Origin of the sequence: Actinoplanes sp. HUAS TT8 (genome assembly GCF_051380535.1) — a bacterium.
In the GTDB taxonomy this organism is placed as follows: Bacteria; Actinomycetota; Actinomycetes; order Mycobacteriales; family Micromonosporaceae; genus Actinoplanes.
Genome location: NZ_CP195646.1, coordinates 10,862,835 through 10,920,505 on the forward strand (window position 1 = coordinate 10,862,835; position 57,671 = coordinate 10,920,505).

General features: G+C 70.8%; 45 protein-coding genes and 3 tRNA genes (2 of these 48 cut by a window edge). 22 read left to right on the forward strand and 26 right to left on the reverse strand.

What is annotated here, in order from left to right; translation table 11 throughout:
• From ACSHV8_RS48580 to ACSHV8_RS48600, 5 genes are all read left to right on the forward strand, one after another.
• On the forward strand, positions 1–330 hold the end of the coding sequence (locus tag ACSHV8_RS48580) for a cytochrome P450 (RefSeq protein WP_436527263.1). It extends 822 nt beyond the left edge of the window; only the last 330 of its 1,152 coding nucleotides appear in the window; its start codon lies off the left edge, out of view; the stop codon is at positions 328–330.
• 79 nt (positions 331–409) lie between these two features.
• Positions 410–619, forward strand: a complete 210-nt coding sequence (locus tag ACSHV8_RS48585; protein WP_436527264.1) for a hypothetical protein — start codon at positions 410–412, stop codon at positions 617–619.
• Positions 620–791: 172 nt separating this feature from the next.
• A tRNA-Gly gene (locus ACSHV8_RS48590) sits at positions 792–863 on the forward strand.
• A gap of 40 nt (positions 864–903) precedes the next feature.
• Positions 904–974, forward strand: a tRNA-Cys gene (locus tag ACSHV8_RS48595).
• Positions 975–1,000: 26 nt separating this feature from the next.
• Positions 1,001–1,075: transfer RNA gene (locus ACSHV8_RS48600), tRNA-Val, on the forward strand.
• 181 nt (positions 1,076–1,256) lie between these two features.
• Here ACSHV8_RS48600 and ACSHV8_RS48605 read toward each other — a convergent pair.
• Positions 1,257–1,841, reverse strand: coding sequence for a TetR family transcriptional regulator (locus ACSHV8_RS48605; protein ID WP_436537324.1), 585 nt, complete (start codon positions 1,839–1,841; stop codon positions 1,257–1,259).
• A 70-nt stretch (positions 1,842–1,911) separates the two neighbouring features.
• On the opposite strand from ACSHV8_RS48605, the gene ACSHV8_RS48610 reads away from it, so the two are divergent.
• The 3 genes from ACSHV8_RS48610 (at position 1,912) to ACSHV8_RS48620 (ending at position 4,984) form a co-directional block, all read left to right on the forward strand.
• Positions 1,912–2,790, forward strand: a complete 879-nt coding sequence (locus ACSHV8_RS48610; protein ID WP_436527265.1) for an oxidoreductase — start codon at positions 1,912–1,914, stop codon at positions 2,788–2,790.
• A 108-nt stretch (positions 2,791–2,898) separates the two neighbouring features.
• Positions 2,899–3,270: a hypothetical protein gene (locus tag ACSHV8_RS48615; RefSeq protein ID WP_436527266.1), complete on the forward strand. Its 372-nt coding sequence runs from the start codon at positions 2,899–2,901 to the stop codon at positions 3,268–3,270.
• Between the two features lie 598 nt (positions 3,271–3,868).
• Positions 3,869–4,984 (forward strand): acyltransferase family protein, encoded by a 1,116-nt coding sequence (locus ACSHV8_RS48620; RefSeq protein WP_436527267.1) that lies wholly within the window; start codon positions 3,869–3,871, stop codon positions 4,982–4,984.
• Here the strand turns inward: ACSHV8_RS48620 and ACSHV8_RS48625 are convergent.
• Genes ACSHV8_RS48625 through ACSHV8_RS48640 form a run of 4 tightly spaced genes read right to left on the reverse strand, consistent with a single transcriptional unit; the run spans position 4,954 to position 12,155 of the window.
• On the reverse strand, positions 4,954–5,937 hold the full coding sequence (locus tag ACSHV8_RS48625; protein WP_436527268.1) for an alpha/beta hydrolase: 984 nt from the start codon (positions 5,935–5,937) through the stop codon (positions 4,954–4,956). The genes ACSHV8_RS48620 and ACSHV8_RS48625 overlap by 31 nt on opposite strands.
• Before the next feature lie 4 nt (positions 5,938–5,941).
• Positions 5,942–8,485, reverse strand: coding sequence for a LuxR C-terminal-related transcriptional regulator (locus ACSHV8_RS48630; RefSeq protein ID WP_436527269.1), 2,544 nt, complete (start codon positions 8,483–8,485; stop codon positions 5,942–5,944).
• Positions 8,482–9,396 carry an alpha/beta hydrolase gene (locus ACSHV8_RS48635; protein WP_436527270.1) on the reverse strand — a complete coding sequence of 305 codons (915 nt, stop codon included), beginning with the start codon at positions 9,394–9,396 and terminating at the stop codon, positions 8,482–8,484. The genes ACSHV8_RS48630 and ACSHV8_RS48635 overlap by 4 nt, the downstream gene beginning before the upstream one ends.
• Complete coding sequence (locus ACSHV8_RS48640) at positions 9,393–12,155, reverse strand: helix-turn-helix transcriptional regulator (RefSeq protein ID WP_436527271.1); 2,763 nt, start codon at positions 12,153–12,155, stop codon at positions 9,393–9,395. The genes ACSHV8_RS48635 and ACSHV8_RS48640 overlap by 4 nt, the downstream gene beginning before the upstream one ends.
• Positions 12,156–12,508: 353 nt before the next feature.
• Between ACSHV8_RS48640 and ACSHV8_RS48645 the strand changes: the two genes are divergently transcribed.
• Together ACSHV8_RS48645 and ACSHV8_RS48650 are read left to right on the forward strand one after the other, a co-directional pair.
• Positions 12,509–12,829, forward strand: a complete 321-nt coding sequence (locus ACSHV8_RS48645) for a YciI family protein (protein ID WP_436527272.1) — start codon at positions 12,509–12,511, stop codon at positions 12,827–12,829.
• Between the two features lie 4 nt (positions 12,830–12,833).
• Positions 12,834–14,783, forward strand: coding sequence for an RNA polymerase sigma factor (locus ACSHV8_RS48650; RefSeq protein ID WP_436527273.1), 1,950 nt, complete (start codon positions 12,834–12,836; stop codon positions 14,781–14,783).
• A gap of 831 nt (positions 14,784–15,614) precedes the next feature.
• Here ACSHV8_RS48650 and ACSHV8_RS48655 read toward each other — a convergent pair.
• On the reverse strand, positions 15,615–16,781 hold the full coding sequence (locus ACSHV8_RS48655) for an acyl-CoA dehydrogenase family protein (RefSeq protein ID WP_436527274.1): 1,167 nt from the start codon (positions 16,779–16,781) through the stop codon (positions 15,615–15,617).
• Positions 16,782–16,893: 112 nt separating this feature from the next.
• On the opposite strand from ACSHV8_RS48655, the gene ACSHV8_RS48660 reads away from it, so the two are divergent.
• A complete protein-coding gene (locus ACSHV8_RS48660; RefSeq protein WP_436527275.1) occupies positions 16,894–17,745 on the forward strand; it encodes an MEDS domain-containing protein in 852 nt (283 codons plus the stop codon).
• Between the two features lie 21 nt (positions 17,746–17,766).
• Here ACSHV8_RS48660 and ACSHV8_RS48665 read toward each other — a convergent pair whose 3' ends face one another.
• From ACSHV8_RS48665 to ACSHV8_RS48690, 6 genes are all read right to left on the reverse strand, one after another.
• Positions 17,767–19,308 (reverse strand): ricin-type beta-trefoil lectin domain protein, encoded by a 1,542-nt coding sequence (locus tag ACSHV8_RS48665; RefSeq protein WP_436527276.1) that lies wholly within the window; start codon positions 19,306–19,308, stop codon positions 17,767–17,769.
• Positions 19,305–19,949: a PulJ/GspJ family protein gene (locus ACSHV8_RS48670; protein ID WP_436527277.1), complete on the reverse strand. Its 645-nt coding sequence runs from the start codon at positions 19,947–19,949 to the stop codon at positions 19,305–19,307. The genes ACSHV8_RS48665 and ACSHV8_RS48670 overlap by 4 nt, the downstream gene beginning before the upstream one ends.
• The gene (locus tag ACSHV8_RS48675) at positions 19,946–21,652 is read right to left on the reverse strand and encodes a putative Ig domain-containing protein (protein ID WP_436527278.1); all 1,707 of its coding nucleotides are present in this window, start codon (positions 21,650–21,652) and stop codon (positions 19,946–19,948) included. Before ACSHV8_RS48675 ends, ACSHV8_RS48670 begins: the two co-directional genes overlap by 4 nt.
• 148 nt (positions 21,653–21,800) lie before the next feature.
• Complete coding sequence (locus ACSHV8_RS48680) at positions 21,801–24,872, reverse strand: efflux RND transporter permease subunit (protein ID WP_436527279.1); 3,072 nt, start codon at positions 24,870–24,872, stop codon at positions 21,801–21,803.
• 90 nt (positions 24,873–24,962) lie between these two features.
• On the reverse strand, positions 24,963–25,634 hold the full coding sequence (locus tag ACSHV8_RS48685) for a response regulator transcription factor (RefSeq protein ID WP_436527280.1): 672 nt from the start codon (positions 25,632–25,634) through the stop codon (positions 24,963–24,965).
• Positions 25,631–26,797, reverse strand: a complete 1,167-nt coding sequence (locus ACSHV8_RS48690; RefSeq protein WP_436527281.1) for a sensor histidine kinase — start codon at positions 26,795–26,797, stop codon at positions 25,631–25,633. Before ACSHV8_RS48690 ends, ACSHV8_RS48685 begins: the two co-directional genes overlap by 4 nt.
• Before the next feature lie 106 nt (positions 26,798–26,903).
• Here ACSHV8_RS48690 and ACSHV8_RS48695 point away from each other — a divergent pair, with 106 nt between their 5' ends.
• The 4 genes from ACSHV8_RS48695 (at position 26,904) to ACSHV8_RS48710 (ending at position 34,329) form a co-directional block, all read left to right on the forward strand.
• Positions 26,904–29,264, forward strand: coding sequence for an ATP-binding cassette domain-containing protein (locus tag ACSHV8_RS48695; RefSeq protein WP_436527282.1), 2,361 nt, complete (start codon positions 26,904–26,906; stop codon positions 29,262–29,264).
• A 33-nt stretch (positions 29,265–29,297) separates the two neighbouring features.
• Positions 29,298–29,726: an SRPBCC family protein gene (locus tag ACSHV8_RS48700; protein WP_436527283.1), complete on the forward strand. Its 429-nt coding sequence runs from the start codon at positions 29,298–29,300 to the stop codon at positions 29,724–29,726.
• Between the two features lie 243 nt (positions 29,727–29,969).
• Entirely contained in the window at positions 29,970–31,661 is a 1,692-nt protein-coding gene (locus ACSHV8_RS48705; protein ID WP_436527284.1) for a hypothetical protein, read from the forward strand.
• Between the two features lie 229 nt (positions 31,662–31,890).
• Positions 31,891–34,329 (forward strand): glycogen/starch/alpha-glucan phosphorylase, encoded by a 2,439-nt coding sequence (locus ACSHV8_RS48710; protein ID WP_436527285.1) that lies wholly within the window; start codon positions 31,891–31,893, stop codon positions 34,327–34,329.
• Here the strand turns inward: ACSHV8_RS48710 and ACSHV8_RS48715 are convergent.
• Entirely contained in the window at positions 34,326–35,321 is a 996-nt protein-coding gene (locus ACSHV8_RS48715; protein ID WP_436537326.1) for a phosphatidylinositol-specific phospholipase C, read from the reverse strand. The two genes, ACSHV8_RS48710 and ACSHV8_RS48715, sit on opposite strands and share 4 nt — an antisense overlap.
• A gap of 223 nt (positions 35,322–35,544) precedes the next feature.
• On the opposite strand from ACSHV8_RS48715, the gene ACSHV8_RS48720 reads away from it, so the two are divergent.
• On the forward strand, positions 35,545–36,051 hold the full coding sequence (locus tag ACSHV8_RS48720) for a SigE family RNA polymerase sigma factor (RefSeq protein WP_436527286.1): 507 nt from the start codon (positions 35,545–35,547) through the stop codon (positions 36,049–36,051).
• Entirely contained in the window at positions 36,048–36,887 is an 840-nt protein-coding gene (locus ACSHV8_RS48725) for a hypothetical protein (RefSeq protein WP_436527287.1), read from the forward strand. The genes ACSHV8_RS48720 and ACSHV8_RS48725 overlap by 4 nt, the downstream gene beginning before the upstream one ends.
• A gap of 72 nt (positions 36,888–36,959) precedes the next feature.
• Here the strand turns inward: ACSHV8_RS48725 and ACSHV8_RS48730 are convergent, their stop codons facing one another.
• From ACSHV8_RS48730 to ACSHV8_RS48755, 6 genes are all read right to left on the reverse strand, one after another.
• Positions 36,960–37,535 carry a hypothetical protein gene (locus ACSHV8_RS48730; protein WP_436527288.1) on the reverse strand — a complete coding sequence of 192 codons (576 nt, stop codon included), beginning with the start codon at positions 37,533–37,535 and terminating at the stop codon, positions 36,960–36,962.
• A gap of 126 nt (positions 37,536–37,661) precedes the next feature.
• Positions 37,662–39,335 (reverse strand): CBM35 domain-containing protein, encoded by a 1,674-nt coding sequence (locus ACSHV8_RS48735; protein WP_436527289.1) that lies wholly within the window; start codon positions 39,333–39,335, stop codon positions 37,662–37,664.
• A 3-nt stretch (positions 39,336–39,338) separates the two neighbouring features.
• On the reverse strand, positions 39,339–41,189 hold the full coding sequence (locus ACSHV8_RS48740; protein ID WP_436527290.1) for a glycoside hydrolase family 127 protein: 1,851 nt from the start codon (positions 41,187–41,189) through the stop codon (positions 39,339–39,341).
• A gap of 37 nt (positions 41,190–41,226) precedes the next feature.
• Positions 41,227–42,036 carry a carbohydrate ABC transporter permease gene (locus tag ACSHV8_RS48745; RefSeq protein ID WP_436527291.1) on the reverse strand — a complete coding sequence of 270 codons (810 nt, stop codon included), beginning with the start codon at positions 42,034–42,036 and terminating at the stop codon, positions 41,227–41,229.
• Positions 42,029–42,955 (reverse strand): carbohydrate ABC transporter permease, encoded by a 927-nt coding sequence (locus tag ACSHV8_RS48750; RefSeq protein ID WP_436527292.1) that lies wholly within the window; start codon positions 42,953–42,955, stop codon positions 42,029–42,031. Before ACSHV8_RS48750 ends, ACSHV8_RS48745 begins: the two co-directional genes overlap by 8 nt.
• Positions 42,952–44,181, reverse strand: a complete 1,230-nt coding sequence (locus tag ACSHV8_RS48755) for a sugar ABC transporter substrate-binding protein (RefSeq protein WP_436527293.1) — start codon at positions 44,179–44,181, stop codon at positions 42,952–42,954. The genes ACSHV8_RS48750 and ACSHV8_RS48755 overlap by 4 nt, the downstream gene beginning before the upstream one ends.
• 142 nt (positions 44,182–44,323) lie before the next feature.
• Between ACSHV8_RS48755 and ACSHV8_RS48760 the strand changes: the two genes are divergently transcribed.
• Positions 44,324–45,313, forward strand: a complete 990-nt coding sequence (locus tag ACSHV8_RS48760) for a LacI family DNA-binding transcriptional regulator (protein WP_436537328.1) — start codon at positions 44,324–44,326, stop codon at positions 45,311–45,313.
• A 13-nt stretch (positions 45,314–45,326) separates the two neighbouring features.
• On the opposite strand, the gene ACSHV8_RS48765 is transcribed toward ACSHV8_RS48760, so the two are convergent.
• The 3 genes from ACSHV8_RS48765 to ACSHV8_RS48775 form a co-directional block, all read right to left on the reverse strand.
• A complete protein-coding gene (locus tag ACSHV8_RS48765) occupies positions 45,327–45,545 on the reverse strand; it encodes a type II toxin-antitoxin system HicA family toxin (protein ID WP_436527294.1) in 219 nt (72 codons plus the stop codon).
• The gene (locus tag ACSHV8_RS48770; RefSeq protein WP_436527295.1) at positions 45,545–45,757 is read right to left on the reverse strand and encodes a type II toxin-antitoxin system HicB family antitoxin; all 213 of its coding nucleotides are present in this window, start codon (positions 45,755–45,757) and stop codon (positions 45,545–45,547) included. Before ACSHV8_RS48770 ends, ACSHV8_RS48765 begins: the two co-directional genes overlap by 1 nt.
• 164 nt (positions 45,758–45,921) lie before the next feature.
• Complete coding sequence (locus ACSHV8_RS48775) at positions 45,922–46,575, reverse strand: HAD family hydrolase (protein ID WP_436527296.1); 654 nt, start codon at positions 46,573–46,575, stop codon at positions 45,922–45,924.
• A 62-nt stretch (positions 46,576–46,637) separates the two neighbouring features.
• Between ACSHV8_RS48775 and ACSHV8_RS48780 the strand changes: the two genes are divergently transcribed.
• Together ACSHV8_RS48780 and ACSHV8_RS48785 are read left to right on the forward strand one after the other, a co-directional pair.
• Positions 46,638–47,615, forward strand: coding sequence for a LacI family DNA-binding transcriptional regulator (locus ACSHV8_RS48780; RefSeq protein WP_436527297.1), 978 nt, complete (start codon positions 46,638–46,640; stop codon positions 47,613–47,615).
• Between the two features lie 4 nt (positions 47,616–47,619).
• A complete protein-coding gene (locus tag ACSHV8_RS48785) occupies positions 47,620–48,258 on the forward strand; it encodes a 4'-phosphopantetheinyl transferase family protein (RefSeq protein WP_436527298.1) in 639 nt (212 codons plus the stop codon).
• 336 nt (positions 48,259–48,594) lie between these two features.
• On the opposite strand, the gene ACSHV8_RS48790 is transcribed toward ACSHV8_RS48785, so the two are convergent.
• The 3 genes from ACSHV8_RS48790 to ACSHV8_RS48800 form a co-directional block, all read right to left on the reverse strand.
• Complete coding sequence (locus tag ACSHV8_RS48790) at positions 48,595–49,230, reverse strand: isochorismatase family protein (protein WP_436527299.1); 636 nt, start codon at positions 49,228–49,230, stop codon at positions 48,595–48,597.
• Between the two features lie 86 nt (positions 49,231–49,316).
• Positions 49,317–50,171, reverse strand: a complete 855-nt coding sequence (locus ACSHV8_RS48795; protein WP_436527300.1) for a 2,3-dihydro-2,3-dihydroxybenzoate dehydrogenase — start codon at positions 50,169–50,171, stop codon at positions 49,317–49,319.
• A 112-nt stretch (positions 50,172–50,283) separates the two neighbouring features.
• Complete coding sequence (locus ACSHV8_RS48800) at positions 50,284–54,492, reverse strand: nSTAND1 domain-containing NTPase (protein ID WP_436527301.1); 4,209 nt, start codon at positions 54,490–54,492, stop codon at positions 50,284–50,286.
• A gap of 164 nt (positions 54,493–54,656) precedes the next feature.
• Between ACSHV8_RS48800 and ACSHV8_RS48805 the strand changes: the two genes are divergently transcribed.
• Both ACSHV8_RS48805 and ACSHV8_RS48810 read left to right on the forward strand, forming a co-directional pair.
• A complete protein-coding gene (locus ACSHV8_RS48805; RefSeq protein ID WP_436527302.1) occupies positions 54,657–56,156 on the forward strand; it encodes a glycosyltransferase family 39 protein in 1,500 nt (499 codons plus the stop codon).
• Between the two features lie 150 nt (positions 56,157–56,306).
• On the forward strand, positions 56,307–57,149 hold the full coding sequence (locus ACSHV8_RS48810) for an LLM class flavin-dependent oxidoreductase (RefSeq protein WP_436527303.1): 843 nt from the start codon (positions 56,307–56,309) through the stop codon (positions 57,147–57,149).
• Between the two features lie 88 nt (positions 57,150–57,237).
• Here ACSHV8_RS48810 and ACSHV8_RS48815 read toward each other — a convergent pair whose 3' ends face one another.
• On the reverse strand, positions 57,238–57,671 hold the 3' end of the coding sequence (locus ACSHV8_RS48815; protein WP_436527304.1) for a class I SAM-dependent methyltransferase. It continues 505 nt past the right edge of the window; the window shows 434 of its 939 coding nt (coding positions 506–939); its start codon lies off the right edge, out of view — the gene reads right to left on this strand; its stop codon occupies positions 57,238–57,240.

Below are 57,671 nucleotides of genomic sequence, written 5' to 3' on the forward strand. Positions count from 1 at the left end.
TTCGTCCGGACCGCGTCCGCCGACGTGGTCGTCGGCGGCGTGACCGTACCGGCCGGGGCCGAGGTGGCCGCCCTGCTCGGAGCGGCCAACCGGGACCCGCTGGTCTTCGCCGAACCGGACGTGTTCGACATCGCCCGGGACCCGAACCCGCACCTCGGATTCGGCGCCGGCCTGCACTTCTGCCTGGGCGCCCCACTGGCCCGGCTGGAGATGCGGGCCGCCCTGACCGCGCTCGTCGCCCGCCACCCGGACCTGTCCCTGGCCGCCGAACCGGTGCAACGGCCCACCTTCGTCCTGCGCGCGTTCCACGAGGTCCGGCTGAAGGGCTGAACGGCTCCGGCCTGGAATGATCGGCTTCCGGTCGAACGGATGGCCCGCCGAGATCCGTAGTCATGCGAGATTGGCGCGCGTGTTCGAGGAGGCCCCGATGATGGAAGAAGCCCTGGTGGCGTACAACACCGGTCACGCCGACGGCGCGGCCGGGCTGCGTGACGCGCAGTTGGCCGAGGACCCGGCGACCGGATCCGACTACCGGATCGGCGTGGTCGACGGCAGTGTCGCGGCGTTCCAGGCCGAACTGGTCGCCGAGGTCCGCCGTCTGCTCGGCGAGATCCTCTGAGCGCTCACCCGGGTGAGCGCTCAGAGGCCGGCTCTGGCTCACAAGGCCGCTCTGACCAGCGGATCCGCGAGTGTCCGGGAATTTCCGGCCACTCGCGGTGACCCCGCTTTGGCATGGGGCCGGGGGCTCGGCTAAGGTTTCATTCGTCGCCGGGGAGACCGGGCGGCAGAACGCGGAAGTGGCGCAGTGGTAGCGCATCACCTTGCCAAGGTGAGGGTCGCGGGTTCGAATCCCGTCTTCCGCTCGGAGAGGCTGTTGCGGTTCCACGTGGCACCGGCCGGCTCGGTGGAGTGGCCGAGAGGCGAGGCAACGGCCTGCAAAGCCGTGTACACGGGTTCAAATCCCGTCTCCACCTCGCTTTGCTGTCGAATTACACAGTGCGGGCGATTGGCGCAGCGGGAGCGCGCTTCCTTGACACGGAAGAGGTCACTGGTTCGATCCCAGTATCGCCCACCAGCAGTCGTTATCGAACCGAATGCCCGTCCCGGGTATTCGGTTCGCTCTTTTTCCACGGCTTTGACCTGCGGTTATGTCTCGCCCGGTCGGCCCCACGGCCCGATCGTCCGCTGGTTCGGGGTGGGGCTGAGCAAGCGCAAGCCGGCCTGCACCGGGGCCCGACCCCGATGCGTCGCAGCGCCTATCCAGCCTGATCGAGCGCGGGGCCGATCACGGCGAACGCACGGTCGGTCAGGTCGTGCGGGTCGCTGACGCCGTCGCTGATGCTCCAGCGCCGCATCGCCGCCTCGAACGCGGCGAGCGCCATCCCGGCGGCCATCTCCGGGAACAGGTCGGTGGCCGGATCCCGTCCGAGCCGGACGGCCAGCTCGGCGGTCAGCCCCTCACGCCACTGGGCCTGGCGCTCCAGCATGCGGGCATGCAGCACCGGCGTACGCAGAATCAGCTGCACCACCCGCAACGACTTGAGCGGCTCGTCGACGCAGTGGTCGATGGCCATGCCCACGGCGTGGCGCAGCGCGGTGGCCGGTGGCTCGCCGGCCGGCCGGGCGCGCAGCTCGTCGAGCATGTCGGCGCCGAGCGTGGCCAGCAGCTGGATGGCCACGTCCTCCTTCGAGGAGAAATACCGGAAGAAGGTGCGCCGGGAGACGCCGGCGGCGATCACGATCTCGTCGACCGTCGTGGTGTCGAACCCCTTCACCGCGCACAGCTGCAGCGCGGCCTCGGTGATCTCGGCGGCCACCAGCTGCCGCTTGCGCTCCGCCATGCTCGCCACCACGTCACGATACTACGCGCCCACGTTGACACTCAGTGCCATGGAAGGCAGCATGTGTCGTATGACGGTATCGTTGATCACCGGCGCCACCAGCGGGCTGGGCCTGGCCACCGCGCGTGCTCTCCTCGACCAGGGACACCAGGTCATCGCGGCGGTCCGCGACCCGGCCCGGGCCACCCGTCTGCTTCCCGGAGCCGAGGCCCGCCGCCTCGACCTGGCCGACCTCGACTCGGTCCGCGCCTTCGCGGCCGACCTGCGGGCCGATCACCACCGACTGGATCTCCTGATCAACAACGCCGGCGTGATGGGGATGCCCCGCACCCTGACCGCCCAGGGCCACGAGCTGCAATTCGGGGTGAACCATCTGGGCCACTTCGCGCTCACCGGCCCGCTGCTCGACCTGCTCGCCGCCGGTCACGAACCCCGTGTCGTGACCGTCTCGTCGCACCTGCACCGCAAGGGCAAGCTCCGATTCGACGACCTCAGCGGCGCGGCCGGATACCAGCCGATGACCGCCTACAACCGGTCCAAACTCGCCAACGCGGTGTTCGGCCTGGAACTGCACCGCCGGCTGGCCGCGGCCGGGTCGCCGATCCGCAGTGTGCTCGCCCACCCGGGCTTCGCCAGAACCGGCCTGCAACAGGCCGGCACCGTCGGGGTCAACCGGCTGATGCTGCGCCTGACCACTCCGCTGATGGCGCAGAGTCCGGAGCGCGGCGCGCTACCGATCCTGCACGCCGCGACCGCCGAACCGGTCCACGGCGGAGAGTTCTATGGCCCGTCCGGGGCGGGTGAGCTGCGCGGCGACCCGGTGCTGGTCGAGCCGTCGGCCGACGCCCACGACACGGCGCTGGGCACCCGTCTCTGGACGGTCTCCGAAGAGCTCACCGGCGTGCGCTACACCCTGGAGAGCCTCGGTCGGCGCCCGGAACGCGGCTAGACGACCATGCCGGCGCGGCGCGGTGTGCCGTGCATCTGAATCGCGTCGACCAGCGGAGTGCACGCCATGGCCCGGCACGGCCGGGACATCACTGCGTAGGCTTGCGGCATGGTCGATGGGGCTGAACCCGGCCGGGCCGGGGCGAAGGCGGAACTCCCGCTGATGTCCGACGCTTTTCCTGAACTCGTTGCCGAGATCGACCGCCTGTTGGGGCTCGACGATCCACTTGACCAGCTGATCGGCACGGTAGGTGTCCGGCGATTCCATGGCCGCTGCACCTGCACGGCCGGCTGCGGCAACATCTTGACCGCGCTGCCCGGTTCGCCCGGACCGTATGTGCTCGGACTGGAGCGAGACGGCCTGGATGTCATCTGGTTGAACCTCGACCCGGCCGGAACCGACGTCGTCAGCATCGAAGTTCTCGACCCGAGCGACCTCGATCTGGATCATGTGGAGCCTCCGGGCGTGCGTCGGTGCTGATGCCAGTCGACCGGGTTCGCCCGGATGTTCACTCCCTGTGTCATCGAACCGGGGTCGTGAACCGGATCTGCGAATGTCGGGGTATCGATAGAGGTCCAGGAATCCGGCCAGGGCGCGACGGACGGTGGCGGCGGCGGCAGCGGCCGTTGCCGGTCTGGCGACGCCATCAGAGGCCGCACCGTCGCCCATCGCTTCGTCCGGGGCGGAGATCACGGTGGTGGCCGGCAGTGGTGATCGCGGGGCGGCGAGGGAGGATGTCCCGGCTTCTCGGACTCCGATGAACAGTCCGACCGGAGTCGCGGTCGGGCCGGACGGCACCGTGTGGGCGACCATAGCCGCGGTCGCGACCGGCACGACTCTCGGTGCCTTTTGATGCCGGCGGCCAGGCTGGGATGTCCGCCGTCGGTCGTCCGGTGACGGTTCAACCGAGAAGAGGTGAAAACCGTCTCGGTCGATCGGTCACCGTGGATCTCCGATGCCTGATGTGGGTGGTCCTTTCCGGAGGAGATGACAGGGCGGCCACAGGTGGGGCAAAAGGTGGCGTCCTAGCGTGAGCCAGCGGCTGAGCAGCCGCTTTGTGCGAGCGTTGGAGGAGCTGGTGGCTGAGGCAGAAGTCGTGGGGCGGGATCGTTATTTCGATCTGCTGAGAGTGCTGGCGATAGTGCGGGTCTCGGTTTTCCACATGTTCCCGTTCGCCGTCCTGGAGCTGGCTTTTCCTTCCATGGGCGTGATGTTCGCGCTCGGTGGATCGCTGATGGCCAACTCGCTCATGCGGCAGGGCGCCGGGCGGGTGATCTACGGCCGGGTCCGGCGGCTGCTGCCGGCGCTGTGGGTGCTCGGTGCGGTCGTGGTGCCGGCGATGTTCCTGGTCGGCTGGGAGCAGCGGCCGGCGTGGTGGCATCTGGTGGCCTGGGTGGTGCCGTTCGCGGACCCGCCGGCGAGCACGTTCGGCGAGCAGCCGGCCGAGGTGTTGTGGTACCTGGTGACCTATCTGTGGCTGGTCGCGCTGTCACCGGTGATGCTGTGGTTGTATCGCCGGGCACGACTGGTGACGATCGTGGCGCCGATTGTCGCGCTGCTGGCGATGCCGTTGATCCCGGTCGACGCCGTACAGGAGGTCGGCACTGATCTTTTGACTTTTGCCGCTTGCTGGATTCTCGGATTCGCGCATCGGGACGGCTCGTTGCGGCGGATTCCCGGGTTCCTCGTCGCGATTCTGGGAACGGTCTGCGTGGCCGGCGGATTGGCCTGGAGCCATCTGCATCCGGACGCCGGGGGAATCAAATACCTTCCGATCGCGTACGCGATCTACAACGCCGGATTCGTCATCGTGCTGCTGCGGTGGCGGCCCCGGATGGAGTGGCTGATCAAGCGGACCGGGCTGGACAGCTGGGTGTCGCTGATCAACTCCCGGGCGGTCACGATCTACCTGTGGAACAACGTCGCGATCGCGCTCTGCTACCCGGTCGGTGACGCGCTGGAGGTGTGGCGGCTCGGTAAGTATTTCGAGGTCGGCTACGTCACGATCGCCCTTGCCCTGCTGGCCGATGCGGTTCTGATCTTCGGCTGGGTCGAGGATCTGGCCGCCCGGCGCCGCCTGCGATTCCTGCCCTGGCCGAGCCGGCCGGTGCGGGAGGCGGCCGCCCCACCGGTCACCGGTGCGGGGACGGGACCGGGAACGATCTACCGCGCGTCGGCGATGGCCGGCCGCTGAAGCAACAACCGGTCCCGGAGGAAGGCCGCCGCCTGCGAGGTGGCGGCCTTCGCCGCGGCCGTCTCCCGCAGCACGTCGAGCATCACGAAGTCGTGGATCGTGCCCTGGTAGCGCACCGCGGTCACCGGGACGCCGGCCGCCCGGAGCTTGGCCGCGTACGCCTCGCCCTCGTCCCGCAGCACGTCCGCCTCGGCGACGATGACCAGCGCCGGCGGCAGCCCGGCGAGCTGCCCGGTGGTGGCCCGCAGCGGCGACGCGGTGATCTCGGCGCGAGCCGGGACGTCCGGCGCGTACTGCTCCCAGAACCACGGCATCATGTCCCGCCGCAGCCAGTAGCCCTCGGCGAACTGGTGGTACGAGTCGGTGTCGAAGCTCGCGTCGGTCACCGGGTAGAACAGCACCTGACCGGCGAGGATCGGCCCGGACCGCTGCTTCGCCATGATCGTCACCGCGGCGGCCAGGTTCCCGCCCGACGAGTCGCCGGCGATCGCGATCCGGCACGGGTCCAGCCCGTGACCGGCGCCGTGCACGGCCACCCACTCCAGGGTGGCGTAGACCTCCTCGACCGCGATCGGGTAGCGCGCCTCGGGCGAGCGGCTGTAGTCGACGACGACCACGGCGGCGCCCGACTGCACGGCGAGATCGCGGGTCAGGCGCTCGTGGGTGGTGGCGTCACCGACGACCCAGCCGCCGCCGTGGGCGTACAGAATCGCCGGAATTTGATCTTGATTTTGGCTGGTGAGCGGACGGACGAGACGGATCCGGACCCGGCCGGACGGACCGCCGGCGATCGTGAGCTCCTCGATCGCCGCCTCCGGCAGCGGCACGCCGTCGCGGGTCTGCGCGGCTTCGAGAACCTTGCGCATCCGGGCCGGATCACCGTCGAACGGGTGCTCGGAGTCGCGCGCGAACTGCTCGGCGGCCGGTTCGAGGACGGGCTTCGGATAGCTCATGACCTCAGATTTCCGGATCCCGGCCCGGGCGTCGTCCGTCGAATGACTGCACCGCGGCCAGCTGCGTGCGCCGCGTCACCCCCAGGATCGGATAGGCGCGGCTCAGATGCGTGCCCACGGTCCGCGCCGAGATGCCCAGCCGGGCCGCGATCCGCGCGTTGGTCAAACCCTGGGCGGCCAGCGTCACCACCTGCCGCTGCTGCGGGGTCAACACGTCGTCGTTCGCGCTGCTCGGCGCCGCGGCCGCCGCCAACTCGGCCTCGGCGCGCTCCCGCCAGGCGTCCAGACCCGCTGCCGCGAACACGTCCCGGGCCGCGCTCAACAACGGCCGCGACTCGGCCGGCCGCTGCCGCCGGCGCAGCCAGATCGCATAGTCCATCCTGGTCAGAGCCCGTTCGAAGACCCACTGGTCGGTACTCGGGTCGGCCAGCGCCAGCCGGAAGAACGTCTCGGCGGCCGGATCCGCGCCGGCCAGGAGCGCTCGCGCCCGGTGCCAGACCGCGGACAGGCGGGCTGAGCGCAAGGTCCGCACCCGGCTCTCGGCCGCCGCGACAAGAGCTTCAATTGCTTCCGTACGGGCGAGAGCCGCCCCGGCCGACGCCAGATCACCCAGACACAGGTCGGAGATCCGGTGATGGATCGGCCGGCCGCTCTCGTCGTAGTGGCGCCGCAGCCGGTGAACGGCCAGCGCATGCTCCCCGCGGATCCCGGCGATCAGGCCCTGCGCGCGGTCCAGCCGCAGGTCGTGCAGGGCGTGGTGGCCGGGCCGGAGCGCGTCACGGGCGTCACCGAGCCGGTCGGCGGCGTCCGGGTCCTCACGCAGCACGGCCACCGCGGCCAGCGTGGCCAGGGCCCCGGCCCGGGTGTCGGCGGTGGCCACGCCGTGCCGGTCGGCGTCACCGGCCCGGATCGTGTTCACCGCCTCCGCCCGAGCCGCGTCGAGGTCGCCGCTGTCGAAGTACGACCAGGCCAGCGCCCCGAGCGCGATCGGCCGGATCAGCCCGCCGGGCGGCGCCAGATCGGCGGCGCGGGTCAGGTGACGGACGGCCAGCGTCGTCTCGTGGCGGGCCACCGCGATCGTGCCCAGAACGATCGACCGCTCGTCCGGGGCCAGCCGGTTGTCCTCGTTGATCAGACGCTGGACGGTGCCGCCGGGGTCGGTGTCGTGCAGCACGGCCTGGGCCCAGGTGGCCATCAACTCGTTCGGCGGCTTCTCCGGGCGGATCGTGTTGTCGCCGCTCAGCCAGGCCGCCCTCAGCTGCTGCCCAAGGTTCTCCAGGGCGGTGCCGAGCTGGTTCTCCCAGGCCGGCTCGCCGGAGAGGCGGGCGTGGTGGGCGGCCTGGTGCCGGCGGGTGCGGGCCTTGGCCGGGTCCGGGGTGCGGGCGGCGGAGAGGGCCAGGGCGTAGGCGGCGGCCTTGGTCCGTCCCGTTCGGGTGAGCTCGGTCCCGGCCCGTTCGAGCTGGTGGGCAAGGGTTTCGTCCGGAGTGGGATCGGCGCGGGCCAGGTGCCAGGCACGGCGGGGTTCGAGCTTCTCGTCCGGAGGCGACCCGGCAAGCATCCGGGCCAGTTCGCGGCGGGCCTCGCGGCGGTGGGCCGAGTCGGCGCGGTCCAGGACCGCCGCCCGCACGACCGGGTGGCGGAAACGGCGAGCGCGGCCCGGCCGGAGCAGCCCCAGATCAACGAGATCCGTCCACGTCGCCCGGTCGGCGGCGACGTCGAGAGCCGCGGCGACGGACCGGCCGGGGGTCTCGGCGGCCAGGGCGGCCAGCAGGGCGGCGTGAAGATGCGACTCGTCCAGGGCGTCGACGGCCGGGGCCAGGGCGCGACGGAGCCGGGACGGAACCGGGAGCTCGGTGGTGGTCGGCGTGAGCTCGGCCGGCGGCGGCAGGTGGCGGGCCAGCTCGGTGAGCGCGAGCGGATTCCCGGCTGCCTGCGCAAGCACCAATCGGGCGCCCGGATGAGCCCGCACGCCCGGTGTGGCGGCCAGCACGCGCTCGGCCTCGGCCCGCCTCAACTGTCCGATCCGGACCACCCTCGCGAGGCAGGCGGTGGGTTGCCGGAGGCTCGCGGCGAGGACCGGGATGTGGGCCTGGGCGGCGATCACGGTACGGGTGAGCGGGTCCAGCCGATCCACGTCGTCCGCACACCACAGCCATCGGCCCCGGGCGGCCAGGTGCTCGGCGAGCACGGCCACCGCCCGGGGCAGCGGGATCGGGGTGACGTCGGGCGCATCCGTCCCGAAGAGCCGGGCGAACGCCGCCGCGGCCGTCGGCGGGAGCGCGGCGGTCTCTCGCTGGACCGGGGTGAGCAGCCGCTGCAGACCGGCCCCGGGCAGGGCTTCGTCACCGGGCAGGGCGCGGACCGCGAGAACGGTGACCCCGGTCGCGGCCTGACGGGCGGCGGCCTCGGCCAGAACGGCCGAACGGCCGGTACCCCGCTCGCCGGCGACCCGGACCGAGCAGCCGTCCCGCAGAGCGGCGGCGATCTCGTCCAGCTGACCGTCGCGTCCGACGAGCTGCGGCCGGCCCGAGCGCGCGGCCCACGTCACCGGCAGCCCGTCCCGGTGGCCCCGAAGGCGGCCCGGAGAAAGTCGGTGACCTGCGTGATCGCCGACCGGGCGGCCGAGGTCCAGCGCAGCGCGTCGAGGACGACGAAGTCGTGGACCGTGCCGAGGTAGCGCGTCGCCGTCACCGGGACGCCGGCCGTCCGGAGCCGCCGCCCGAAGTGCTCGGCGCGGTCCCGGGTGACGTCGGCCTCGGCGGTGATCAGCAGGGTCGGCGGGAGACCGGCCAGGCCCGTCTCGGCCTGAAGGGGATCGGCGCCGGGTTCACCGAGAGGCGCGTACTCGTGGCAGAGACGGCGGACATCGGCCAGCCGCAGGGCGGCCCCGGTGGCGAACTCGATCGCCGACGGATCGTCCGGAAGCGGCCGGCCCATCGGATAGAGCAGCGCCTGCGCGACCAGCTCCCGGTCGCGCAGGGCCAGGGTCAACGCCAGCGTCGCCCCCGCACAGTCACCGGCCAGGGCTATCCGGCGCGGATCGGCCGGAATCGGGAGAACGCCCGCCCGGATCGCCGCGAGAACAGCCGTGAGCTGGGTGACCGCGACCGGATAGCGGGCTTCGGGGACACGCGAGTACTCCGGCATCACCACCACCGCGCCGACCTCCCGGGCCAGAGCGGTGGCCAGACGATGATGCGTCGACCAGCCGCCGAGAACCCAGCCGCCGCCGTGCACGTACAGGACGACCGGCGCGTCGACCACCCCGGCCGGAATCACCAGGTGCACCGGGACGTCGTCGACCAGCGCGGTCCGATGCTCCAGACCGTCCGGGACGTCCGGCGGCGCCTGCATCAACCCGAGCGCCAGACGGGCGTCATCAGGACCCATCGCATAGAGGTACGGCGGGTGCGCCGCCCCCTCGGCCAGCCGCCGCGCGGCATCGTCCAATGCGGTCACAGCGAATCCTTCGAGGCGGAACGGCGATCCAGGGTCGTCACCAGATCGCCGAGCTGGGCCCGGTTCGTGACCCCGAGCTGCGGGAAAAGCCGGTACAGGTGGGAGCCGACGGTCCGCGGCGACAGGAACAGCCGCTCGCCGATCTCCCGGTTCGTCAAGCCCCGCGCGGCCAGCCGGACGATCTGCTCCTGCTGGGCGGTCAGCGCGCTCGGGGCGGGTGGCGCGGCGATCCGGAGCTCGGCGTGCACCCGGGCCGTCCAGGCCGCGGCCCGCAGCCGATCGAACGTGTCCAGCGCGCTGACCAGCACCTCCCGGGCCTTCGCCGGTTGCTGGGCGCGGCGCAGCCGGTCGGCCAGCTCGACCGCGAGAACCGCCCGTTCGAACGGCCGGCGCTGCGCGCCGGGCGCGTCGACCACCGCGGCCAGCCGCGCCGGATCCGGGTCGAGCAGGGCGGCCGACGCGGCCAGGCGGGAGCGTTTGCGGTCGCTCAGCCAGGAATCCCCGTACGCGGAAAGGATCTTCTCGTATGTCGCCCGGGCCTGGGCCGTGCGGCCGGTGTGGCCGGCCGCCGTGATCAGATCCGGTAACACCAGCGGCTGCCAGGGATGCCGGATCTCGGCCGCGGCGCTCAGCCAACCGTAGGCCTCGTCGTGCTCCCCGACGGCCGCCGCGGCCACACCCCGGGCCCAGCCGACCCGCAGCGCCAACGCCGGCTCGGCCGGCAGCGGGCCGTTCCCGGCGAGCCGGCCGCCGGCGCCCGGCTCGCGTCCGCGACCGAGATCGATCACGGCGAGCTGGGCCTGGGCGCCGCCGCGGATCATGCCGGCCTCGGCCATCACCGGCGAGGACAGCAGCGGGACCAGCCACTGCTCGGCCTCGACCCAGCGGCCCGTGTCGATGAGCGACCAGCAGGCGGCGCTGGGCGCGGCCAGGAACGCGGCCGCCGCCGTCCCGTCGATGGCCGCCTTCACCGCCGGGCCGAGCAGGCGCAACGCGTGCTCCGGCTCGTCGATCAGCATCGCGCCGGCGCCCGCGGCGGCGGCCCGCGCCATCTCCGCGGGCGTGGTCGGCTCCGGCACCGCGAGAATCTCCCGGCGGAGATCTTCGTCCGGCCGGACCAGCGCCCGCGGGAAGAGCACGGCCTGTCTCCTCCCGGCGACGGCGCCGCGCAGGGCCTCGGTCAGCGGCCCCTCACCGAGCAGGAACCCCGGCAGCGTCCCGGTCTCGATCAGCCCGACCGGCGTCTCCGCCGTTCCGCTGCCGTGGGCTGGGGCTTCGGGGGGAGTGCGGGCTGCGGCGTTGTATCCGGTGAGGGCGGCGGTGAGCAGGGCCGCGGCGTCGTTCACCCGGCCGCGCATGCTCAGGACCCACGAGGTGACGATGGTCAGGTCGGCGTCCAGACCCGAGCCCGGGGGCAGGACCGCGCGGGCGCGGGCGGCGATGTCGGCGGCCCAGCGGATCCGGCCGACCGCGGCCGCGCGGGCCGTCGCCTCCAGCAGGATCGGCGCCCGATCGGCCGGCGGGAGCAGGTCGCAAGCCTGTTCGAGCAGGCCGACCGCGGTCACCGCGGCGGCACCGTTCAGCGGGCGGGCGGCGGCGATCAGCGCGGCGGCCAGCTCCGGATCGACGCCGTCGGCGGCCTCGGCGCGATGCCACAACGCCCGGCGCGGATCGGCGGTCGCCTCGGCCAGCGCCCGGTGCGCCCGCCGGCGCGCCCCGGCCCCGGCCGCGTCCAGCACCGCGAACTCCACCAGCGGATGCCGGAACCGCACCATCGCGTCCGAGATCGTGACCAGCCCGGCCTCCTCGGCCGGCTGCCACGCGGCCAGGGTCAGCGCCGGCTCGGCCCGGGACAGCACGGCCACGTTGCGCTCCCCGGCCGCGGCCAGGGTCAGTGCCCGGCGGGAAACTTCCGGCAATTCCCGTACGCGGCGAGCGAACACCTCAGCCACCCCGCCGTCCACGTCGGCGGTCCCGCCGTCGGCCTCGACCCTGCCGTCCGCCCTGGTCGGGCCGTCGTCGGGTTCGAGCCAGGTGCCGTATTCGTGCAGGGCCAGGGGATTGCCGGCCGCTCGCCGCAGGATCTCCAAACGGGCCGAACCGGTCGGGGCGCCGACCCGATCGAGCAGCTCCTCGGCCTCGCGGACGTCGAGCGGCGTCACCGTGACCTGCGGAAGCAGATCGGCCAGCTCGACCGGCACCCGCTCGGTCCGGGCGGCGAACAGCGCCACTACCGGCGCCTGCCGCCAGGTCAGCACCGAGGTGACGGTCAGCAGCAGGTCCAGGGTCGGCGGATCCACCCGATCCACGTCGTCGACCACCAGCACCAGCGGGAACTCGCCGGCCAGCAGGGCGAACACCGCGCACACGGCGGCCCGCAGAGCCAGCAGATCGACCGGGGCGGCCGCATCGGTGAGGGCGGTCCGCAGGGCCTGCCGCTGACCGGTCGGCAGCTCGTCCAGGTCGGCGCCGGCGGTCAGAACCCGCAGGACCGAGTACGGTTCCGCACCGGCCACCCCGGTGGCCTGCGCGACCGGAAAACCGAGCCGCCGAGCCGTCGCGGCGAACCGCTCGACCAGCGTGGTCTTTCCGATCCCGGCCGGCCCGACCAGCAGCGCCCCGGCCGGCCCGGGGTCCCGGTCCAGCCGCGCGGCGGCGGGCGCGGGCGGCTCCGGGAGATTTCGGTCGAGCAGGGTCGTCAACTCGGCCCACACCGCGGCCCGGCCGAGCAGGGTGGTGGCGTCCGAGCCGAGTTCCATCCGCGCATTCCCCCAGGTCCGGCGTCTTCCGGGAACCAGTCTGCCCGCGCGCGGGTCGCCATCCCAAGCCGCAGTGATCCGCATCGCCCGCGGCCGTCACGGATCTCCGGCCGGCTGGGCGCGGCTCGCGGGACCGACTCGCGTGCGGCCGGGCGGTCAGCGCGGCCGGGCCGCCCGGAGCCGTCGGCGGGACCGGTGGGCGGGCCGCGGGGGCGGGGCTCACGCCGTACGGCGGAAATGTGAAGTGAGAGTTGGTGAAGCGGACCCGGCGGCGGCCGGCGAAGCGTGATTACCTGTCACATGGGCCCGGGCGACGTAGGGGCGTAAGCGAAATGACGAGAACGGAGAATCCGATGCGTTACCTGATGCTCTCGAAGACGAAGGACAACGAGCCCGACGAGCGGCTTTTCACCGAGATGGCGGCGTTCATCGAGGAGATGTCGGCGTCCGGCGTGCTGCTGGCCACCGGCGGCCTGGACACGGCCGGCTTCAAGATCGAGTCGGCCGGTGACGAGGTCACGGTCACCGACGGGCCGTTCACCGAGGCCAAGGAGGCGTTCGGCGGGTTCGCGCTGGTCGAGGTGCGGTCGAAGGAGGAGGCGATCGAGCTCGGCCGCCGATTCCTCAAGATCGTCGGGGACGGCGAGAGCCACGTCCACCAGGTCTTCAGCTGACGTCATGATCGATGTCCGGGCCACGGTCGGCGTCGTCTGGAAGCAGGAGTCCGCACGGATCGTCGCGGCGCTCCTGCGGATGGTCCACGACGTCGGCCTGGCCGAGGAGATCGCACAGGACACCCTGGTCACAGCCATGGAGCAGTGGCCGGAGGCCGGTGTCCCCGACAACCCGGGCGCGTGGCTGACAACCGTCGCGCGGCGCCGGGCGGTCGACCATTTACGACGTTCAACCCGATTTGACAGTACGGACGTGGAACCCGCGGATACCGCGGAACGCAACGATGACGTACTGCGTCTGATGTTCATCTCGTGCCATCCGGTACTCGGCCGGGAATCGCGCGCCGCGCTGACCCTGCGCGTGGTGGCCGGACTCAGTTCCGCGGAGATCGCCCGCGCCTTTCTCACCGGTGAACCGGTGATCGCCCAACGGATCGCCGCCGCCAAACGGACCCTGGCCGAATCGGGCGTCGCGTACGGACTTCCGGCCGGGGCGGAATTGCGCGGGCGGCTCACGTCCGTACTCGAAGTCGTGTATCTCCTCTTCAACGAGGGCTACGCGGCGACCTCGGGTGACGACCTGATGCGTCCCGGACTGTGCCTGGAAGCACTCCGATTGGGGCGGCTGCTCGCGGAATCGGCGCCCGACGATCCCGAAGTACACGGACTCGTGGCGCTGATGGAGATTCAACAATCACGATCGGCGGCCCGGATCGGTGCGCGCGGCGAACCGGTTCAACTGCACGAACAGAACCGGGGAAAATGGGACCGCCTGCTCATCAACCGCGGGTTCGCGGCGATGCTGCGGGCCCGCGCGGCCGGTGCCGGGAAAGCGCCCGGGCCGTACGTGTTGCAGGCGGCCGTCGCGGTCTGTCACGCACAGGCGCGAACCGCCGAACAGACCGACTGGGAACTGATCGCGACGCTTTACGAGGCGCTGGAACGGCATCTGCCCACGCCCGTGGTCCGATTGAACCGGGCGGTGGCGGTGGGGTTCGCCCAGGGGTCGGAAGCCGGGTTGGCGCTGGTCGAAGGGCTGCGAGCCGACCCGGTGCTGCGGGATTACCACCTGCTGCCCGGGGTTCGCGCCGAACTGCTGCTGCGGATGGGGCGTGGGGCGGAGGCGCGGCGGGAATGGGAGCGGGCCGCCTCGCTGACGCGTAACGCCGCGGAACGGGACTTTCTCCGGGCTCGGGCCGCATCGGCCGGAGCGGTCGAGAATGGACCCAATCTCGGGGAAGCGGTGGACGAATTCCTGGCCGGACTCGGGGCGGGGACCGCCGGGGCCTATCGGAAATCGCTCGGGCGAATGAGGCGGGCGCTGGGAGAGCGGACGCCGCTGGCGGATCTCGACGCGGCCGGGGTGGCCGCGGCGGTCAATTCGCTCTGGGTCGATGCGGCACCGCGGGGGTGGAATCGGCATCTGGCGGCGTTCCGGTCGTTCGCGGGGTGGGCCGGGGTTACTGCGCTGGCCGCTGAGCTGCGGAATCGGCCGTTGCCGCCGAAGGGTGCTCTTGTCGCCCTGGAATCCGTTCGGAGCTCGGGTGTGCCCGGAGTGTCGGGTGGCCTGGCCGGGCCGGGATCGGGGGCGCCGGCGGCCGGGGAATTCGGTGGGTTTCCGGTGCGGGAACGGGTTCTGTGGCTGATGGTTCGGGAATCGGGGGCGCCGATCGGGGCGGTGCTCGCGCTCGACGTCCAGGATCTGGATCTCGCCGGGCGGACCGGGCCCGGGGTGACCTGGCGGGACGAGACCGCGGCGCTCCTGCCGGAACTGATCGCCGGACGAGCCCGCGGGCCGCTCTTCCTCTCCGACCGGCGGCCGGGGCCGGCTCGGCGACCACGGGCCGGCGATCTCTGCCCGGAAACCGGGCGGCGGCGGCTCTCCTACGAGCGGGCCGAGTACCTCTTCAAGCGGGCTACCGGTCGTACGCTGCGAACTCTTCGGAAGCCTTGACTCTGCCCCAAGGGCAGACCCTACGTTTGTCCTGTCGGATCACGCCGCAGCCCCGCGTGATCCGGCGGCTCGAACCCGGGAGTGAGGATCCCGGGATGCACGGCTTCGGGCCGCAGCGCGGTTGCCGGCCGCGGCTGGCACTCAGGGCTGCTCCCGCGGGTGCGGGACAGCCCAGGGGACCAGCCGGGGCCCGGCGGGCGCGCTGCGGCCCGGCCACACCACGCTCGCGCCCGCCGCGCCCGCCGTGCCCGCGCCCACGCTCGCCGCGCCCGCGCCGCGCCCGCGACGCCCGCGCCCGCGACGCTCGCGCCCGCGACGCTCGCGCCCGCGACGCTCGCGCCCGCGACGCTCGCGCCCGCGACGCTCGCGCCCGCGACGCTCGCGCCCGCGACGCCCGCGCCCGCGACGCCCGCGCCCGCGACGCCCACGCCCGCGACGCTCGCGCCCGCGACGCGCCCGTGCCCGCCGCGGCCGCGCCATGGCTTGCGCCGCCGGATCTGCCACGGCTTTGCCCCGGTGGGCCTGCCGCGCCTGCCACGGCTGTGCCACCGCTCTGCCCGTGGAGATGGCCGCGGAGGCGGCGAGCCCTCACCTCCTCCGGGCTGCTTGCCGCCGGTCGTAGCGGGGCTGGTTTGGCGGCGATCTGCGGTCGGCCGCCCCCGGTGAGGGCTGGGCGGTCGATCGGGTTGGGCTGGCGGCGATCGGTTGGGGTTGGGCTGGCGGTGGCGGTCGATCGGGCTGGGCTGGGCTGGCGGCGATCAGTTGGGGCTGAGCTGGCGGTGGCGGTCGGTCGGCGGTGGAGTGGTGGGCGGTGGAGTGGTGGGGGCGGGGTCAGCGGTAGGCGGAGTGGCCGGTGAGGGCCTGGCCGATGACCAGGGTGTGGATCTCGGACGTGCCCTCGTAGGTGAGGACGGACTCCAGGTTGTTGGCGTGGCGGAGGGGAGAGTACTCAAGGGTGATGCCGCTGCCGCCGAGGATGGTGCGGCATTCGCGGGCGATGGCCAGCGCCTTGCGGACGTTGTTGAGTTTGCCGACGCTCACCTGGTGCGGCTTGAGCGTGCCGGCGTCCTTCAACCGGCCGAGGTGGACGGCGAGCAGCGCGGCCGTGTTCAGGTCGACCGCCATGTTGGCCAGTTTCTCCTGGGTGAGCTGGAACGCGGCGATCGGCCGGTCGAACTGCACCCGGCTGCCGGCGTAGTCGAGCGCGGTCCGCAGGCAGTCGCGGGCGGCACCGGTGGCGCCGAAGATGATGCCGAAGCGGGCCTCGTTCAGGCAGCTCAGCGGGGCGCCGAGGCCGCGCGCGCCGGGGAGCCGGGCGGTGTCGGGCAGGCGTACTTCGTCGAGGATCAGTTCGCCGGTGATGGACGCGCGCAGGGACAGTTTCTGTTTGATGGTGCGGGTGGTGAATCCGGGTGTGCCGCGGGGGACGAGGAAGCCGCGGATGCCGTCCTCGGTCTGCGCCCAGACGGTGGCGATGTCGGCGATGCTGCCGTTGGTGATCCACATTTTGGCGCCGGTGAGGATCCAGTCGTCGCCGTCGCGGACGGCGCGGGTGCGCATGTTGGCCGGGTCGCTGCCGAAGTCGGGTTCGGTCAGGCCGAAGCATCCGATCGCCTCGCCGGCCGCCATCCGGGGCAGCCATTCGAGTTTCTGCTCCTCCGATCCGTACTTCCAGATGGAGAACATCGCCAGGGAGCCTTGTACGGACACGAAACTGCGCAGCCCGGAGTCGCCGGCCTCCAGTTCCAGGCAGGCCAGGCCGTAGGCGGTGGCGCTCGTCCCGGCGCACCCGTAACCCTCCAGGTGCATGCCCAGCACACCGAGTTTGCCCAGTTCCAGGGCGATTTCGCGGGGGAATGTGCCTTCCTCGAACCAGTCGGCGACGTGGGGCCGGACGTGGTCGGTGACGAACCGGCCCACGGTCTCCTGGATCTGCCGTTCCTCGTCGCTGAGCAGTCCGGCGATGTCGAGCAGTTCGAGCGGATCGGTGACGGTCATGCGTACTCCAAAGGTTTCGGCGCACCCGATTCAGCGATGGTACGGGCGTGTGACCGTGGTTACGGTGAGCACCGACAAACCGTCGCGGGGGTGGGAGCACTGAGGGGGCACGATGGCCGAGGCCAGCCTGCTCGACCACTTGGGCCCGGGTGATCATGCCTGTCTGGTCTACGACGACGAGCCGTTGTGGGCGGGGAGTGTGGCGTCGCTGGTCCGGTCCGGGCTGCGCCGGCACCACCGGATCGTGTACTGCGGGCCGGACGCCGAGCGCCTGCCGTCGGTGCTGGCCGGCCAGGGTGTGGACATCACGATGGCCTTGAGCAGTGGACAGTTGACGGTGGCGGGCGTCGAGGCGGCGTACCTCCCGGATGGTGTTTTTGATCCGGAGGCGAGCCTGGCCGCCTGGGCGGGCGAGGTGGCGACGGCCCGCGCGCAGGGGTATCACGGGATGCGCGGGATCGGGGACATGACCTGGGCCCGGCGGGATGTGCGGATCGACCAGCTCTCCTGGTACGAGGCGCGGGTCAACCGGATCTGTGTGGACGGCTACACGACCGGGGTGTGTCTCTACGATCGGCGCGAGTTCAGTGAGCCGGAGTTGCGGCGGGTCACGCGGACGCACCCGTCGACGATCACCCGGTACACCGATCCGTCGCGGATTCCGCTGCTGCGTGTGGTCCGGACCGGTGGGTCGGGGCTGCGGTTGTCCGGGGAGGCGGATCTCTCCAACCGGCAGGCGTTGCGCGCGATGGTCGAGCACCTGGTGGAGGAGGCGGCGGACCGGGAGCCGGTCACGCTCGACCTGAGTGACCTGCGGTTCGCCGATTCGGCGGCCGCCCGGATCCTGCTGGAGCCGGCCGTGAGCGGCGGCCACCGGCTGGACGTGGTCGGTTGCTCCCGGTCGTTGCGCAGGCTGCTGGCCTTCCACTGGGACGGCCCGACCGGCCGCCTGCGCCTCGAATGAGGGCACGCGGCCGGTCGGATCTCAGTCCTCGGTCAGGTCGGTCAGCGGCGTCGGCTTGCTGATGTTGGCCGGAGCGTTCCACTTCTGCAGCTCGGACGAGCTGCAGGTGGCCACCTTGACCTTGCTGGTGCCGTCGCTGTGCAGGTCGGTGCTGGGTGCCGTGTACGACGTGTCGGTCTGCCGGGTCGGCTGCAGGCAGTTGCCCTTGTAGTCCTTGATCCGGTAGCTGGTCGCGTAGTCACCGGTGTCGTGGTAGACGGTCCACTGGTAGGCGGTGGTGGCCTGCACGGCGGCGGTCTTGCAGCTCTCCACCGTCACCCAGGAGCTGGCGGTCACCGTGCCCGGCGATTTCAGGCAGTAGTTGTTGGCGCAGCCCGCGGCGCTGCTGGTCGCGCAGGCGCTGTTGGAGTTGCTGGTGGCGGTGTAGTTGTTGACGATGATCGGCCCGGTCGCCGAGACGTCCTTGGGCCCCGGCGTCGGGTGCACCCACTGCTGGTTGAAGTCGACCACGCCGTTGGGGGCCTGCTTGCAGAACCAGGCGATCATGTACGTGGCGCTGGTCGACTTGCTGGTCACGTCCAGGCAGCGGCTGAACTGGGCGTAGTTGACCAGCTGGTTGGTGCTGTCGCCGGCCATGCCCGCACCCACGCCGGGGGCCGAGCGCCACACCGTCTTGGTGGTGTCGGTGCTGCACCCGCCGAGGGCGACCGGGCTGGCGGCGACGCCCGGCTTGGTGACGTTGATGCAGAACGACTCGACGGCTTTGGACGAGTTCGCGGAGTGGAATAGGCTGCTGCCGTCGAGGCTCCACTGGTAGGTCGAGGTCGCCGGGGTGGTCGCCGGGCAGGGCTGGAAGACCAGTCCGTTGCCGCTGGCGTGGGTGGCACCGGCGTAGAGGCACATCCCGTCGTCGGCGCCGTTCTGTTCCGAGCCGATCAGTTTCAGGTAGAGGTCGGTGGTGTACCCGAACTGCTGCCGGCTGCTGTTGTCGCAGGTCGCCATGATGATCGCGGTGCCCGCGGTCGGGGGCTTGGCCGTCCCCGAGTAGTCCAGGCACTGGTTGCCCAGGGTCGAGCTGGCGATCCGGATCTGGCCGCCGGGGATGTTGGTGTTGCTGGTGGAGAAGACGTAGGTGGCGGTCAGGGTCCGTTTGACGTTGCCGACGGTGCCGATCGAGACGACCTTGGCGGTGGTCGGGACGTTGGTGACCGGGCAGGTCATCGCCGCGCCGTCCGAGTCGTAGTAGGTGACCGTCACCTGGTAGGCCAGCCGCTCGGTGGTGGCATTGACGCCGGCGTCGCCGCCGAGCGTGCACGGCGGCATGTTCTCCAGGTAGCCGTCGTGGGTCGTCAGGTCGGCGGCGGCGCGCACGCGGGCCATCATCACGTCCATGCCCGCCTGGGCCGAGTCCAGTGTGGTGGTGCGTTCGGCGATGTTCTGGGTGGCCTTGGTCTGTCGGACCACGACCGGGACCAGGGCGGCGGAGATCGACAGTACGACCGTGACGATGAGCATCGCCATCGGCAGGGAGCCCTCGTCCTTGCGGAGCGTCGTGAGCCTCATGAGGACGGCCTTCCCTTGCTGCAGTCGTTGTCCAGGAGTTCCCGGTTGTTGCCGAAGACGTTGTACGACGTCGTGTTCTGAGCCGTGAACAGCTCGTCCACCGGCATCGTGGTGTTGCCGAACTTGCTGGTGAACCGCAGCCGCACCTGGCTGTGCTGCGGTGAGTAGCCGGTGCCGGTGCCGGTGGTGCCGGGGCTGGCCGTGGCGTACGGGCTGTCCCCGGGCAGGATGACGGTGAACGGGTCGGTGGTCCCGGTCAGGCTCAGGTCGGTCGCGATCGTGGTCGGGGGTCCCGGCGTGTTCGTGGCGGTCGACTTCCAGCTGGCCACGGTCAGCACGCCGCTCTTCCAGGCGAGCTGGCGGCACCCGGACGGCGTGTTGTACTCCAGGTAGTAGTTGCCGCTCACCTTGCCGACCTTGGCGACCCAGCTCGCGTAGCGCAGGTCCTTGTCCAGGCGCCGGAAGCTGGTGGTGATCTGCTCCCGGGTGTTGGCCAGGCCGTCGGTCCGGTTGACGCTGGAGTAGACCTCGATCACCCCGCTGAGCACCATCACCATCACCACGCTCATGAGTCCCATCCCGACCAGCAGTTCGATCAGGGTGAAGCCGGCGTCGCGTTCGGTGTTCCCGTCGTCGTTCATGTGACCTTCCAGACGAGGGTGAGGACGCTGAGGTTGCTGGACGCGCCGGTCGCGGTCACGGTGACCGTGTAGGTGCCGGCCGTGGTCGGGGTGCCCGAGATGGTCCCGGTCAGGGTGTTGAGGCTCAGGCCGGGCGGCAGCCCGGTGGCGGTCAGCACCGGGGCCAGGCCGAGCAGCGTGCCGTTGGTGGTCAGCGCCAGGGACGTCGCGGTGCCCTTGACCGTGCTCTGGTCGGGCGCGGTGAGCGGCGGCGCGGTGAAGACCAGCGAGGTCGTGGTGTTCACGATGATGACGACCAGCTGGCTGACCGTGGCGCCGGTGCCGTCGGTGGCGGTGATCGTGGTCAGGAACCGGCCGGACGCGGTCGGCTTGCCGGAGACCGCGCCGGTGTTCTTGTTGATGTTGACCGCCGGTCCGGTGGGCAGGCCGGTGGCGCTGTAGGTGTAGTTGCCGTCGCCGCCGGACGCGACCGCGGTGAAGTCGAGCTTGTCACCCAGGTTGATCGTCTGGGCCGGGATCGTGGCCAGCACGATGGCCGGCGTGACGACGTAGGTGAAGGTCGAGGTGCCGACCACGGCGTTGACGTCGGTGATCTTCAGCGCCACGGTGTACGTGCCGACGGTGGTCGGGCTGCCGGTGATCAGCCCGGTCTTCGGGGCCATGGTCAGTCCGGGCGGCAGGTTCGTCGCCGTGTAGATGTACGGCGTCACCCCGTTGGCCCCGGTGGCCTGCAGGTTGACCACGTCCCCGATGCGGCTGGTGGTGGCCGGCACGGTGACGGTCGGCGGCAGCACCACGTTGAGGGTGATCGGCTCGGTGTCCGAACGGGCCTGATTGTCGGTGACCGTCATGCTCAGCTTGGTGCTGCTGACGGCGGTCGCGGTCCCGCTGATCACGCCGTACGCGGTCATCGAGAGCCCGGCCGGCAGCTTGGGGCTGCCGGTGGCCAGCGACCAGGTGTTCGGCAGGTAGCCGCCGCGCGCCTCCAGCTGGAACGAGAACTCCACGTCCTTGTAGAAGTTGATCACGGTGGTGAGGACCTTGGGGGCGGCCCGGTGGAAGTCGAAGTTCGGCTCGGGGGCCCGGGCCACCAGCGTCGAGGTGATGTACTCGCACACGCGGAGACCGCTGCTGGTGTTGCAGGCCTTGTCCGGCCAGGTCTCGAGCACGACCGCGCGGAAGAATCGGAGGATCTTCGTGCTGTCGGCCGGCTTGTCGGCGTCGGCCAGCGGATAGACGCACTCGCCGGTGCTGGTCTTGGTCAGGTAGATCTCGCACGCGCCGACGTAGATGTTCTGGGTGACCGTGACGCCCTCCACCGAGAGCGACTGGGGCGAGGTGGGGATCGCCGCGTCCGCGCCCAGGGCCGTGGTCTCGTCGGAGATCGTCGCGTCGGCCTCGACCGCCATCGTCGCCAGGTAGGACTGGACGGAGGTGGGGGCGGCGTCGAACTGGGCCTGGGTCGCCTTCTTGTTGCGCCCGCTCAGCAGCGCGCTGCCCTGCAGGCCCCGGACCTGCTCGATCGCGGTGTTGGCGACCTCGATGGCGGCCTGCCGGCCCCGCTGCGCGTTGACGTTGTTGAGGCTGGCGATGAAGAAGGGGGTGCTGGCGAGCAGGGTGGTGCTGATGATGGCCAGCGCGACGAGGATCTCGACCAGGCTGAAGCCCTCGTCCCCGTCACCTGCCGATGCGCTCTCCCGCATGCTTCCCCGTCCATCACGGCGGGACATCCGGCCGCCGGCCAGATGTCATTCGTGCAGATCATCGGCACGTGGACGGCGGCGTTTAGCAAATCGCCGCCCGGCACGGACGATCCGTGACGGGCGGCGGTTCGAGCGATCGGGAAACCGGTCAGCCGACGGGGACCGGTTCCGGCGCCGGCTCGGGGGCCGGGGCGGCGACCGCCCGCTTCCGGTCCCGGCGGGTCTCCACCATCGTGTAGAGCGTCGGGATCAGCACCAGCGTCAGCAGCGTCGACGTGACCAGGCCGCCGATCACCACCACGGCCAGGGGCTGCGAGATGAACCCGCCCGACCCGGTGATCCCGAGCGCCATCGGCAGCAGCGCGAAGATCGTGGCCAGCGCGGTCATCAGGATCGGCCGGAGCCGGCGCAGCCCGCCCTCGACCACGGCCTGCGCGACCGGCACACCCCGTTCCCGGTACTGGTTGATCAGGTCCATCAGCACGATCGCGTTGGTCACCACGATGCCGATCAGCATCAGCAGGCCGATGAGGGCGGCCACGCCCATCGGGGTGCCGGTGATCAGCAGCAGCGCGATCGCGCCGACGAAGGCGAACGGGATCGACACCAGCAGGATGAACGTCTGCCGGATGCTGCCGAAGACCGCCACCAGGATCAGGAAGACGAGCCCGATGGCGACCAGGATGGCGAGGATGAGCTGCGAGAACGCCTCGTTCTGCTGCGAGGTGACCCCACCCATCTCGTACGTGGCCCCGGCCGGGAGGGTGAGACCGTCGAGCGCCGTCCGGACCGCGGTGCTGGCCGCACCGGTGTCGTCCCCGGCCGGCGTGGCGGTGACCGTGTTGGTGCGGTCGCCGTCGACGCGGACCCGCTGCACCGGCCCGTTCACCTGGGTGACCGTGGCGACCTTGTCCAGCCGCACCGGGCCGGTGGTCGTCATGACGGTGAGCGCCTTGACCTCGGCCAGGCTGTCCGGCGCGGTCGCGCTGGTGCGGACGATCACGTCGTGGGCGGCGCCGTTCAGGGCGACCTGGGCCGCGGTCGCGCCCTGCACCGCGGTACGCAGCGCGGAGACGATCGTCTGGTCGCTCAGGCCGTACTTCGCGGCCTCCTCGCCCTTGGCCACGATGCTGATCTGCGGCGCGCTCTCGCTCAGGTCGCTGCTCACGTCGGTGACCTGGGTGACCCGGCCGAGGGCCTGCTGGATCTGCTCGGTCGCGGCCTTGAGGGAGGCGTCGTCGCCGGCCCGCACGGACACCTCGATGCCGCTGCTGCCGAAGCCGCCGCCCCCGCCCCCGACGGTGATCTCCCCGGCGCCGGTGATCGGCCGGAGCTTGTCGTTCAGCTCGTCCTCGACCGCCGCCGCGTCCCCGCTCACGTCGATCGTGTAGGCGACCTTCTCGCTGCCGCCCGATCCACCGAAGAACCCGCCCGACGATCCGACTGTCACCTGGTACGACTCGACCCCGTCGAGCGTCGCCAGCACCTTCTCGACCTGCTGGGCGGCCCGGTCGGTGGTGGCCAGGTCGGTGCCGGCGGGCAGGGTCTGGCTGACCCGGACGCTGTCCGAGCCGGAGTCCCCGATGAAGCTGGTCTTCAGCGCGCCGGCCATCGCGACCGTCCCGATCAGCAGCAGGACGGCCGCGGCCAGCACCGTCTTGCGGCGGCGGACCGACCAGGTGATCACCGGCAGATACATCCGGGGCAGCAGGCCGCGCCGCTCCTCGGCCTCGACCCGTTCGCGGTACGCCTCGGCGTCGTCGGTGACCACCGGTGACTTCAGGAACCAGTAGGCCAGCGCCGGCACCACCGTCAGCGACACGAACAGGGAGGCCAGCATGGCCACGGTCACGGTGATCGAGAACGCCCCGAAGAGCTCGCCGACCAGGCCGCTGACGAACGCGATGGGCAGGAACACGGCGACCGTGGTCAGCGTGGACGAGGTGACGGCGGTGGACACCTCACGCACGGCGGTGATGATCGCGTGGCGCCGGTCCTCGCCGTACCCCAGATGGCGTTTGATGTTCTCCAGGACGACGATGGAGTCGTCGACGACGCGTCCCACCGCGATGGTCAGGCCGCCCAGGGTGAGGATGTTCAGCGAGTAGTCGCGCCACCAGAGCACGATCAGCGCGATGAGCAGCGACAGCGGGATCGACACGGCGGTGACCAGCGTCGACCGGCCGGACCGCAGGAACAGCACGATCACCACGATGGCCATCAGCAGGCCGAGCGCGCCCTCTTCGAGCAGGCCGTCGACCGAGTCCTTGACCTGCGGCCCGCTGTCCGACACCACGGTCAGCCGCGCGCCGTCGCCGAGCGAGCCCTGCAGGTCGGCCAGTTTCGCGCGGACGTCGTCGGAGATCGAGGACGACGACCCGTTGTGATCCATGGTGATCGAGATTCCCAGGGAAGGCTTTCCATCCGTACGCGTGATCGAAGTGACCTGGGCGTCGGCCAGGGTGACCGAGGCGACGTCCTTGAGCTGGACGGCCTTCGGTCCGGAGAGCCACAGGTTCCTGATCTGGTCGAGCGACGTGACCGCCGAGCCGACCGCGAGACTCAGATTCTTGCCACTGGCGGTGATCTGGCCGGCCGACGACGTGCCGCCCAGCGAACTCAGCGCGGTCATGATCGACTGCTGGTAGGCGCCCGCGCCCGCCTTCGGGGTGACCGTGACGACCTGGTCACGGGTGCCGGAGACGGAGACCTCGTTGACGCCGTCGACCGCCTGCAGCGCCGGCACGACCGTCGAGGTCAGCTTGGCCGCGAAGGCGCGCTGGTCGCCGTCCGCGGTCGCCGCCAGGGTCATCGTCGGCAGGTCGCCGGTGCTGCCGGTGAGCACCTGCGGGTCGACGCCCTCGGGCAGCCGGGCCTTGGCCAGCGCCTCCTGGACGTCGCCGGTCGCACCGTCGATGTCGGTGTCGTAGCCGAACGACATGGTGATCGTCACCGACCCCTGCCGCGAGGTCGAGGTGGTCGTCTCCACCCCGGTGACGCCCTTCAGCGCGTCCTCGATCGGCGTGGTGACCTGCTCCTCGACCACCTCGGGGGCGGCGCCCGGGTAGGTGGCCAGGACGGTCACGGCCGGGAACGACAGATCGGGCAGCAACTGCTGCTTGAGCGACGTCGCGGCGTAGACGCCGAAGGCGACGACCAGCGCGGCGACCAGGGCCACCAGCTTGCGGTTGGCGAGACTTATCCGGGACAGGAGAGACACGGGGGAAGTCTCGGCCGCCGGGCGGTCCCGGCGCGTCGTCCGTCGGCGGTCCGTCCGGCTACCACGGTTGCGGTAGTCGCGGCCCGCCGGCTACTTCGGCTGCGGATTCCCGGGGCGGACCAGACCGCTCTGGTACGCGACCACGACCAGCTGCGCGCGGTCCCGGACCCGGAGCTTGGCCATCGCCCGGTTGACGTGCGTCTTCGCGGTCAGCGGGGACAGGAACAGCCGCTCGGCGATCTCCTCGTTGGTCATCCCGTGCGCGACCAGCACCAGCACCTCGCGCTCGCGCTGGGTCAGCTCGTCCAGGGCGGCCGGCGGCGGACCCGCCTCCGGTTGGCTGAGCAGGTGATCGAGCAGACCCCGGGTGGCCTTGGGGGAGAGCAGCGCGTCACCGGAGGCGACCACCCGGACCGCGGTGATCAACTCGTCCGGTCCGACCCCCTTGCCCAGGAAACCGCTGGCGCCCGCGCGCAGGGCGAGCATCACGTTGTCGTCCTGCTCGAACGTGGTCAGGACCAGGACGCGGACGCCGGCCAGGTCGTCGTCGTCGGCGATCCGGCGCGTCGCCTCGATGCCGTCCATCACCGGCATCCGGATGTCCATCAGGACGACGTCGGCGCGCTCGGTGCGGGCCAGCTCGACCGCCTGGCGGCCGTCGACCGCCTCGGCGACGATCTCCATGTCCGGTTCGGAGTCGAGGATCATCCGGTAGCCGGCGCGGATGAGCGCCTGGTCGTCAGCGAGAAGTACCCGGATCATGATCCCTCGATCGGTGCTGGGAGCTGGGCTTTGACATGGAAAAATCCGGCTTTCTCGTACGTCGTGAGCGTGCCGTCGGCCGCCGCCGCGCGCTCGCGCATGCCGACGATCCCGTATCCCGAACCGGACTTGTCGGGATTTATCCGTGCGGGGTTGGTCGCCTCGATCTCGACACCCTCGCGCGTGTAGGTGACGGTCAGTTCGGCGTCACCCGTGCCGTATTTATGGGCATTCGTCAGGGCTTCCTGGACGATCCGATAGGCCGCCAGGTCGACCATCGCCGGCAGTTCCCGCTCCGAGCCCGCCTGCTGGAACCGCACGACCAGCCCGGCCGCCGTCACCGTGTCCAGCAGCTCGGGCAGGCGGGCCAGCCCACGGGTCGGCTCGGTCCCGGCGTCCGGATCGTCGGACTGGCGCAGCACGCCGACGATCGACGCCAGCTCCTTGAGTACGGTGTCCCCGGCGTGCCGGATGTGATCCAGGGCCGGCCGGACCTGCTCGGGCCGCCGGTCCAGCAGGTGGCTGGCCGCCCCGGCCTGCACGTTGATCACGGCGATGTGGTGTGCGACCACGTCGTGCAGCTCCCGGGCGATGCGCAGCCGCTCCTGGATGACCCGGCGGCGGGCCTCGTCCTCACGGGTCTGCTCGGCCCGCCGAGCCCGCTCCTCGACCTCGGCCAGGTAGGCCCGCCGGTTCCGGGTCGCGTCCCCGAACGCGGTGGCCATCCCGACGAACGTCAGCACCGGGATCGTCGCCGCGGTGAACGGCGGATACCTCCCCGAGAGGACGTCGCCCAGATACAGCGCGACGCCGCATCCGGCGAAGGACAGCCAGGTGTCGCGCCGCGTGCCCCGGGTCGCCATCGTGTAGGCGCACATCCCCGCCGCCAGGATCAGCAGGGGATGCCGGTCGGTGCGCTCCCAGGTATACGCGATGATCGCGGCCGTCGTCACGACCAGCGCCTGTCGGGGCCACCGCCGGCGTACCGTCATGGCGCCGACCGCCACCGCCAGGCCCGCGTAGTCGGCCCAGCCCAGACCCGGGATGGCGTGGCGCCGGGCGCCGGCCAGATAGGCGAACGCGCTCACCCCGGCCACCGCGACGGCGATGAGGCCGTCGGCGATCAGTGGCCGCCCGGCTGACCAGCGGCGGCCCAGGAACATGCCGCCCACGTTAGTGAGCCGGGCATCCGTGCCGCGTCGTCTTGCCGCGGTATTTCGGTCAGGAAAGAAGAAGCAGCCGCGGTACGCCGCAACTAGCCTTTCCGCCATGGAGAAGACGCACGCCGCCGACAGCCACGACCTGATCCGCGTGCACGGTGCACGCGTCAACAACCTGAAGGACGTCAGCGTCGAGATCCCGAAGCGCCGGCTCACCGTGTTCACAGGAGTCTCCGGCTCGGGCAAGAGCTCGCTCGTGTTCGGCACCATCGCCGCCGAGTCGCAGCGGATGATCAACGAGACGTACAGCGCGTTCGTCCAGGGCTTCATGCCGTCCCAGGCCCGCCCCGACGTGGACGTGCTGGAGGGCCTGACCACGGCCATCCTGGTCGACCAGGAGCGGATGGGCTCCGACCCGCGATCGACCGTCGGCACCGCGACCGACGCCAACGCCATGCTGCGGATCCTCTTCAGCCGCCTCGGCGATCCGCACATCGGCTCCCCGCAGGCGTACTCGTTCAATGTCGCCTCGATCTCCGGCGCCGGTGCCGTGACCATGGAGAAGGCCGGCGTCACGACCAAGGAACGGCGCAGCTTCAGCATCACCGGTGGCATGTGCCCGCGGTGCGAGGGGCGCGGCGCGGTCACCGATTTCGACCTTTCCGCCCTGTACGACGAGAACAAGTCGCTGAACGAGGGCGCGCTCACCATCCCGGGCTACAGCATGGAGGGCTGGTTCGGCCGGATCTTCCGTGGTTGCGGGTACTTCGACCCGGACAAGCCGATCAAGAAGTACACCAAGCGGGAGCTGCACGACCTGCTTCACCGGGAACCCACGAAGATCAAGGTCGACGGGATCAACCTGACCTTCAGCGGGCTCATCCCGTCCATCCAGAAGTCCTTCCTGTCCAAGGACCGGGAGGCGATGCAGCCGCACATCCGTGCCTTCGTCGACCGCGCGATCACGTTCACCACCTGCCCCGAGTGCGACGGGACCCGGCTCAGCGAGGGCGCCCGCTCCTCGAAGATCAACGGTGTCAGCATCGCCGACGCGTGCCGCATGCAGATCAGCGACCTGGCCGTCTGGGTGCGCGGGCTGAACGAGCCGTCGGTCGCCCCGCTGCTCGAAAAGCTGCAGCACACGCTCGACTCGTTCATCGAGATCGGTCTCGGCTACCTGTCCCTGGACCGTCCGGCCGGCACCCTCTCCGGCGGCGAGGCGCAGCGCACCAAGATGATCCGGCACCTCGGGTCGTCCCTGACCGACGTCACGTACGTGTTCGACGAGCCCACCATCGGCCTGCACCCGCACGACATCCAGCGGATGAACGAGCTGCTCCAGCAACTGCGGGACAAGGGCAACACGGTCCTGGTGGTCGAGCACAAGCCGGAGGCGATCGCGATCGCCGACCACGTCGTCGACCTCGGGCCGCGCGCCGGGGCGGCCGGTGGCGAGGTCGTCTTCCAGGGCACCCTGGACGGGCTGCGCGCCAGCGGCACGCTCACCGGACGCCACCTGGACGACCGGGCCGCGCTGAAGGACGACGTACGCAAGCCCTCCGATTTTCTTGAGGTGCGCGGCGCGGGCCGGCACAACCTGCAGAACGTCGACGTCGACATCCCCCTCGGTGTGCTGGTCGTCGTGACCGGCGTGGCCGGCTCCGGCAAGAGCAGCCTGATCCACGGCTCGGTGGCCGGGCGGGACGGGGTCGTCGCGGTCGACCAGGGGTCGATCAAGGGCTCGCGGCGCAGCAACCCGGCGACCTACACCGGACTGCTGGAACCCATCCGCAAGCAGTTCGCCAAGGTCAACGGCGTGAAACCGGCCCTGTTCAGCGCGAACTCGGAGGGCGCCTGCCCGAACTGCAACGGCAACGGCGTGATCTACACCGACCTGGCCATGATGGCCGGCGTGGCCACCGTGTGCGAGGTGTGCGAAGGACGGCGCTTCGACGCGTCGGTGCTCGACTACAAGCTCGCCGGTAAGGACATCAGCGAGGTTCTGGCCATGCCGGTCGCCGAGGCGGTCGAGTTCTTCGCGGCCGGCGACGGCAAGAACCCGGCCGCCCACAAGATCCTGGCGCGGCTGTTCGAGGTCGGACTCGGCTACCTGACCCTCGGCCAGCCGCTGTCCACCCTGTCCGGTGGCGAGCGCCAGCGGGTCAAGCTGGCCGTCCACATGGGCGAGACCGGCGGCGTCTTCATCCTCGACGAGCCGACCACCGGACTGCACCTGGCCGACGTCGAACAACTCCTCGGCCTGCTGGACCGCCTGGTCGACGCCGGCCGCTCGGTCATCGTCATCGAACACCACCAGGCCGTGATGGCCCACGCCGACTGGATCATCGATCTGGGTCCGGGCGCCGGCCACGACGGCGGTCGCGTGGTCTTCGAGGGCACGCCGGCCGAGCTGGTCGCCGCCCGCTCCACCCTGACCGGCGAGCACCTGGCCGAATACGTCAAGTCCTGACCCTGGAGGGCCGATCCGTTAGGGTGCGCGATCATGGAGTTCGCGCACTCTTTCACGGTCGCCGCGCCGGCCGCCCGGATCTACGCCCACCTGATCGATCCGCGCAGCTACATCGGGCTGTCGCCGCTGGTCGTCGAGGTTCGCGACATCCGTCCGAGCAATTCCTCGATCGCGTACGTCGCGGTGGAGCGCTTCGACTTCGGCCCGTTCCACTGGAACAACCCGATCCGCGTCACCATGACCGGTTCCACCGACGGTCACACGATCACCAGTGCGGTCCGCAGCCCCGGCTTCGTCACCCTGAACTCCCGGGTCGCCCTGGTTCCGGGTGTCGCCGGCACCGAGGTCACCGAGTCGATCGCGGTCACCGCGCCGCTCGGCCTGCGCCGCTTCGTGCTGAATCAGGCCCGTTCCGTCCAGCAGTACCGAGCCACCGAGCTCACCCGCCGCATGACCACTTAGCATCGCCACCCGCCCATCGGCGCCCGTGTATCTCGCTGCGCGGCCGGGGCCTGCTCGGCATGATGGTGGCGTCGGGCCGGGATCGGATGATCGGGGGCAAGAAATGGACGGAAGTATTAGGGCCGTGGGGCATAAGAAATCTTGAATTCATGAATATCCTCCTGGTGCAATGGCGGCCGGGAGGCGATCGACAACGGGCGGGGATGCCGGTCGCCGCTAGGCGGAACGGTGTGTGGATGCCAGATGAGGACAATCCGGGCGCTGGTCACGGTGGCGCTGGCCGTGGGCGTCGTGTTCGTGGATCCGGTCGCGGCTCGGGCCGACGATCCACACGTCATGCCGGTGGATCCCGCGACCTACGACGATCTGACCGCGATCGGGCCGGCGTTCGGGATCGCCGCTGATCCGGACGATCCGACCTCAACCGCCGGCTGCGGGGCGGCGGCTTCCGATCCGGTGCCGGACGGTGTGCCGATCGTGGTCCGGATCGGGACCGCGGCGCCGTTCACGGTGGGTCAGGTCAGTGCCGCGACGTGGAAGAATCCGCCGGTCGCGGATCCGTCCTGGCGGCTTGACTTCCAGGGTCTGATGTGGATGAAGTCGCTGGCGCGGCGGGCCGCCCAGGATGATCAGCAGCAGTCGCTGGCCGCGCTGGTGGCTCAGGCGGTGCAGTTCCACCGGGCCGATCCGGACCCGGGGACGAACGCGTCGGGCTGGGACGAGGGGACCGCGCTGCGCCGGTTGGAGAGCGAGAACTGCCTGTACGCCCTGACCCACGCCGACGAACTGGCGCCGGGGATGGCGGCCGACGCGGCGGTGCTGCTGGGCAAGCGTTATTACGGGCCGCCGAACTATCCGGTGCACAATCACGGGCTGATGGCCAACCTGCAGCTCGTCCGCGCCGGTGACCTGCTGGGCCGGGCGGACTGGAAGGCGACCGCGGTCAGGCGGATGACCGCGGAGGCGCCGCTGGCCTTCTCGAAGATGGGGCTGTCGTACGAGCAGGCCTCCGGCTACCAGGGTGTCAACGCGAACCTGTGGGGGCAGGCGGCCACGGTGCTGGCCGCGTCGCCCGGTACCGCGGCGGCCGCGGCCACGCTGCAGAAGGCGGTCGACGCGGCCTGGAACGCGTTCGCCTGGGAGACCGAGCCGGACGGCAAGATCGTGCAGATCGGTGACTCCGAGGAGAGCCCCGGCCGGGCCGGTAACTCGACGGCGCGGACGCTGCGTGACGACCAGACCGGGACCGTGATCGGCCGGTGGTCCTGGACCGACCGGGTGACCAGCTACTACACGGTCCGCTACGGGCCGCCGCGCCGCGCGCACGGCCAGGAGGACCGGGCCGGCGGCGTCACCTGGTCGACCCTGGGCACGCGGGTGCTCGTCGGGCCGGGCAAGTACAACTACGACCGGACCTCGGCCTGGAACACCTGGCAGATCGGGCCGGCCAGCCACAACGTGGCGATCCCGACCGGGGGCGCGGTGAAGTCCGGCAAGACCGCGCGGCTGTCGGCGGCGACCGTGCAGGCCTCCGCGCACGCCTGGACGATCGTGGACGACATCTACAACACGCCGCACTCGCGCAACGTCAACGTCAACCGGGACGCGCACCGCATGGTGGTGACCGACCTGTTCTCCCGGGTGAGCTCCTGGCAGCAGCACTGGCATCTCGACCCGAGCTGGACACTGGAGTCCGGGAAGGCCGGCGGCACCAAGCTGACGTTCCGGAACCCGGCCGGTTACCTGCTGACCGTGACCACGACCGGGCGGGTGTCGGGCGTCGTCCGGGGCAAGACCAGTCCGATCGGCGGCTGGCACTTCCCGGCCTTCGGCGTCCGGGTCCCGGCGGCCGACGTCGTGATCCGGTCCTACGGCAAGGGCAAGACCACCACCACGTTCGTGGTCACCCGCGGGATCGGCTTCCACACCTTCTGAGATTTTCTGCTCTGACCGCAACCACCCGACCACGTCGCCCTTTCGGGCTGAGCGTCCTGGGCGCGCCAGCGCCCTGCTCAGACCGGAAGGGTCCCCGCGGGAGCGACGGTCTTGACCACGGCGGACACAGGCAATGAAGGCCTTGAAGTTGATCTTCTGGGGTTGAGCTTCTTCCGGTGGAATGGGGAACGTCAGCCACTGGAAACGTCGTCGCGGCAGAATGGGCCGCATGGATCTTCGCCAAGGCATCGGTCTGCGACGACTGGGCACCACCGCGGACGAGTTCCAACAGGATCTGCTGAGCAGCCTCTACTACCGCAGGGGCACCACGGTGGAGTCGGCCAGCCCGCGGGACGCGTACGAGGCGCTGGCCCTCACCGTCCGCGACCGGCTGGCCGATCGCCGGGCCCGCACCGCGGCGGCGCACTTCGCCAGCAATCCTCGATGGGTCTACTACCTGTCCGCGGAATATCTGCTCGGCGCCCAGCTGGAACAGAATCTGCTCTACTCCGGCACCGGCGAGCTGGCCGCCCAGGCGATCAAGGTGCTCGGGCGTTCGATGGAGGAGCTCGACGACCTGGACGTGGAGCCGGGGCTCGGCAACGGTGGTCTCGGGCGGCTCGCCGCCTGCCTGGTCGACTCGATGGCCACCCGGGACATTCCGGCCGTGGGGTACGGCATCCGCTACGACTTCGGCATCTTCAAGCAGTCCCTGGAGGACGGCGCGCAGGCCGAGCGGCCGGACGACTGGGCCTTCCAGGGCAATCCGTGGGAGTTCCCGGCCCCCGACGATCGGCAGATCGTGCACTTCTACGGTCACACCGAGCCGGTCGCCGGTTCGGAGATCCGCAAGCGCTGGGTGCCCGGCGAGATCGTGCTCGGCGAGCCCAGCCACATGCTGGTTCCGGGGTACGGGACCGAGACCGTGAACATCGTGCGGCTGTGGCGGGCGCGGGGCAGCGAGGCGTCGTTCGACCTGTCGCGGTTCTCGGCCGGGCAGTACGCCGAGGCCGTCCAGGAGGCGGTCCGGGCCGAGAACATCAGCAAGGTCCTCTACCCCGACGACAGCACCGAACTGGGCCGTGAGCTGCGGCTCAAGCAGCAGTACTTCCTGGTTTCGTGCTCGCTGCGGGACATCATCCGGCGGTTCCGGCTGCGCAACGAGGGCTGGGACGACTTCGCCGAGAAGACGGTCATCCAGCTCAACGACACGCACCCGACGATCGCCATCCCGGAGCTGATGCGGCTGCTGGTCGACGAGTACGAGCTGGACTGGGACCGGGCCTGGGCGATCACTCGGAGCACGTTCGCCTACACGTGCCACACGCTGCTGCCGGAGGCGCTCGAAACCTGGCCGGTGCATCTGTTCGAGCGGCTGCTCCCGCGACACCTGGAGATCATCTACCTGATCAACATGCTGTTCCTGCGCGAGGTCGAGGAGCGTTTCCCGGGCGACGTCGACCGCATCCGGCGGATGTCGATCATCTCGGAGGGCAACGAGCGCCGGGTCCGGATGGCGCATCTCGCGGTGGTCGGCACCGAGGCCGTCAACGGGGTCGCCGAACTGCACTCCAAGCTGCTGCGGGAGACCGTGCTGCAGGACTTCGCGGCCCTGTGGCCGGCCAAATTCCAGAACGTCACCAACGGGGTCTCGCCGCGCCGGTTCGTCAAGCTGGCCAACCCGCGGCTCTCCGATCTGATCACCGACGGGCTCGGCGACGACGGCTGGCTCAACGACCTGGAACGCCTGGCCGGGCTGGAACGGCTGGCCGACGACGCGGCGTTCGTCGAGCGCTGGCGGGCGGTGAAACGGGCCAACAAGGTGGATCTGGGCGCCGGCGACCCGGACTCGCTCACCGACGTGATGATCAAGCGGTTCCACGAGTACAAGCGGCAGCAGCTCAAACTGCTGCACGTGATCACCATGTTCCACCGGATCCGGGCCAACCCGACCGGGGACTGGGTGCCGCGGACCGTGCTGTTCGCCGGGAAGGCGGCGCCGGCCTATCACGCCGCGAAGAGCATCATCCGGCTGATCAACGCGGTCGGGGCGACCATTGCGTCCGATCCGGTCGTGGCGCCGTACCTCAAGATCGTTTTTGCCGAGAACTACAACGTGACCCTGGCCGAGCAGATCGTGCCCGCGGCCGACCTGAGCGAGCAGATCTCGCTGGCCGGCAAGGAGGCCAGCGGCACCGGCAACATGAAGCTGGCCCTCAACGGCGCGCTCACCGTGGGCACGCTGGACGGGGCCAACATCGAGATCCGGGCCCGGGTCGGCGAGGAGAACTTCTTCCTCTTCGGGCTGGACGCGTTCCAAGCGGCCGAGGTGCAGAACGCCGGGTACCGGCCGCGCGAGCACTACGACCGGGACACCGAACTGAAGAACGCCATCGACTCGATCCTGGCCGGCACGTTCGGCGGGGTCGGCCGGGAGGTGGCCGAATCGCTGCTCGGCTGGGACGAGTACCTGACGCTGGCCGACTTCCGGTCCTACCTGGACGCTCAGGAGGAGGTCGAGCGGGCCTGGCGGGACCCGGCCCGCTGGTCCCGGATGTCGATCCTGAACACCGCGCAGAGCGGGTTCTTCTCGTCGGACCGGACGGTCGCGGACTACGCCGCCCGGATCTGGCGAGTGGAGCCGGTCGCGGTTCCGCGCGAGAGCTAGTTGTAGGTCAGGATCTTGTCGATGAGTCCGCCACCGGGGAAGTCGAGCATGACGGCCCCGGTGCGGACCACCGGCGTGTGCACCTCCGGACCCTCGTTCAGATAGGTCAGCAGGAACGGATTCACGCCCTGCACCCCCAGCGATCCGCCGGCCACCGACTGGGGCTGGGCGAACACGCCGGCCCCGCTGGCGAAGTTGACGTACATCAGCGACGGGTCGGCCGCGCTGGTCGCGTCCAGGAAACGGCGGACCTGGTCGCGCTTGGTGGCGATCGCCCCGAGGTTGGGCACGTTGTACTCGTCCTGCACGTACGTCGACGACCCGTCGTGCCAGCCGGCGAACTGGGCCAGCCCGTAGTGCTCGATCACGCCGCCGCGCGGGCCGTTCAGCACGGCCAGCACCACCTTGCCGCGGATCTGCCCGAGCGCCGGGGTGGCGGCGCCGGCCGACCTGGTCACCGACGGCGTCCAGAACAGGGTGGGGCGTTTGCTCACGTACGCGTCGAAGATGTCGGCGAAGCCCGACTGTCCCGACGCGTCGGTGCACGAGCCGATCTCGCCCGTGCACTCCTGCTTCAACCGCACGACCACGCTCTCGCCGGGGTGCGCGCCGAGGAACGCGGCCAGTTTGTTCAGCACGTCGTCGAAGTTCGCGTTCTGGTACGTCGCGCCGTGGTGGATGGTGAACGTGTTGCCGGTGTTCACCCGGGCCCGGAGGTCGATCATGCGGATCCCGGCGTTGAGCTGCGCGGTCAGGGTGGCCGCGCTGTCGCCGAAGTCCTCCTGGGTCTGCGTCCAGGCGCCGCCGTGGATGGCCAGCGTCTCGTGGGTGCCCGGGATGGAGAGGGCGGCCAGGCTGCGGGAATCGGGCAGGGCGCGCATCCAGTCGGGGTGGCTCGCCGTGCTCAAGGTCCGGTAGGAGGCGTCGGCCGCGCTCGCCACCGACGGCGTCACCAGCAGACCCAGGACCAGGACGCCCATCGCGGCGATCATTCGCTTCACGCGTCGAAGATTATCTATAGGTACGGCGGTCGGGAAGTCACCGGCAAAGATTGACAAGGGTCGGTGTCCTCGGGACAGTGGCCGGACCGGCGGGAAAGCGTCATCCCCGCATCCGGCCTGATGATCACGTCTCATCGGCCGGTCAGAGCTTGCCAGCGCAGCATCCTGATCTCTACCGTCGGCCGGTCCGGAAAAAGTTTTCAGAGGGGTGCTGATGCGCGACGACGCGTTCCGCGCGTACTTCGAGCGCCATCACGCCTCGCTGTCGCGACTGGCCTACCTGATGACCGGGGAGTCGGCCGCCGCCGACGACCTCGCGGCCGACGCGTTGACCGAGGTCTGGCGGCACTGGGAACGTGTACAGGCGGCCGACGACCCGATCGCTTACGGACACGGCATCCTGATGAACCTGGCCCGCCAGTGGGTCCGGCGTCGATCCCGGGAACGGCTGCTCTCGTTCGGGACCTCGGGCCGTGACCAGGACGCCCGGGACGTGCCGGCGATCGTCGACGTCCGGGGCGCGCTGCGCAAATTACCGCATAGGCGACGGGCCTGCGTAGTCTTGCGCTATGCGTTCGACCTGTCCGAGCGGGAGGTCGCCGCGACCCTCGGCATCTCGGTCGGCGCGGTGAAGAGTGCCACGTCGCGGGGTGCGAAGCAGCTGGCCGAACTGCTGGGCGGATCGGTCGCCCGGTTCGACGGATGGGAGGCGGCCCGATGAGTCTTTCCGATGACCAGTTGCGGTCGTTGCTGCGCTCCGAGGCGGCCCTCCACCAGCCCGACCGGGAGGTGATGCTGGCCCGGATCACGTCGGCCGCCATGACCGACCCGGCCCCGGCCCGGCGGTCGGGCAAGCTGCGGCTGGCCTTCGTCGCCGGGCTGGTCACCCTCTTCGGCGGGGGCGGATTCGCGGCGCAGTGGGCGCTGGCCGGCTCCTCCGACCGGAACGACGCGACCCCGGTCGTCCCGGTTCCGGTGACCACACCGACGACGGTCGCGCCGTCGCCGACGACGGCGCTGTCATCGTCTCCCTCGGCCGCGGTCTCGTCGGCCTCCCCGGCCCACAGCCGGCCGCCGGTCGTGACCACCGCGCCCACCAGCCAGAAGCCGACCTCACCGGCACCGGCCCTGACCAAGGGGCAGCCCGGCAACACCCAGGTCCAGCAGGGCCCGCTCTGGTCGGACGGCTCGATCGACCCGGCCAGCGGCGACACCCAGGGCGCCGGGGTGATCACGCTGAAGACGACCGAGAAACTGACCGCGCTGCAGGTCACCGTCCGGGTCGCCGAGACGCCCGGTCTGGTCTCCCGCGGCGGCACCAAATCCGTTCCGGGCGCCAGCGTGACCAGCGCCGTGACCGCGGAAACGGACGCGCTGCTCTACACGTTCACGCTGGCCTCGGCCGACGAGGTGGCGCCGGGGACGTACACGTTCACGGCCAGGTACTCGTACCCGGCCGGGGGCCGCAATGCGGGCGGCGACACCTACGAGGCGACGGCGACCACCGGGTCCGGCCAGCAGCTCGACGTCTACGGCAATTTCTTCCCCACCAGCTAGCGGCCTCACCTCGCGGTCCGCTTCGCCAGGAAAAATCCGGATTTGGTACGGCCATGGCCGGCGCGTCGCCGTTCAGCAGGGCCGGATCGTGCAGGCCGCGCCGCACGGGGCCGTGCCGATGGGCTCGGGGCACACGGGCTCGCGCCCGACGGCCAGCCCGGCGCGGTGTGGCGCTTTGACGACGAAGGTCGTCGTCCTGGGTGTGCACGGGGCCGCCACCCAGCTCTTCACGGCGGTGATCTTCCAGCCCATCTGGCCGAGCCGCGCCACGTATGCCGTGCTCGAGGTGTTGTTCTCGGTCACCGTGCTGTCGCCGATCCACGTGTAGGAATCGCTGATCGTCGGATCCAGCTTCAACCTGGCGGCGGCGAGCACGGCGGCGGCCTCCTCGACCGGGACGTCCCCGATCTCCCAGATGAAGGTGAGCGGCCTGACCCCGCGCCAGGAGATCGACTGGTTGGGATACAGGTAGGTCGACACCGTCCTGCTGTTGTCCTGCAGGAAATACGGCGTCCCGGTCACCGTGTAGGCCGGCTCGTTGCTCACTTCCGGGCACTGAAGCCTGGCCTGGCCATCGGCCCGGGCACTCGTCGCCCCGGTCAGCAGCAACGTGGCGGCCGACAGGACCGGCACTGCGGTGCGCAGCATCGTTCTCCTCGCTCACGACGGTTGCCGTTCCCCTGATCGTAGGCGTCCGGCGTTCGGCCGGCGGGTCGATTTCGTCGGCTATGACCCTGTACGCCGGACCGCCCGGCCCGGCGTACAGGGGGATCGTCAGGCCAGGTTGATGTAGTCGAGCTCGGCGTACCCGGTGCCCCCGGCGAAGTTCGGCGACCCCTTGGCCAGGCGGATCACGTTGTACCCGGCCTTGAGCGTCACCGAGGTGCTGACCGTCGAGCCGAAGACGCCCCAGGCCGAGGTCGGCGGGTACGAGATCGTCTGGAACGCCCCGCCGTTCCAGGCCAGCCCCTGCGTCGAGGTAGCCCCGGTCGCGTTGGCGTACCCGATGGTCATCGTGTAGGCCCGCGCGGCCGGCACGTTGACGACGAAGTCGACGAACGACTGGTTGCGCATGTTGGCCGATCCGTCGATCTGGCCGACGTAGCCACCGTTGGAGGCCGACGACGACGAGAAGCGGTTGGCGTTGACCGCGGTCGCGTTCTCCGCCTCGTAGCGCTGCTGCCAGGTGGAGACCCCGGACGTCGGCGTGATCAGCAGCTGGTAAGCGGCAAGAGCGTCCATTCCGGACACCGGCACCGTGATGCTGCCGTTCGACACCGTGTACGTCGTGGTCGAGACCACCGAGGCGGTCGACGCCGTGGTCCGCCCGGTCGTGCCGGTCCGGGACAGGGTCACGCTGACCTGCGAGCCGAGCGCGGCCAGCCCGTTGACCTTGACGGTGTTGGCTCCGCTGTCACCGCCGAAGACCACGTTCACGATCCTGCGGGTGCTGTCGTACGCGGCCACCCCGTCCAGCCAGGACTGCGGGACGGTCTGGACGATGGTGCCGGCCATGTCGCCGTACCACTTGTAGGCCCAGTAGGTGGCGGTCGGCGAGTTGTTGTAGAGCAGCCCGTTCAGCGTCCCGGCCTCGTACCAGTAGGCGCGTTCGGCGTCCCGGATCCCGTTCCGCTCGAAGACGGCCATGTAGTGCGCGGCCACGCTGGGGATGTCGACCTGGTCGGGCGACGCGTACTCGTTGATCGAGATCGGTCGCGCCGAGATGCCGAGGGACGATTCGATCGCCCGGTAGTCGGCCACGTGCGCGGCCACGTTGTTGTAGCTGTGCACGTCCAGCTCGTGCCAGACGGTCACGTCGGGCAGCGTGCCGGTGTTCTTGGCGTTGGTCAGGAACGCGACCATCCAGTCGTGGTTGTAGGTCGAGTAGCTCGGCCCGACGATCGGGGTGACCGTGTCGAGCGTGCGGATCAGCTGGTAGGTGCGGGTCCAGCCGGCGTTGAAAGCGCCCGCCGAGCCGGTGTTCCAGGTCCAGTCGGGCTCGTTCCACAGCTCGTAGCCGTCGATGTTCGTGGTGGTCGTGGCGCCCAGGCGCGCGTTGACCATCGTGCGGACCTTCGACTCCCAGTCGGACCAGCTCACCCACCGGTACGGGAAGTCCTTGTAGATGTCGGGCAGGCGCCAGAACTGCTGGGCGCCGGCACTGGTCACCTTGCCGGCCACCTCCAGGCCGTCGCAGCACGGGACGGTCGCGCCGTTGCCGAGCTGCTGGACGCCGTACGGCGGCTGGGTCAGATGGTTGAGATGGAGCGCCGGCGGAACCTGGGTGGAGGCGCTGACGGCGTAGAGACCACCGGAGGCGACGTGCGTGACCGGACGGACGGTCGTGCCGACGTTGACGGTGAGGGTGTTACCGGCGGCCGACGCCGGGCTGGGGACGAACAGCCCGGCGGCGACGAGTAGCAGGACGGGTACTACGGAGCGGCGCATGGGTCACCTCTCGGATAGGGGGATGAACACCCGCATCGGACCCGGCTCCCGGTTGGCCCAGAGGTAGTAGGGGATGGCGGTCACGGCCACCGGTGCAGTGGCGCGGGCCGGGGCCGGGAGGGGCCGGTAGAGATGCGGGGTGTCGGTGGGGCGGGCGCGCAGCGGAACCTTCAGCAGCACCGGTGCGAGGCCGTCCGGATCGCGGCTGACCTGCAGCGGGGCGGACGTGTCGAGTTCCAGGTCCTCGAACGCCACGCCCTCGGGGGCGTCCGCGTGTTCCAGGCAGTAGACGATCGGGCCGCGGACGACGGCGGCCGAGCCGCGGACGGCGTCGACCCGCGGGTGGGCGGCGATCAGGCGCGGCAGCATGACCAGGGTCAGTTCGACCCGATCACCGACCAGCCAGGTCCGGGTGAGCCGGACGTATCCCGCCTCGGCGGCCACCACCTCGCCGTTCACGGTCAGCCGGGCGTCGCCGCACCAGGCCGGGATCCGCAGCGCCAGCGTCCACGGGCCGGGCCCGACCTCGGTGATCGTCACCGTGATCGTCTCGTCCCACGGGTACCGGGTGCGCACGTCGACCGCGTGGCCGCCGGCCCGGAACGTGCCCGCCGTGTACAGGTGCAGCTGCAGCCCGCCCGGGTCGCCGGTGGCGGCGTAGTTGTCCAGCGAGGCCATCAGCCGGGCCAGGTTGGGCGGGCAGCAGGCGCACGAGTACCAGGGCAGACGCTGCGAGGGGGCGTCCTCGTGGGAGCCGTCGTGCCCGGTCCGCAGCTGCAGCGGGTTGGAGTAGAAGAAGGTGGCGCCGTCGAGCCCCGTGCTCCCGGCGATGCCGTTGTGGATCAGCCGTTCCATCTCGTCGGCGTACTTCGCCTTCCCGGTGGCCAGCAGCAGCCGCCAGGCCCACTGGAAGCTGCCGATCGCGGCGCAGGATTCCGCGTACGCGCGGTCCGGCGGCAGCTCGTAGGGGTCGCCGAACGCCTCGTCGCGGTGGCGTGAGCCCTGGCCGCCGGTGATGTAGGTGCGGCTGGACAGTGCCGAGTCCCACAACCGTTCGGCCGCCTCCAGCAGCGCGGCGTCGCCCGTCTCGACGGCGACGTCGACCGCGCCGGCCAGCAGGTACACCTGCCGGACGACGTGACCGGTGACCTCGGCCGTGTCTCTCAGCGGTTCGTGATCCTGGAAATAGCGCGGCCCGAAACGGCCCTCGCCGAGGACGCCGTGGCCGCGGTTCTCGACAAACCGGGCGGCCAGATCGAGGTACGGCCGGTGGCCGGTCACGCGGTAGAGCTCGACGAGCGCGGTCTCGACCTCGGGGTGGCCGTCGACCTCGGGGGAGTCGCCGAACCGGCGTACCAGCAAGTCCGCGAATTTCCGGGCTACTCCGACTATTTGCGGAGCGGCGGAATCGTCGCTGCGAGCCGCCGCGACGGCGGCCTGGAACAGGTGCCCCGCGCAGTACATTTCGTGGCTGAAGTGCAGCTCGCTCCACTGCTTGTCGCGGTTGTCGACCTGGTAGTACGAGTCGAGATAGCCATCAGCGTCCTGCGCCTTTTCCAGCAAGGCACCGATTTCAGCGACAAATCCGGACTTGTCGCCCAGCCACAGGGCCGCTTCCAGCGTCTTGTACACATCGGAGTCGGCAAACCAGAACCCGCGGAACTCCGCACCGCTGTCCCCGGTGACCCGGCGCAGGTTGGCCAGGTTGCCGTATTCGTCGAGCTGCGAGACGCAGTGCGGCAGGGTCGCGGCGGCGTTACGGGCCTGCCAGCCGCCGAACAGGCTCTCCGGCCGCAGCGCCACCGCGTCGCGCGGCAGCGGCCGCAGCGCGGAGACGGCACGGGAGGTGGGCACGACGGGGCCGTACGAAGCGTCCATCACGGGGTTTTCCTCAATCCTTGACCGCGCCGGCGGTAACACCGGCGGCGACGTAACGCTGGGCGACGATGAGTAGCAACGTCGCCGGGATGGACGCGATCACGGCGGTGGCCATGATGGCGTTCCACTGCTGGTTGTTGTTGCCGATGTAGTGGTAGATGCCGAGCGTGATGGGCTGGTACTCACCGCCGCCGTCGAGCGTGGTGGCGAAGACGAAGTCGGACCAGGCCCACAGGAAGGCGAACAGGCTGACCGTGACGATCGCGTTGCGTGACACCGGCAGGATCACCGAGCGGAACGTCCGGAACTTCGAGGCGCCGTCGATCGACGCGGCGTTGAGCAGTTCGTCCGGGATGCCGGACATGAAGGCCGTGAAGATCAGCACGCCGAACGGGACCGCGATGGTCGAGTCGGCCAGGATCAGCCCGGGCACCGTGTTGAGCACGCCGGCCCGCAGGTAGATGGCGTAGAACCCCATCGCCATGATGATTCCGGGGATCATCTGCGCGATGAGCAGCACGAAGTTGAGCGCCCCGGTGCCGCGCGGACGCAGCTTGGCCAGGGCGAATCCGGCCGGCGCGGCCAGGACCAAGGTCAAGAGCACGGTGCCGAGACCAATCAAAAGACTGGTTCCCAGGTACGGCATCTGCTGGTCCAGCACAGCCCGATAGCCCTCCAGGGTCCCGTTCCACGGGAACAGATGCGGTGGGTCGGCGCGCATGTCGGTGTCCTTGGTGAAGGACACGTTGATCATCCAGTAGACCGGGAACAGCATGATCGCCGTCAGGATCACGCCGATCACGGTCTTCAGGGGCTTAGTCACGGCGCTGCCTCCGGATGTAGAGCAGCCCGAAGAAGAGGGCGATGATGATCAGCAGGTTGCCGACCGCGGCGCCCGGCCCGAACTCGGGCAGCAGGTTCCCGAACGACAGCCGGTAGGACCAGGTGGCCAGGGTCGTCGACGCATCGGTCGGCCCGCCCTTCGTCATGATCCAGATCAGGTCGAACACCTTCAGCGTGTAGACCAGCCCGAGCAGCAACGTGATCGCCGAGACCGGCCTCAGCAGCGGGAACGTGACCCGCCAGAACCGCTGCCAGCCGCTCGCGCCGTCCAGGGCCGCCGCCTCGTAGATCTCGCCCGGGATGCCCTGCAGCCCGCTGTAGAGGATCACCAGGTTGAACGGGATCCCGATCCAGATGTTCGCGATGATCACGCTGGTCAGCGCCCAGTCCGGCGAGGTCAGCCAGTTGATCTGGTCCACGCCGACGAGGTTCAGGGCGTAATTCACGATCCCGGAGTCACTGTTCAACATCCAGGACCAGGTCGACGCCGAGACGATCAACGGCAGCAACCACGGTACGAGGAACAACGCCCGCAACGTCGCCGAAAGCTTGAAGTGCTGGGTGAAGAAGACCGCCAGCGCCAGCCCGAGCGCGAACTGCACCGCGATGCTGGCGAACGTGAAGATCATCGTGTGCAGCAGTGCCGGCAGGAACGTCGAGTCGTCGAAGACGGTCCGATAGTTGTCCGCCCCGGAGAACGGCGCGTCCCCCTGCACGAACGATCGGACCGTGTAGTGCCGCAGACTCAGGTCGAGATTCCGGTAGAGCGGGTAGGCGTAGAACGCGACCAGGTAGATGATCACCGGGGCGAGGAACGCCCAGGCCGCCCACTGTCCCCGGGCCCGCCGGACCCGGGAGGCACCCCGGGTCCGGACGAGCGTTTCCGCGTGCGTCGTCACTTGCCCGCCGCGCCCTGGGCGTCGGTCATCGCCTGCTGCGGGTTCTTCGATCCGGAGAGTGCGGCCTGGAACGCGCCCCACATCGGCTGGGAGATCTTCGGGTACTTGGTGCCGAGGTCGTCACTGGTCCGGCCCTTGGCCGCCTGCACCGCCTCGACCCAGACCTTCAGCTCCGGATTCGCCGCGACCTGCTTCTGCTGTACGGCGTCGGTGGCCGCCACGTAGGACAGCGTCGTGTCCGTCGTCAGGGCGTTGTCGGCGCTGGTCAGGCACGAGACGATCTTCTGCGTGGTGGCGTACTTGCCGGTGTCCGACTGGACCGGCGCGGTGACGAACTCGCCACCGGTCGGTGCCGGGGCGGTGCCGCCGGCCTGCGACGGGATCGGGATGATCCCGTACTCGAAACCGGTCTTCTTGGCATTGGCCAGCTGCCACGTGCCGTTCTCGCTGAACGCGAAGTCCCCGGCGGCGAACTCCTGCCAGCTGGTGGTCTGCGTGTTGTTGAGCACCGAGTTGGGCGCGTAGCCGTTCTTCAGCCAGTCGGTCCAGAGCGTCAGCGCGGCCACGCCCTGCGGCGAGTCGAGCTGGGTCAGGTTCGCGCCGGAACCCCAGAACCAGGGCAGGAACTGGAAGCTGCCCTCCTCGGTGCCGATCGCCGAGAACGTGATGCCCTTCTTGCCGGCCGTCTTCACCTTGGTCAGCGCGGCGGTCAGCGACGCCCAGTCCTTGATCGTCGACGGGTCGACCTTGGCCGCGTCCAGGACCTTCTTGTTGTAGTAGAGCGCCAGCGTGTTGGCGCCGATCGGGATCCCGTACGTCTTACCGCCCTGCTGCCCGGCGGCGAGCAGGTTCGGCGAGACGGCCGACGTGTCGATCTTCATCTCGTCGGTGGTGGTGAGCACCCCGGCCTCGGCCAGCGTCGAGACCACCGGGTTGTCGACGATCAGCACGTCCGGGGAGTTGTTCTGCTGGGCGGCGAGCAGCGCCTTGTTGGTCAGGTCGGTGGTGTCGTAGCCGGTGCGCTTGACCGTGACCCCGGCGTCGGTGCCGCACTTGGTCAGCAGCTTCACCCAGTCCGAGCTGTCGTCGAACTGCGGGTACGGGTCCCAGATCGTGTAGTTCGTCGCCTTGGACGAAGTGGCGTCTCCGCCGTCTCCGCCGGACGAGCAAGCGGTCAGCAGGCAGGAGGTGACCGCGAGGGCGGCGCCGAGGCCTCGGATGTTCATGGTTGTTACCCCTCGAGAGCGTGGTGGGGGAAACTCAAGGAAAACGATTGCCTAGACGCTAAGGACGACCTTGCGGGCCTGTCAATAGGAAGTTACCGTCGCATTACACGGGGCGAAGGAAACCTGGGAGGAAACTCTGAGCATCGATCGACGCGGCGCCACGATCAGCGAGGTCGCCGCCCTCGCGGGGGTTTCCACAGGTACGGCCTCGAAGGCGCTCAACGGGCGCGGAACCATGCGCCCGGAGACCCGCCAACGCGTGCAACAAGCCGCTGACCAGCTCGGATTCGTGGTCAACGCGGCTGCGCGGTCGTTGCAGACCGGGCGCACGTACACCGTCGGCATGATCACCACGGACACCATCGGCCGGTTCAGCATCCCGCTGCTCATCGGCGCCGAGGACGCGCTCGGGGCCGGACAGATGTCGGTGTTCCTGTGCGACGCCCGGGACGACCCGATCCGGGAGCAGTACTACCTGCGGACGCTGCTGGGCCGCAAGGTCGACGGGATCATCGTGACCGGCCGCCGGACCCAGGCGCGCGCACCGATCGGGGCCGGACTACCCGTGCCGGTCGTCTACGCGTTCATCAGCTCCACCGACCCGGACGACTGCTCGGTCGTCCCCGACGAGGCCGACGGCGCCCGCCGCGCCATCCGCCACCTGCTCGACACCGGCCGCCGCAGGATCGCCCACGTCACCGGCCCCGAACACCACCACTCGGCCCAGGTCCGCGCCGCGGCCGCCGCCTCCCAGGTCGACCTCGCGGCCCCGGTCCTGCACGGCGAATGGACCGAGGCGTGGGGCCGCCAGGCCGCCGGCATGCTGCTCGCCGGCGGCGTCGACTTCGACGCCGTCTTCTGCGGCAACGACCAGATAGCCCGCGGCGTCGCCGAAGGCCTCCGCGAAGCCGGCCGCGACGTCCCCGGCCAGGTCGCCCTGGTCGGCTTCGACAACTGGGACGTCATGGTCGACGCCTGCCGCCCGGCCCTGACCAGCATCGACATGGACCTGGAGGGCATCGGCCGCACCGCCGCCGAAGTCCTGCTGGCCGCCATCAACGGCCACCCGGCCCACGGCCCGATCACCCGCCCCGGCCGCCTCGTCCCCCGCGAGTCCACCGCCACCCGCTGACCCGCCCCCGGGGCTAGGCGCCGAGCTCCTCGATCGAAAGGCCGACATCGTTGAGGATGCCGCGCAGGGTGCCTTTGGCGACGTCCCGGCCGTGGTGGACCGGAACCGTGGTGCCGCGTCCGTCCGGGTGACGCAGGATGTGGTGACTGCCGCTGATCCGGGCGACCTTGAAGCCGTGCCGCTCCAGCGCCCGGACGATGCGGGTGCCGGGAAGCGACGGAACCGGCGGCATCAGGCGGCCACGGTGACGGACAGCTCTCGCGGGACGCCGAACTCCTCGATAAGCCCGAGGAGCGCCTCGCGGAGGTCGTCGAGGGCGGCCTCTTCGGTGTCGCCCTCCCCGTGAGCGCCGACGCCGGGGCGCAGTTGGGCGTGCGCGCACCACACGCCGTCCTCGTCCTGCTCGACCACGATCGGCACGGTAACGGTACGAATCTCTGCCACGTCGCAACGATATCCCCGCCCGGAGCAAGATCTGAGCTTAGCCACCCGCGGACGTCGCCCTGGAGGGCTTTGCGTTCTGGCCGCGCCAGCGGCCTGCGAAGCCCGGAAGGGTCCCCGCGGGAGCGACGGTCTGCACCCCGGCGGACCTAGGCAATAAAAGGTTTTCAGAGGTTTTTGATCGCGGAAACGATCTCCGGGAACGTGTCGACCGCTGCGGATACGTAGTCGGGCCGGAAGTCGGCGAGGCGGCGCACGCCGCTCTGCAGGCAGGCGATGAACCGGATGCCGGCGCCGCCCGCGGCGAGGGCGTCGCCGGGGGAGTCGCCGACGTAGACGCACTGGTCAGGGGCGAGTCCGGTCTCGGCCAGCAGTTCGTCGAAGACGCGCGGGTCGGGTTTGCGGAAGCGCGTGTTGCCCTGGTGGTAGGCGCCGGTGACGCGGCCGGCGAGGACGTGGCCGGGGTCGAGGAGGTGGCCGACCTCGGACGCGGTGCGGGAGGTCAGGAGCAGGACCGTGTGACCGTTACGGATCAGTTCGTCGAGGGCCTGGAGGTTCTCCGGCGGGATGACGTCGAGGCGGCCGTCGGCAAGATACCGCTGGTGCCACTCCGGGAAAAGGCCCGCGAAACGGTCCAGGTCGACGCCGGGGGAGCGGTGCGGCATGGCGTCCAGCAGGGTCTCGCCCCAGGTGGCCAGGTGCACGTCGCGGGGCATCGGCGGGCGGCCCATCGCGGCCAGGACGTCGTTCTCCAGCGCGAACGAGGCGGCTTCGGTCAGGCAGAGAGTGTCGTCGACGTCGACGACCACGGCGCGGATCACGGATGTCAGGGTAGGTGCACGGCCGGGCAACCCGGGACCGGGCAGCGTAGTAGGTTCCTCTGATGTCCCCTCCCCGGCCGGCCACCATCCGTGATGTCGCGGCGCTGGCCGGAGTCTCGGTCGGGACCGCCTCCAAGGCGTTGAACGGGCGCGGCTCGCTGCGCGCGGAAACCGTGGCCCGGGTGCGGCAGGCCGCCGAGCAGCTCGACTTCCGGCCCAACCAGGCGGCACGCAGCCTGCACGGCGACCGGACGTACACGGTCGGCATGATCACCACGGACACCATCGGCCGGTTCAGCATCCCGCTGCTCATCGGCGCCGAGGACATCCTCGGCGCCGGCCAGGTGTCGGTGCTGCTCTGCGATGCGCGCGACGACCCGATCCGGGAGCGGCACCACCTGCGGGTCCTGCTCAGCCGCCGGGTCGACGGGATCGTCGTGACCGGCCGCCGGGCCGGGACGCGGCCGCCGATCGGCACCGACCTGCCGGTGCCGGTGGTCTACGCGTTCATCAGCTCCACCGACCCGGCCGACTGCTCGGTCGTCCCGGACGAGGCGGCCGGCATCCGGCTCGCCGCCGACCACCTGCGCAGCGCCGGCCGGGCCAGGTTGGTGCACGTCACCGGCCCGGAGCACCACCATTCGGCGCGGGTGCGGGCCGCGGCCCTCACCGATCTGGCGACCGCGCCGCTCTTCGGCGAGTGGAGCGAGGCGTGGGGCCGGCGCGCGGCCGGGCTGCTGCTCGCCCAGAGCCTCGACTTCGACGGCGTGGTCGGCGGCAACGACCAGATCGCGCGAGGTCTGGCCGAGGCGTTCCGGGAGGCCCGGCGGGACATCGCGGTGACCGGTTTCGACAACTGGGACGTCATCGCCGAAGCCAGCCGGCCGCCGCTGACCAGTGTGGACATGGACCTCGCCGGGCTCGGCCGGACCGCCGCCGGCCTGCTGCTGGCCGCGATCGACGGCGACCCGGCGCCCGGCCTGCACCGGCATCCGCCCCGGCTGGTGATCCGGGATTCGTCCGTCGCCCTGGAAAGATGAGACCGTGCTTGATCAGTTGCTGCCCCACCCGGTGCGTTCGGCGGTCGCCTTCGCCGACGATCCGGACGAGGCCTGCTACCCCGGCGAGGAGTCGCTGATCGCGAACACGGCGCCCGGTCGCCGCCGCGAGATCCTGACCGCGCGCCGCTGCGCCCGCGAGGCGCTGACCGCTCTTGGTCATGCCCCGGGGCCGATCCTGCGCGGGGAACGCCGCGAACCCCTCTGGCCCTCCGGGGTGGCCGGCAGCATCACCCACTGCGCCGGCTTCCGGGCCGCCGCCGTCGCCCGGACCAGCGAGATCTCCAGCCTCGGCATCGACGCCGAACCACACGAGCCGCTACCGCCGCGAGTGCTGGGGTCGGTGACGACGCCGGCCGACCGCGATCTGCTGGCGCGGCTCGCGGTGAGCCACCCGGAGATCAACTGGGATCGCCTGCTGTTCAGCGCCAAGGAGTCGATCTACAAGGCGTGGTTTCCGCTGACCGGGCGGTGGTTGGGCTTCGAGGATGCATCGCTGGCCATCGATCCGGAGGCGGGCACGTTCGTCGGGCACGTGCTGATCGACGCGCCGCCCTCGCTGCGCGAGATGCCCGGCCGCTTCCTGATCGACCAAGGGCTGATCGTCACCGCTGTCCGTATCTGATCGGGCGGCGCTTTCGTCGGCGGCGGCTTTTTGAAGATCAAATTCTTCATTGCCCAGGTCCGCCGTGGTCCGGATCGTCGCTCCCGCGGGGACCCTTCCGACCCTCGCAGGCCGCTGGCGCGGCCAGAACGCGAGGCCCGCAAGGGCGATGTGGTCGGGTGGTTGCGGTCAGAGCAACAAACCCGCCCACGGCCGAAGTCGCTCCGCACCCGAGCCGTGGGTGGGCGCGGTCAGGGCAGTGCTGTTCGTCCAGGTTGTGGGCTGGGCGTGGTCAGGGCGGCGGATCCGTTCGGCGGGCCGGCCGGTTCGGGCTCGGTGCCGCCCTGACCGGGCGGTTCAGGCCGGGGCCAGCAGATCGGCCGTGAGTTCGGCGGTCGGCGCGACCACGCCGCAGCGCGTCTGCACGTGACGCAGCGCGTCGGCGTGATGGGCCGGGCTGAAGTCGGCCACGGCATCGGTGACCACGAACGGCTGGATGCCGCGCATGAACGCGTCCAGCGCCGTCGCCATCACCCCGATGTGCGCGTACACCCCGGTGATGATCAGCTGGTCGCGCTGCTTCAACTGGTCGGCGAAGTCCGTGCCGACGAACGCGCTGTACCGCCGCTTGGTCAGCACCACATCGCCCGGCCCCGGCGTCAGCTCACCGGTGATCGCCAGGCCCTTCGGATCGGCCGGCGGCCCGTCGCCCCAGAAGTCCTGCAGCAGTCCGCGCTCCTCGCGGCTCTGCCCGCCCGGCTGGGCCGAGAAGAAGACCGGGATCCCGGCCCGCCCCGCGTACTCACGCAGCTGGGCGATGTTGGCGACCACCTGACGGAGCAGGGCGTTGTCGGTCCCGAAGGGCGCCAGGAAGTAGTTCTGCATGTCGTGCACGAGCAGCGCGGCCCTCGCCGGCTCGACGCGCCACTGGACCTTGCCGCCGGCCCGGGAGAACCCGGACGGCACCAGGTAGGGATTGATGCGGGGGAGCATGGTCAGCCTTTCCGATCGGCCGGTTCAGCGCTCGGTGATGCGCCTTCCCCGGACGCGACTCTTTATGTGACACGGTGCTTGGTCGGTCAGGCGCGTAGCGTCGCGCCGCCGTCCACATAGAGGTCATGCATGGTGATGTGCCGGGCCCGATCGGAGGCCAGGAACAGCACCGCCTCGGCGACGTCCTCCGGTTCGGCGATCCGCCCCAGCGGAATCCCCACCCGGAACGCCCCCGGATTCCCGGTCAGCACCGCCGAGGCGTCATCGCCGTCCCACAGCGCCCGCTGCATCGGCGTATCGGTCGAGCCGGGCGCGACCACGTTGCAGCGAATCCCGTGCGGAGCCAGCTCCAGCCCGAGGCACTTGGTGAACATCGTGCTCGCAGCCTTGGACGCGGCGTAGGCAGCCATCCCGGCACGCGGCACCCCGGCCGCGTTGGACGAGACGGTCACGATCGCGCCCTCGCCGCGGGGCTTCATCCGCCGGGCGACCGCCCGGCTGACGTTGAACACCCCGGTCGTGTTGACGGCAAACGTATGCGCCCAGTCGTCGTCGGCCAGGTCCACCACGTCACCCAGGTGCAGAACACCGGCCACGTTGACCAGCAGATCGATCGGCCCGTCGACGCTGTCGACCATGGCCTGCACCTGATCCACATCGGTCACATCAGCCTCGTACGCCTCGATCAGCCCGCTCCCCGGCCCAGGCTCGATCAGCGCGTCCTCCAGCCCCGGTTCGATCGCCGCGCTCCCCGGTTCGGGGCTGAGCGGCGCGCTCCCCGGCTCGGGCCTGATCGGCGTGTCCCTCGGCTCGGGCTTGCGGAGATCGGCGGCGAGCACGCGGACGCCCTCGGCGGCCAGGGCCAGCGCGACCGCGCGACCGATGCCCTGTGCCGCGCCGGTCACGATCGCGGTGCGGCCGGACATCCCGTACGCGCTCATGCTTTTTTTCCGTCCAAGGGCACGGTCATGCCATCGGCTCCGTTCACTGTTAGGTTAGGCTAACCTAGCATCGGGACGAATGTCGCGACAGCGTGGACCGGCTCACTGTGGCCTAGCCGCACAGTGGTGAGAGTCGCCCCCCGTCGTTGCGGGAGGCGACCACGGCGATCCGGCACAGATCGGCGATGACCTCGGCGTTGTCGAGCCGCCAGACCCCGAACGTGTAGTCGAAACCGGAGCTCGCCAGCAGTTTGCCGTCCGGCGAGAACGACAGTGAACTCGAACGGTCGCCGTGCCCGGTCAGCGTGGCGATCGGCGACCGGCTGCGGGTGTCCCACAGGTGGACGCGCCCGTTGAAGTCGGTCGACGCGAGCGTCCGCCCGTCCGGCGAGAACTCGGCGGCGTCGACCTGCTGAACCTGCGTAGCGGTCGTCCAGAGCGATCGGGCGCCGTCCGCGCTCCGGACCTCCACGAACCCGCTCGTCCCGGTCACCGCAACCGTCCCGTCGGCGGCCGAGACCGACAGGTCGAGCGCCTGATAGTTCCCGAGTTTATAGGCGCGGGCCTCGGCGAAGTCACCCACGCGGTAGAGCTGGAGGACCGACGCGAAGACGAAGTCGCCGCCGTGGGAGGTCAGCGTGGCCATCAGGGTGGTGCCGTCGGCACTGAACGCCAGCGCGTACGGGTCCTGCCGGGGTTGGAACCGGGCGCGCACCTCCCGCCGGACCACGTCGTAGACCAGGATCTGCCTCGACTGCAGCGGGTCGGCGCCGGGAACGAAGACGTCGGCCGGGGACTGGGTGGTCGAGACCGCGACCAGCGAACCGTCCGGCGAGACGACGAGATCGGACTGCAGCCCGGCAAGGGGCACGGTCTCCAGCAGCCGTCCGGTCGAGGCCTCCCGCACTTCGAGCCGATGGTCCCCGGTGGCGTCCACCAGGGTGCCGCCGGCCGCGAAGGCGACCTTGCCCGGCTTACCGGTGGTGCTGACCGCCCGGACCAGGTTCCGGGAGGTCACGTCCCAGATCCGGACCAGGCCGTCGTCGGCGGCGGTGGCCAGCTGCCGGCCGTCCGGCGAGAACGCGCTGCCGAGCACCAGCCCGTCGTGCGGCAGCCAGGTCGTCGCGCGGCGGAACACGGCGGTCGGCCCGTCCACCCCGGTCACCGCGACGAGCTTGCCGTCCGGTGAGGCGGCCGGGACGGGATACGTCGCCAGCCCGGTGTCCTGGATCGTCTTCGAACCGTCGGTCAGCGAGAACATCGCGACCGTCCGGAAACCGTTGTTGACGACCACCCGGCTGTCGGCGGTGACCACGATGCGGCTGGCGCCCGGAGTGTCGGTGTCCGGCAGCATCGTGCGCAGCCGCTTGCCGGAGGGGATCTCCCACTGCGCGAGCTGACCGAGCCGGTTGCCGCCGACGAGCGTGCCGTCCGGCGCGAACGCGACGTGCACGGTGTCCGGAACTGTGGTCACCAGGCGCCCGTCGCTCAACCGCCAGACCTGGGCCGGGGACTGCATGTCCTTACCGACCGCCACATACTTCCCGTCGCGGCTGATCGCGAGGTCGTAGGCGAAGTACTTACCGACCGGCATCGACCTGGTGAGCCGGCCGGTGGCCGCATCCCAGAAACCCAGCTGGAAGTCGGCCGCCGTGGTGTCGGTGCGGGTCGCCACCAGGGTCGAGGTGCCGGGCAGCCAGGCCGCCGCCGCGCCGCCCGGCAGGGTCCGGAGCAGCTTGCCGCTCGTGGCGTCCCAGACCTGCAGGCCGCTGATCGCGAGAGTGCTGGAGAGCAGGAACCGGCCGTCCGCGGAGAACGCCACCGACGCCGTGTCCCGCTGGACCTCCTTCTTCGGCGGCACCATCGGCTCACCGATCTGCTCATACGTCCCGGTGTCCCAGAGCCGGACGACCCCGTCCCGATAGCCGATGGCGATCCGCTTGCCGTCCGGGCTGAACGCCGCCGCCGTGCCGCCGTGCTCGGAGCCGAGCGTGCCGAGCGAGTTGACCATCTGCGCGGAGAGCAGCGCGCCCCGGGCCTCGACGGTCGGCGACTCCTGCCAGCCGTCCAGCGCCTTCCGCACGGCCAGGATCTCGTCCCGGTCCAGCGCGTTGACCGACTCCGCGGCGAACTGCCGGGAGCTGGTCACCCGGCGGCTGTCCTGGGCTTCCCGCTGTTTCTCGGAGGCGACCCGCTGCTTGTCGACGGCGACCAGGCCACCGGCCACGGCCAGCAGCAACGCGACGGTCAAGCCCACGGCCAGGCGGCGCAGCCGTCCCGTGGCCCGGCGCCGGGCCGACTCGTCGCGCTCGGCCGCCTCGGTGCCGGCGGCCAGGAAATCCGGGGCCGGAGCCGGGAGCACACTCGCGTCGGTGAAACGCTCCCGGGCGGCCAGCAGTCGCGAGCCCCGGAGCAGCAGATCCGGGTCGCGGCCGGAACGATCCCAGTCCTCGGCGGCCTCGACGACCCGCTGCCGCAGGGCCAGGTCGGTCCGGGCCTCCTCGACCCAGCCGGCCAGCCGCGGCCAGCCGGTCAGCAGCGCCTCATGGCTGATCTCGACGGTGTCCGTCCCGGCGGTCACCAGGCGCTCGGCGACCAGGCGGTCCAGCACCCGGGAGTCGCCGGAGGTTCGTTCCCCACGCCGGCGGACGACCGTGCCGTTGCCGGTCACCGTGACCAGCGAGAGCAGCGCCCCGCGCAGGGCGGCCCGGTCGCCGGGCTCCAGGTCGAGGTAGATGCGCTCGGCGGTCTCGGCCACCGCGTACCGAATGCCGCCGGTCTTCCGATAGGCATCGACGGTGAGCCGGTCGCCGTCGCGGCGCTCCCAGGTCGCCCGCAATGCGTGCGCCAGCAGGGGCAACGCGCCCGGGTCGTAGCTCCCGGCGGCGGTCGTGGTGTCCAGGGCATCCTGGCCGAGATCCCGCAGCATCAGCTCGGGCAGGCCCGGGTCGACCTTGAGGCCGGCCTGCTCGGCGGGCTCGACCACGGCCCGGCGCAGCTCCTCGGCGTCCAGCGGCCCGAGCACCACGTGGCCGGCGGCGAGCAGCTCGGCCAGTGGCGGCAGCTCGACACAGGCCGGATAGAAGTCCGACCGGACGGCGATCACCACCAGCGCGGGCGCGGCCCGGGTCAGCGCCGCCGCGAAGGCGAGCCGCTCGGCCGGGTCCGGGCACTGGGTGAACAGCTCCTCGAACTGGTCGACGACGATCACTGGCCGTCGCTCGCCGGTCAGCTTCCCGAGCCGCGCCGGCTCCCGCCGCACCTCCTCGACCAGCTTCTCGATCCGAGCCGGCGACTCTTCCTGGGCCGCCTCCTCGGCCTGGGCCGCTTCTCTGCCCCGGGTGGCGGTCTCGAACCCGGCCACGCCGACGACTTCCCTGACCAGGTCGCGCAGGGGAGTGGGGCCGGGCGTCAACAGGATCCAGGGCCAGGTCGCCGCGTCCGGACCCAGACGGCCCGCGCCGATCGCCGGAAGCAGACCGGCGCGCAGCAGCGAGGACTTCCCGGCGCCGGAGACCCCGGTGACGACCAGGGCCGGACCGCCCACGACCTGCTCACTCAGGCGGGCCAGCAACGCGGCCACCTGCGCCTCGCGCCCGCGGAACAGCGGCGCGTCGGACGGCTGGAACGCGGCCAGCCCGGGATAGGGCGACACGGCGGAAGCGGTCATCGGCGGGGGCGGGGACGGCTCCCGGTTCACCGCGACGAGCTGCCGCCGGACCTGCTCCAGCTGCTGATGCAACAGGAACGTCTGCCCGGCGAACTGCTGCCGCAGGTCGTCGATGGACCGTCGCACGTCACCGACCATCCAGTGCAGCGCCCCGACGTCGCTGCCCAGCTCCTCGAAGACCTGCTCCAGCTGCCGGCGCAGATCCTCGTCCGAGGTGGCGGCCTCGGTCAGCGCGGTGGCGACCGCGTCGATCTCGTGCAGCACCGCGGAGACCTCGGCCTGCAACTGCCGGCTGCGGGTGTCACCGGCGTCGAGCAGCGGAATCAGATCGGCCGCGACCGCGTCGCGCCACTGCTGCTCGGTGATCGGGCCGGTCCCGCGCAGCCGCTGGGCGGTGCCGGCCAGGGAGTCGGCCAGGAAGTTGCTGCCCAGACCACCGAGCTGGGCCAGGGCCACGGCGAACTCGGCCGAGACGCCCAGCCCGGCCCCGGCGATCGGGGCCACCGCCGAGGCGGTGAGAAAGGCCAGGATCGCGTACGGACTGGCGCCGCGCGCCCGATCCCGCGCGCGCCGGCCGGTCTCCCGGACCCAGGACCGCACGCCGCGCCGAGCACGCTCGGCCGGCTCGGGGGTGTTTTCGGGCTCGTGCACGGCGGCCGTCCTTCGTGGACTTCGACGTTGCTTACGTGGAGATCGACATCGACGTCGCTGAGGGCCCCATGATGGCATCGCGAGGCGACCCACCGGAATCACGGCGGGCGAAGACCGTACTTAAGTACTGTGTTGCGGCGGTGCGGGCTGCGTACGTTGGCTGCGTGACCGAAACGCTGAAGCAGCCCGGGGGGATCGGCCGCCGGCCGATGGCCTGGACGCCGGTCTCCCTGATCGCCGCCGCTGCGACCTTGACCCTGCTGGCCACCGCCGGCCACTACGACTATCACCGTGACGAGCTCTATTTCCGGATGCTCGGCAGCCATCCCGCGTGGGGCTATGTGGACCAGCCCCCGTTCACCCCGCTCCTCGACCATCTCGCCATAAGCGTTCTCGGTGACTCGATCTGGGCCATCCGGTTTCCCTATGCTCTGCTGATCGGTCTGGCCACGCTGCTGATCGCCGCGGTCGCGCGGGAGGTCGGCGGCGGCGCGGGCGCTCAGTCCCTCGCGGCCACGGCGATCCTCGGCACGTTCCCGCTCACGGCCTTCCACGTCGGCGCCACCGCCGCGATCGACCTGCTGATCTGGCTCGGCGTCATCCTGTTCGTGATTCGCGCGCTGCTGCACGAGCAGCCCCGCGCCTGGCTGTGGGCCGGCCTGATCACCGGGCTCGGCCTCTACAACAAGCTGTTGGTCCCGTTGCTCCTGCTCTGCCTGGCCGCCGCGCTGCTGATCACCGGGCCGCGCCGGGTGCTGCGCTCGCCGTGGCTGTGGGGCGGGCTCGCGATCGCCCTGGTCGTCGGCCTGCCGAATCTGATCTATCAGGTGGCCGAGCACTTCCCGCAGGCGGAGATGGCCCGCGCCATCGCGGAGGACAAGGGCGAGGAGTCCCGGATCCTGCTCGTGCCGTTCCAGTTCCTGCTGGTCGGCCTGCCTCCGGTGTGGATCGCCGGCGTCGTCACCCTGCTGCGCGATCCGCGGCTGCGACCGATCCGGGCGCTGGCCATGGCGTACCCGCTGATGTTGATCCTGATTTTGGTGATCGCCGGGCAGCCTTATTATCCGCTGGGCCTGCTCACGGCCCTGTTCGCGATCGGCGCGGTGCCCACCGTGCGCTGGCTCGACGGTCGCCTGTCCCGGCGGATCTGGCTGCTGGCGGGCGTGGCGGTGTTCGGCGCGATGGGCGTTCTCACCTCCCTGCCGGTGATCCCGGAGAGCAGTCTGGCCGACTCGGGGGTGGCCGAGGCCAACGGGACGATCGCCGACCAGATCGGCTGGCCGGAATATGTGGCGCAGGTCGCGGCCGTCTATCGGTCGCTGCCGGCCGACGAGCAGTCCCGCGCGGTCCTGTTTACGTCGAACTACGGCGAGGCCGGGGCGCTGGATCGGTACGGCCGACCGTTGGGGCTGCCGGCGGTCTACAGCGGACACAACGAGCTCTACAACCTGGGGCCGCCGCCGGACGACAAGACGGTGGTGGTCGGGGTCATGCAGGGCAACCCGGCTCGGGTCGGCCAGCTGCTCGGGCCCTGTGTCGAGCACGGGCGACTGACCAACTCCGCCGGGGTGGAGAACGAGGAGAGCGAGGAGGCCCGGATCTATGTCTGCCGTCCCACCACGCCGTGGCGTGAGCTGTGGCCGACGCTTCAGCACTACTCCTGACCGGGTGAGGTGACACCGGGCCCGGGGCGGCTCGGCGGTCGTGGGTGAGACCGGGGGAGCAGGAACGTGGATCGGGTACGCCTGCGGGCGTACGCCGGAAGTCGTCCTGGAGTGGACGCGGCCTCGCGCCGCGTCCGGGAGAGTGAGCGGATGACTGAGCGTGCGTTTCGATTCGGGGTCATCGCCGGGCAGGCTCGCACCGGCGCGGAATGGGTGGCGACCGCGCGGCGGGCCGAAGAGCTGGGCTACGACATCCTGCTCATCCCGGACACCCTGTTCACCCTGTCGCCGTTCGCGGCGCTGGCCGCGGCCGCCGCGGCGACCAGCGCCCTGCGGGTCGGCACCTACGTCCTGAACGCGCCCAACCGCACACCCGCGCACGTCGCCTGGGAGACCCGGAGTCTGCAGACGATCAGCGACGGCCGGTTCGAGCTGGGGGTCGGCGGCGGCCGGCCCAACGGGCAGGCGGACACCGCCGCGCTCGGCGGGCTGTGGGGTACGCCGGTCGAGCGACTGCGCCGCACGGCGGACACCATCGCCGCCGCCCGGGGCCTGCCCGTGCCGCCGAAAGTGCTGGTCGCGGCGTCCAAGCCGGGCATGACGCGGCTGGCCGCGGAGCAGGCCGACGTGGTGACCTTCGGGCTGCCGCCGACCACCACGCCGAGCGAACTGTTCCGCGCGGCCGAAGCCTTCCGGGGCATGACGAGCCGCGCCGACCAGGTGGAGCTGCTGGTCGGGGTGACCGCTTTCGCCCCTAACATCTTCGCGCTGCCGGAGTGGCTGTCCCGCCAGGTCGGCGGCGACCCGAGGGAGATGGCGGCGTCCGGGGCGGCGGCCTTCCTGATCGGTGACGCCGAACAGGCCGCCGAGGAGTTGCTGCGGCGGCGGGCCGAGGGCGGCTTCTCGTACTACGCGGTGAACGGTCAGTTCATGGAGGACTTCGCCCCGGTCATGCAGCGTCTCCGCCTCGCCGACCCGATGCCCGCCGCCTAGCGCCACCGCACAGCCGCCTCTGCACCCGGCGCCGAGCCGGGCCGCGCTGCCCGGCAGGCACTGCTGCCGGCTAACAAGGTTGTGCTGCTCAGCCGGGTTTGCGGCCTTGGACGGCCCAGGCGGCGGCGGTCAGGGCGATCGCACCGTCGGCGCGGACGGGCAGGCGGTGGCGAAGTGACTCGCGGAGGTCGTGCTGCTGGGCGGGGCTGCGGGAGGCGAGGTAGCCCGGCGCCGGGCCCTGACCGCCCAGGAACGGGGTCCAGAAGTCGTCGAAGTCGCGGAAGAACATGGGGATCTCGATCCGGCGGGTGGTCACGGCGTGCAGCCCCGCGTCGGACCACCAGCCGGCGAGAACGTCGTCGCGGCAGAAGGCGTAGCCGAGGGATTCGTCACGTTCGCCCAGGCCGGGGTCGAGTTCGGCGGCGGCCGCCCAGAAGTGCCGCATCATCGGCATGCCGTTCGCGTAGTCCCAGACGTAGGCGGCGATCACGGCGCCCGGGGCGGCCACCCGGGACAGCTCGG

What these genes read in the sequence shown, in the direction of transcription:
- ACSHV8_RS48605 (WP_436537324.1), bottom strand. Translation starts at nt 1,841, where the DNA reads ATGGCGGAGCGCAAGCGGCAGCTGGTGGCCGCCGAGATCACCGAGGCC.
- ACSHV8_RS48610 (WP_436527265.1), top strand. Translation starts at nt 1,912, where the DNA reads ATGACGGTATCGTTGATCACCGGCGCCACCAGCGGGCTGGGCCTGGCC.
- ACSHV8_RS48615 (WP_436527266.1), top strand. Translation starts at nt 2,899, where the DNA reads ATGGTCGATGGGGCTGAACCCGGCCGGGCCGGGGCGAAGGCGGAACTC.
- ACSHV8_RS48625 (WP_436527268.1), bottom strand. Translation starts at nt 5,937, where the DNA reads ATGAGCTATCCGAAGCCCGTCCTCGAACCGGCCGCCGAGCAGTTCGCG.
- ACSHV8_RS48640 (WP_436527271.1), bottom strand. Translation starts at nt 12,155, where the DNA reads ATGGAACTCGGCTCGGACGCCACCACCCTGCTCGGCCGGGCCGCGGTG.
- ACSHV8_RS48645 (WP_436527272.1), top strand. Translation starts at nt 12,509, where the DNA reads ATGCGTTACCTGATGCTCTCGAAGACGAAGGACAACGAGCCCGACGAG.
- ACSHV8_RS48650 (WP_436527273.1), top strand. Translation starts at nt 12,834, where the DNA reads ATGATCGATGTCCGGGCCACGGTCGGCGTCGTCTGGAAGCAGGAGTCC.
- ACSHV8_RS48655 (WP_436527274.1), bottom strand. Translation starts at nt 16,781, where the DNA reads ATGACCGTCACCGATCCGCTCGAACTGCTCGACATCGCCGGACTGCTC.
- ACSHV8_RS48660 (WP_436527275.1), top strand. Translation starts at nt 16,894, where the DNA reads ATGGCCGAGGCCAGCCTGCTCGACCACTTGGGCCCGGGTGATCATGCC.
- ACSHV8_RS48665 (WP_436527276.1), bottom strand. Translation starts at nt 19,308, where the DNA reads ATGAGGCTCACGACGCTCCGCAAGGACGAGGGCTCCCTGCCGATGGCG.
- ACSHV8_RS48670 (WP_436527277.1), bottom strand. Translation starts at nt 19,949, where the DNA reads ATGAACGACGACGGGAACACCGAACGCGACGCCGGCTTCACCCTGATC.
- ACSHV8_RS48675 (WP_436527278.1), bottom strand. Translation starts at nt 21,652, where the DNA reads ATGCGGGAGAGCGCATCGGCAGGTGACGGGGACGAGGGCTTCAGCCTG.
- ACSHV8_RS48685 (WP_436527280.1), bottom strand. Translation starts at nt 25,634, where the DNA reads ATGATCCGGGTACTTCTCGCTGACGACCAGGCGCTCATCCGCGCCGGC.
- ACSHV8_RS48690 (WP_436527281.1), bottom strand. Translation starts at nt 26,797, where the DNA reads ATGTTCCTGGGCCGCCGCTGGTCAGCCGGGCGGCCACTGATCGCCGAC.
- ACSHV8_RS48695 (WP_436527282.1), top strand. Translation starts at nt 26,904, where the DNA reads ATGGAGAAGACGCACGCCGCCGACAGCCACGACCTGATCCGCGTGCAC.
- ACSHV8_RS48700 (WP_436527283.1), top strand. Translation starts at nt 29,298, where the DNA reads ATGGAGTTCGCGCACTCTTTCACGGTCGCCGCGCCGGCCGCCCGGATC.
- ACSHV8_RS48705 (WP_436527284.1), top strand. Translation starts at nt 29,970, where the DNA reads ATGAGGACAATCCGGGCGCTGGTCACGGTGGCGCTGGCCGTGGGCGTC.
- ACSHV8_RS48710 (WP_436527285.1), top strand. Translation starts at nt 31,891, where the DNA reads ATGGATCTTCGCCAAGGCATCGGTCTGCGACGACTGGGCACCACCGCG.
- ACSHV8_RS48715 (WP_436537326.1), bottom strand. Translation starts at nt 35,321, where the DNA reads ATGATCGCCGCGATGGGCGTCCTGGTCCTGGGTCTGCTGGTGACGCCG.
- ACSHV8_RS48720 (WP_436527286.1), top strand. Translation starts at nt 35,545, where the DNA reads ATGCGCGACGACGCGTTCCGCGCGTACTTCGAGCGCCATCACGCCTCG.
- ACSHV8_RS48725 (WP_436527287.1), top strand. Translation starts at nt 36,048, where the DNA reads ATGAGTCTTTCCGATGACCAGTTGCGGTCGTTGCTGCGCTCCGAGGCG.
- ACSHV8_RS48730 (WP_436527288.1), bottom strand. Translation starts at nt 37,535, where the DNA reads ATGCTGCGCACCGCAGTGCCGGTCCTGTCGGCCGCCACGTTGCTGCTG.
- ACSHV8_RS48735 (WP_436527289.1), bottom strand. Translation starts at nt 39,335, where the DNA reads ATGCGCCGCTCCGTAGTACCCGTCCTGCTACTCGTCGCCGCCGGGCTG.
- ACSHV8_RS48755 (WP_436527293.1), bottom strand. Translation starts at nt 44,181, where the DNA reads ATGAACATCCGAGGCCTCGGCGCCGCCCTCGCGGTCACCTCCTGCCTG.
- ACSHV8_RS48765 (WP_436527294.1), bottom strand. Translation starts at nt 45,545, where the DNA reads ATGCCGCCGGTTCCGTCGCTTCCCGGCACCCGCATCGTCCGGGCGCTG.
- ACSHV8_RS48780 (WP_436527297.1), top strand. Translation starts at nt 46,638, where the DNA reads ATGTCCCCTCCCCGGCCGGCCACCATCCGTGATGTCGCGGCGCTGGCC.
- ACSHV8_RS48790 (WP_436527299.1), bottom strand. Translation starts at nt 49,230, where the DNA reads ATGCTCCCCCGCATCAATCCCTACCTGGTGCCGTCCGGGTTCTCCCGG.
- ACSHV8_RS48795 (WP_436527300.1), bottom strand. Translation starts at nt 50,171, where the DNA reads ATGAGCGCGTACGGGATGTCCGGCCGCACCGCGATCGTGACCGGCGCG.
- ACSHV8_RS48810 (WP_436527303.1), top strand. Translation starts at nt 56,307, where the DNA reads ATGACTGAGCGTGCGTTTCGATTCGGGGTCATCGCCGGGCAGGCTCGC.